The sequence below is a fragment of the Candidatus Paceibacterota bacterium genome (assembly GCA_041661265.1).
GTDB lineage: Bacteria > Patescibacteriota > Minisyncoccia > JAHIHE01 > JAGLIN01 > JBAZUT01.
Genome location: JBAZUT010000006.1, coordinates 1 through 48,544, shown reverse-complemented (window position 1 = coordinate 48,544; position 48,544 = coordinate 1). Strand labels below are relative to the sequence as shown.

Annotated in this window: 43 protein-coding genes; 25 read left to right on the top strand and 18 right to left on the bottom strand. The window is 41.4% G+C overall.

What is annotated here, in order from left to right; all coding sequences use genetic code 11:
• Positions 1-362: 362 nt before the first annotated feature.
• A complete protein-coding gene (locus tag WC788_05425; protein MFA6097040.1) occupies positions 363-2,099 on the bottom strand; it encodes an ABC transporter ATP-binding protein in 1,737 nt (578 codons plus the stop codon).
• Between the two features lie 182 nt (positions 2,100-2,281).
• On the opposite strand from WC788_05425, the gene WC788_05420 reads away from it, so the two are divergent.
• From WC788_05420 to hypD, 5 genes are all read left to right on the top strand, one after another.
• On the top strand, positions 2,282-2,443 hold the full coding sequence (locus WC788_05420) for a hypothetical protein (protein MFA6097039.1): 162 nt from the start codon (positions 2,282-2,284) through the stop codon (positions 2,441-2,443).
• 114 nt (positions 2,444-2,557) lie between these two features.
• Entirely contained in the window at positions 2,558-3,172 is a 615-nt protein-coding gene (locus tag WC788_05415; GenBank protein MFA6097038.1) for a superoxide dismutase, read from the top strand.
• Between the two features lie 136 nt (positions 3,173-3,308).
• Positions 3,309-3,968, top strand: coding sequence for a formyltransferase family protein (locus WC788_05410; protein ID MFA6097037.1), 660 nt, complete (start codon positions 3,309-3,311; stop codon positions 3,966-3,968).
• Between the two features lie 198 nt (positions 3,969-4,166).
• Positions 4,167-4,394, top strand: a complete 228-nt coding sequence (locus tag WC788_05405) for a HypC/HybG/HupF family hydrogenase formation chaperone (protein ID MFA6097036.1) — start codon at positions 4,167-4,169, stop codon at positions 4,392-4,394.
• Positions 4,395-4,552: 158 nt separating this feature from the next.
• Positions 4,553-5,779 (top strand): hydrogenase formation protein HypD, encoded by a 1,227-nt coding sequence (gene hypD / locus WC788_05400; GenBank protein MFA6097035.1) that lies wholly within the window; start codon positions 4,553-4,555, stop codon positions 5,777-5,779.
• A gap of 71 nt (positions 5,780-5,850) precedes the next feature.
• Here the strand turns inward: hypD and WC788_05395 are convergent, their stop codons facing one another.
• The 3 genes from WC788_05395 to WC788_05385 all read right to left on the bottom strand — a co-directional run bounded on the left by WC788_05395 (position 5,851) and on the right by WC788_05385 (position 7,603).
• Positions 5,851-6,231 (bottom strand): hypothetical protein, encoded by a 381-nt coding sequence (locus WC788_05395; GenBank protein ID MFA6097034.1) that lies wholly within the window; start codon positions 6,229-6,231, stop codon positions 5,851-5,853.
• Positions 6,232-6,515: 284 nt separating this feature from the next.
• Positions 6,516-7,106, bottom strand: coding sequence for a macro domain-containing protein (locus tag WC788_05390; GenBank protein ID MFA6097033.1), 591 nt, complete (start codon positions 7,104-7,106; stop codon positions 6,516-6,518).
• Positions 7,107-7,342: 236 nt separating this feature from the next.
• Positions 7,343-7,603, bottom strand: a complete 261-nt coding sequence (locus WC788_05385; protein ID MFA6097032.1) for a hypothetical protein — start codon at positions 7,601-7,603, stop codon at positions 7,343-7,345.
• A gap of 62 nt (positions 7,604-7,665) precedes the next feature.
• Here WC788_05385 and hypE point away from each other — a divergent pair, with 62 nt between their 5' ends.
• The 6 genes from hypE to WC788_05355 all read left to right on the top strand — a co-directional run bounded on the left by hypE (position 7,666) and on the right by WC788_05355 (position 13,549).
• Positions 7,666-8,658, top strand: a complete 993-nt coding sequence (gene hypE / locus WC788_05380; GenBank protein MFA6097031.1) for a hydrogenase expression/formation protein HypE — start codon at positions 7,666-7,668, stop codon at positions 8,656-8,658.
• A 255-nt stretch (positions 8,659-8,913) separates the two neighbouring features.
• Positions 8,914-9,366, top strand: coding sequence for a hypothetical protein (locus WC788_05375; protein ID MFA6097030.1), 453 nt, complete (start codon positions 8,914-8,916; stop codon positions 9,364-9,366).
• 489 nt (positions 9,367-9,855) lie between these two features.
• A complete protein-coding gene (locus tag WC788_05370) occupies positions 9,856-11,430 on the top strand; it encodes a hypothetical protein (protein MFA6097029.1) in 1,575 nt (524 codons plus the stop codon).
• A gap of 1 nt (position 11,431) precedes the next feature.
• The gene (locus WC788_05365) at positions 11,432-12,211 is read left to right on the top strand and encodes a hypothetical protein (GenBank protein ID MFA6097028.1); all 780 of its coding nucleotides are present in this window, start codon (positions 11,432-11,434) and stop codon (positions 12,209-12,211) included.
• Between the two features lie 2 nt (positions 12,212-12,213).
• Entirely contained in the window at positions 12,214-12,909 is a 696-nt protein-coding gene (locus tag WC788_05360) for a ThiF family adenylyltransferase (GenBank protein MFA6097027.1), read from the top strand.
• Between the two features lie 208 nt (positions 12,910-13,117).
• On the top strand, positions 13,118-13,549 hold the full coding sequence (locus tag WC788_05355) for a MoaD/ThiS family protein (GenBank protein ID MFA6097026.1): 432 nt from the start codon (positions 13,118-13,120) through the stop codon (positions 13,547-13,549).
• A 515-nt stretch (positions 13,550-14,064) separates the two neighbouring features.
• On the opposite strand, the gene WC788_05350 is transcribed toward WC788_05355, so the two are convergent.
• Complete coding sequence (locus tag WC788_05350; GenBank protein MFA6097025.1) at positions 14,065-15,267, bottom strand: hypothetical protein; 1,203 nt, start codon at positions 15,265-15,267, stop codon at positions 14,065-14,067.
• Positions 15,268-15,394: 127 nt separating this feature from the next.
• On the opposite strand from WC788_05350, the gene WC788_05345 reads away from it, so the two are divergent.
• Both WC788_05345 and WC788_05340 read left to right on the top strand, forming a co-directional pair.
• Complete coding sequence (locus WC788_05345) at positions 15,395-16,027, top strand: SIS domain-containing protein (protein ID MFA6097024.1); 633 nt, start codon at positions 15,395-15,397, stop codon at positions 16,025-16,027.
• A 146-nt stretch (positions 16,028-16,173) separates the two neighbouring features.
• Positions 16,174-19,989 carry a hypothetical protein gene (locus WC788_05340; GenBank protein ID MFA6097023.1) on the top strand — a complete coding sequence of 1,272 codons (3,816 nt, stop codon included), beginning with the start codon at positions 16,174-16,176 and terminating at the stop codon, positions 19,987-19,989.
• Here WC788_05340 and WC788_05335 read toward each other — a convergent pair.
• The gene (locus WC788_05335) at positions 19,973-20,809 is read right to left on the bottom strand and encodes a helix-turn-helix domain-containing protein (protein MFA6097022.1); all 837 of its coding nucleotides are present in this window, start codon (positions 20,807-20,809) and stop codon (positions 19,973-19,975) included. The genes WC788_05340 and WC788_05335 overlap by 17 nt on opposite strands.
• Before the next feature lie 1,223 nt (positions 20,810-22,032).
• Between WC788_05335 and WC788_05330 the strand changes: the two genes are divergently transcribed.
• From WC788_05330 to WC788_05280, 11 genes are all read left to right on the top strand, one after another.
• Positions 22,033-22,449: a hypothetical protein gene (locus WC788_05330; protein MFA6097021.1), complete on the top strand. Its 417-nt coding sequence runs from the start codon at positions 22,033-22,035 to the stop codon at positions 22,447-22,449.
• A gap of 367 nt (positions 22,450-22,816) precedes the next feature.
• Positions 22,817-23,107, top strand: coding sequence for a hypothetical protein (locus WC788_05325; GenBank protein MFA6097020.1), 291 nt, complete (start codon positions 22,817-22,819; stop codon positions 23,105-23,107).
• A gap of 214 nt (positions 23,108-23,321) precedes the next feature.
• Positions 23,322-23,864: a hypothetical protein gene (locus WC788_05320; GenBank protein ID MFA6097019.1), complete on the top strand. Its 543-nt coding sequence runs from the start codon at positions 23,322-23,324 to the stop codon at positions 23,862-23,864.
• Positions 23,865-23,868: 4 nt separating this feature from the next.
• The gene (locus tag WC788_05315) at positions 23,869-24,657 is read left to right on the top strand and encodes a radical SAM protein (protein ID MFA6097018.1); all 789 of its coding nucleotides are present in this window, start codon (positions 23,869-23,871) and stop codon (positions 24,655-24,657) included.
• Between the two features lie 264 nt (positions 24,658-24,921).
• On the top strand, positions 24,922-25,425 hold the full coding sequence (locus WC788_05310) for a hypothetical protein (protein ID MFA6097017.1): 504 nt from the start codon (positions 24,922-24,924) through the stop codon (positions 25,423-25,425).
• Between the two features lie 314 nt (positions 25,426-25,739).
• Positions 25,740-26,663: a hypothetical protein gene (locus WC788_05305; GenBank protein ID MFA6097016.1), complete on the top strand. Its 924-nt coding sequence runs from the start codon at positions 25,740-25,742 to the stop codon at positions 26,661-26,663.
• 443 nt (positions 26,664-27,106) lie between these two features.
• Positions 27,107-27,823 (top strand): hypothetical protein, encoded by a 717-nt coding sequence (locus WC788_05300; protein ID MFA6097015.1) that lies wholly within the window; start codon positions 27,107-27,109, stop codon positions 27,821-27,823.
• A gap of 568 nt (positions 27,824-28,391) precedes the next feature.
• Positions 28,392-29,381, top strand: a complete 990-nt coding sequence (locus WC788_05295) for a hypothetical protein (protein MFA6097014.1) — start codon at positions 28,392-28,394, stop codon at positions 29,379-29,381.
• Positions 29,378-31,507, top strand: a complete 2,130-nt coding sequence (locus WC788_05290) for a hypothetical protein (protein MFA6097013.1) — start codon at positions 29,378-29,380, stop codon at positions 31,505-31,507. Before WC788_05295 ends, WC788_05290 begins: the two co-directional genes overlap by 4 nt.
• A 576-nt stretch (positions 31,508-32,083) precedes the next feature.
• Entirely contained in the window at positions 32,084-32,389 is a 306-nt protein-coding gene (locus WC788_05285; GenBank protein MFA6097012.1) for a hypothetical protein, read from the top strand.
• Positions 32,390-32,608: 219 nt separating this feature from the next.
• A complete protein-coding gene (locus WC788_05280) occupies positions 32,609-33,163 on the top strand; it encodes a hypothetical protein (GenBank protein ID MFA6097011.1) in 555 nt (184 codons plus the stop codon).
• Positions 33,164-33,298: 135 nt separating this feature from the next.
• Here the strand turns inward: WC788_05280 and WC788_05275 are convergent, their stop codons facing one another.
• From WC788_05275 to WC788_05230, 10 genes are all read right to left on the bottom strand, one after another.
• Positions 33,299-34,261 (bottom strand): S1C family serine protease, encoded by a 963-nt coding sequence (locus WC788_05275; GenBank protein MFA6097010.1) that lies wholly within the window; start codon positions 34,259-34,261, stop codon positions 33,299-33,301.
• A gap of 11 nt (positions 34,262-34,272) precedes the next feature.
• Complete coding sequence (locus WC788_05270; protein MFA6097009.1) at positions 34,273-35,097, bottom strand: hypothetical protein; 825 nt, start codon at positions 35,095-35,097, stop codon at positions 34,273-34,275.
• A gap of 9 nt (positions 35,098-35,106) precedes the next feature.
• Positions 35,107-35,910, bottom strand: a complete 804-nt coding sequence (locus WC788_05265) for an isopentenyl phosphate kinase (GenBank protein ID MFA6097008.1) — start codon at positions 35,908-35,910, stop codon at positions 35,107-35,109.
• Between the two features lie 30 nt (positions 35,911-35,940).
• A complete protein-coding gene (clpB, locus tag WC788_05260) occupies positions 35,941-38,562 on the bottom strand; it encodes an ATP-dependent chaperone ClpB (protein MFA6097007.1) in 2,622 nt (873 codons plus the stop codon).
• A gap of 163 nt (positions 38,563-38,725) precedes the next feature.
• A complete protein-coding gene (locus WC788_05255; protein MFA6097006.1) occupies positions 38,726-39,097 on the bottom strand; it encodes a hypothetical protein in 372 nt (123 codons plus the stop codon).
• A 215-nt stretch (positions 39,098-39,312) separates the two neighbouring features.
• Entirely contained in the window at positions 39,313-41,790 is a 2,478-nt protein-coding gene (locus tag WC788_05250) for a YfhO family protein (protein MFA6097005.1), read from the bottom strand.
• Between the two features lie 184 nt (positions 41,791-41,974).
• The gene (locus WC788_05245) at positions 41,975-43,126 is read right to left on the bottom strand and encodes a hypothetical protein (GenBank protein ID MFA6097004.1); all 1,152 of its coding nucleotides are present in this window, start codon (positions 43,124-43,126) and stop codon (positions 41,975-41,977) included.
• Between the two features lie 44 nt (positions 43,127-43,170).
• Positions 43,171-43,551 (bottom strand): YraN family protein, encoded by a 381-nt coding sequence (locus tag WC788_05240; GenBank protein MFA6097003.1) that lies wholly within the window; start codon positions 43,549-43,551, stop codon positions 43,171-43,173.
• A gap of 21 nt (positions 43,552-43,572) precedes the next feature.
• Positions 43,573-43,815 carry a hypothetical protein gene (locus WC788_05235; GenBank protein ID MFA6097002.1) on the bottom strand — a complete coding sequence of 81 codons (243 nt, stop codon included), beginning with the start codon at positions 43,813-43,815 and terminating at the stop codon, positions 43,573-43,575.
• Between the two features lie 98 nt (positions 43,816-43,913).
• The gene (locus WC788_05230; protein MFA6097001.1) at positions 43,914-44,252 is read right to left on the bottom strand and encodes a hypothetical protein; all 339 of its coding nucleotides are present in this window, start codon (positions 44,250-44,252) and stop codon (positions 43,914-43,916) included.
• A 301-nt stretch (positions 44,253-44,553) separates the two neighbouring features.
• Here WC788_05230 and WC788_05225 point away from each other — a divergent pair, with 301 nt between their 5' ends.
• Positions 44,554-45,315, top strand: a complete 762-nt coding sequence (locus WC788_05225) for a hypothetical protein (protein ID MFA6097000.1) — start codon at positions 44,554-44,556, stop codon at positions 45,313-45,315.
• Between the two features lie 224 nt (positions 45,316-45,539).
• Here the strand turns inward: WC788_05225 and WC788_05220 are convergent, their stop codons facing one another.
• Positions 45,540-46,154: a hypothetical protein gene (locus WC788_05220; GenBank protein ID MFA6096999.1), complete on the bottom strand. Its 615-nt coding sequence runs from the start codon at positions 46,152-46,154 to the stop codon at positions 45,540-45,542.
• A gap of 299 nt (positions 46,155-46,453) precedes the next feature.
• Positions 46,454-48,271 carry a translation elongation factor 4 gene (lepA, locus tag WC788_05215; GenBank protein ID MFA6096998.1) on the bottom strand — a complete coding sequence of 606 codons (1,818 nt, stop codon included), beginning with the start codon at positions 48,269-48,271 and terminating at the stop codon, positions 46,454-46,456.
• Positions 48,272-48,544: the final 273 nt, after the last annotated feature.

The following is a 48,544-nucleotide window of genomic DNA, read 5'->3' as shown; positions in this document are numbered from 1 at the left end:
TGTTCCACGTGAAACATATCGGTGAGAAAATTAGCAATGAACGATATGCGATATATGTAGAGTTGTATGGCGGGACATTGAATGACAATGAACAGCAATTAATGATAATAACAATAAATATGAATATAAATGTAAAGTAAATATACAAATAGGGACAAAAGGATTATAACGTAGGATTAGAATCGAACAACGAATATGTAGTTGACAATGAAGACAAACGTGTTGTAATATTATTGTTAAGCGTATATCACAACACACCATGGCACGTCTGTCAATATCGGATAGCCGAATCGATGTCATTGCAATTCATCACGCATTATAACGATGCAAATGTCAATAAAAAAAGGAAACTGTTTATTTCCTTATATTGGGTGTATTACTTGGTTCAAATATAGTTTCTTGTAAAGTCCATCTTTCGAATACAATTTAGCATGATCTCCCGATTCAACGATTTCTCCATAATTGAAAACCGCTAATTCACAATTTTGCACAGTTTTAAGTCTGTGAGTGATAATTATTATAGTGATGTTGCGATTTTTCAGAAGTTCAAGAGTGTTTTGAAATTCTTTTTCGGATATGCTATCGAGCGACGCCGTTGCTTCGTCCAACACAAGTATCTTTGCTCCGGATCTGATCTTGAGCAGTGCTCGTGCGATCGATATTCTAAGTTTTTCTCCTCCTGAAAGCCGTGTTCCATTTTCTCCGACTATTTCGTTGAAGCCATTTTTCAGTTTAATTATGAAATCGTAGGCATTTGCCATTTTTGAAACACTAACAACGTCGTCGTATGAGGCATTTGGATCGCCTAATAGTATATTTTCGATAACGCTTCTGTTTAATATGCTGGCCTCCTGGTCAACAACCGCAATAAATTTCCGAAGTGAGGGAAGTTTTATGGTTGTCGTATCAATACCGTCAAGAAATATTTTACCGGTTATCGGCTTAAGGTTGTTTCTTAATAGAAGATTGAGGAATGTCGTTTTTCCGGATCCGCTTGGCCCGATTATTCCAATTGAATTATTACCGCATATGTTGAGTGAAATGCCTTTCAATGTCTCAATGACATTATTTTCATAACTGTAGTGAACATTTACGAATTTGATATTGCCATTTGTATCAGTTAGCTCGATGCCGTCATTATATGGCTCGATCGGTTCATCAATGAGATCAAATACTCGTTTTATGCTGACCAAATTACGTTTAGTCTGCATATAATTATGCGATAATCGCACGAACGGATTCTGGATCATGGCCGTGTATGATAGCACAAGCACAAGCTCGCCTGGAGTTATACCTCCGTTCCTGAGAAGAAACAAGGCTGACAAGAGAATTAAAATGAATCCGGCCTGGATCGTAAGCTGTTGAACGCTTATTATATTGGCCCATTTCGTATTCATTGATTCAGTTTCATTGAGCGTATCGCGTAGGAGCAGGTTGCTTTTATCCTTGTTCCGTGTCTCGTCGGTATATAGCTTGACCAGTTTGATGTTTATCAATACATCATGTATGAATCCCGATGCCTTTTCGCTTTTTATACTGATCTGTTTTTCTTTTTCGATGATCCGTTTTGTGCGCAGGAGTGGCAAACAGCTGTATGCAATTCCGACTGCAAAAACTACTGCCGCGAGCCTGATATCGATCAAGCCCAGGACAAATATCATTCCAATGATCGAAAATAATTCCGGGATAGATGTAAAAACTATCTCGCTTACGATCATGAATATCGCATCTCCCGATCTGTCCACTTTTTTTGCAATCTCGCCTTTATCATATATCTTGAAATAATCGAGCGGAAGATCAAGAAGATGGTTATATGCATCTGAGAGCAGATCCATGCGGCATCTCGCTCCTATATTATATTTGCTGATGAGTGTATATCTGTTGAGAAATACAGCCGAGAGAGTTAATATAAGGAGCGCGGCAATCGGTTTTATCAGTGCAGTCAACAGAATATCTTTATTCAATATATCATCTGTGATCCTGCTGTAGATGAGGGGTATTATAACTGCAAGCACCGCTACAATAAGCGAATATATTATGGTTTTTGTCGATTCCTTTTTATGTTTTAAAAGATATCTTTTTATTATTTTGTATATCATATGAATCTTCTCCTTTTGTTCCTTTGATTTTCAATGATCAGGTTGTCTGTATATAGACATTTCAGAATATCAGATGAATAGGCTAAAGTCAACATATGTATCGAGTCCATGGAGTTGACGTGAATATATTAGTGGCATATTATAATCAGTAAAATTCCTATGGGAAATTTGGAGGCAAGAAAATGAAAAACGCATTAATAGAAATAGGAAAGGACGTTCTGGCGGGTGTTATCACGGTGATCGTGATCGGACTTGTGAAAAAAATCACGAAAAAAATGACGCATGCCGAAGAATATGAAATAGAATACAGAACAACTGTGAAAATACGAAAAAACATTGCATAGGAAATTAGGCATGACGATCGATTGTCATGCTGTTATTAATTTTCTTTTCATATTGGCGAATATATCATACAATTAATATAGGATAATTTTAGATATATAAAGGGGGTGATAAGCATGGAAATAGAAAAATTTTATAAATTGCCCGCATTGACATATAGTTATGACGCATTGGAGCCGTATATGTCCAAAGAACAGCTTACGATCCATCATGATAAGCATCACGCGGCTTATGCAAATGGCGTAAATGCGGTTTTGGAGAAGATCGAAAGATCGAGAAGGGAGAGCTCCGAGATCGATATGAAAGCGACGCTGAAGGAAATGTCGTTTCATTTAGGCGGACACAAGCTTCATTCTTTGTTTTGGGGAAATTTGGCTCCGGCAAAAGGAAAAAACAATGAACCCAAAAAAGAATTGCTCGCTGTTATCAATAATGAGTTCGGAAGCTTCAATAGATTCAAAGAAGAATTTTCAAAGACCGCGCTCAGCGTTGAAGGATCGGGCTGGGCGGCGCTTTCTTTCTGCAGATGTACGAAGCGTCCGCTTATTATGCAGATCGAGAAGCATAGTTATAATGTGTATCCGAACTTCAGGATCATAATGGTGCTGGATGTATGGGAGCATGCATATTATCTGGATTATAAGAATGATAGAGCGAAATATATCGATGCTTTTTGGAATATTGTAAATTGGGATAAGATAGCTGAAAGGTTTGAAAAGATGATAAAATAGGCGGTCAATTAAAGAGAAAACTCGCATTAAGGCGAGTTTTTGGTTTAGGGGCTTGCCAGAAGGCGAAAAATATTATAGGATGGGCATTAACATGACGCGTTAGTAGCGTCGTGGAAATATAAAAAGAGGCGATAAAATGAAAAGAACATTAGTGTTTGCGTCAGGAGGCGCAGATGTAGGAGGATCGGGATTCAGGAAGCTCGTGGAAAGCTCTTTGTCAGGAATATTGAAGGCTGAGATCATTTCAGTGGTCTCAAATTATCCCAATGGCGGAGTAAAGAAAATAGCTGATGAATTCGGCATTAATTTCATATATTTTCCCGGTCCGTTCAATGCGGTTGAATATCGGAAGATCGTTGAAAGATATGAACCCGATCTGATCGCGCTTTCCGGCTGGATAAAATTTGTCAGGGGGCTTGATCCTAAGATAACCATAAACATACATCCCGGGCCGCTTCCAAAATACGGCGGGCAGGGCATGCATGGCCATAACGTGCATGAAGCGATCATAAAAGATTATTCAGAAGGGAAAATATTGTTCAGTGCGGTGTCAATGCACTTTGTTATCGAAGATGGATATGACGAAGGGCCTGCCTTTTTCAGCTATCCGGTCTATATCGGACAGGATTATGACGCAAACAAGATCGGCGCAGAGGTCAATAAGATCGAGCATGGATGGCAGGCGTACATCACGAACTTGGTTCTTGAAGGCAAGATCTATTGGGATGGAAAAGACCCCAAAAGCCTTGTTGTTCCGGAATATGTCCCGAGGATATTTATAAAAGGGTCAGAGTAGAGAGAAACAACTCTCTTTTTTTATTTCTAAAAAATATAATTTCTGATATAATGGTTAAGCGTTGAAGGTATTTAGTATTTAGCATTAAGCAAGATGCCAAATAACCGTGTACTATATACTCGATACTTATTTTTTTACGCATCAAGAATAAGTTGAATTGAATCTATAATCAAAGCGTTTTAACGTAAAATAACGAATATGTGTCTAGCAATCCCCGGAAAGATAATAAAAATAGACAAAAAAACCAACGTTGCGTCGGTTGATTTTGGCGGGATCAAAAGAGATGTCAATATTTCTTTGGTTGAAATAAAAAAAGGGGATTATGTGATCGTTCATGCGGGATATGCAATACAGAAGATCGATAATAAAGAAGCGAAGGAGACTTTAAAGTTGTTCGAAACTGCCAGAAGAGGCAATGATGAATAGTTTTACTAAATGTAAAATGTAAATATCAAAGATTAAAATGACAATGTAAGATTAAAAAGAATTAATAAACATGTTATCATTTTGAAGCGTTATTTTCCATTTTTGAGCCATAGGCTCATCAGCCTTGGGCTCGAGATTTTTGAATTTTAAATTAAATCATGACTCGTAAGATTATAATCGAAATCAATAAATTATCTCAGCAAATCGGCAGGCAAGTCGTCCTGATGGAATTATGCGGCACTCACACCGAGGCCGTCGCGAGGAATGGGATAAAGAAGATCCTTCCGAAAAACATCAGGCTTCTTTCCGGGCCCGGGTGTCCGGTCTGTGTGACGGATCAGAGCGACATCAATGCGGTCATAAAGCTGGCGCTCGCAGGAATACCGATCGCGTGCTATGGAGATGTTCTTCGCGTTCCCGGAACAATGCAAATGAAAAATGAAAAACTAAAATATAAAAATGACAATTCAAGAAAAATTAAAGATAATTGTCATTACGAGGAGAATCGTAAGGCTGCGAAGCAATCTCAAGTTCCGCAACCTAATCTCAGTTTGGACAAGGCGCGTGAACTCGGTGCTGACATCACCGAAGTGTATTCGACGGAAGATGCGCTCAAGCTACAGAAAAAAAAGCCGGACCTTGTTTTTTTCGGGCTCGGGTTCGAGACAACGACACCAATGACCGCGGATGCTATCAAAAGGGGATTAACAGTATATTCATCTCACAAGCTATTTGTTCCTGCAATGCAGGCGCTTGTCGACACGCCAAGCCTGAAGATCGACGGATTCATAGATCCCGGGCATGTTTCGACCATAATCGGGACAGAGCCTTATAAAAAACTGAAGTTTAAGGAGCTTAGCTCCTTGAAAAAAGGAGCTAAGCTCCTTGGGACAGAAGCTATTCCGCAGGTGATTACCGGGTTTACGGGAGAGGATGTGCTTCTCGGGATCTATATGCTGCTTAAACAAATATCCGAAGGCCGGGCTGAAGTCGAGAATGAATACACAAGATCGGTCCGTCCGGAAGGGAATCCGAAAGCGATCGCGCTGATAAACGAGGTTTTTGAAGTTGAAGACGCCTTTTGGCGAGGTCTGGGAAGGATCCCCGGTTCAGGTTTGAAGATAAGAGAGAAATATTCCGAATTCGACGCGAAAGTAAAATATAAAAGCATTCTACAAGCTACCTGCCTACCGGACAGGCAGGCAAGCTATAAACTACAAGCTGATTTGTCCGGCTGTCTTTGCGGAGCGATCCTGCGCGGCCTGAAAGAGCCTACGGACTGCAGATTGTTCTCTAAAACCTGCACTCCTGAGAATCCGATCGGAGCGTGCATGGTCTCTTCCGAAGGCGCGTGCGGCATTGAGGCGAAATATAGGGAAATATAAGTCGGAAAGATCAAATTTACAGATGACGACGCGATATAAAATAAATTAAAAATGAAGGACGTTTCCTTCATTTATGGTATTCGTTCCCAGTCCAGAACGAATTCCGGGGCATTCCATCCATCTTCACCCCATCCAGTGTAATGTTTGGAGATTATTTTGTAGTAACTCACGGTGTCGGCTCGGCAGTTTTTCTTTCCTTGGGCCATGCAAATGTCCCACGAAGAGATCTCTGCCAGAACTATGACCTTGTCTGTATCGGCAAAGCGAGAGAGGCTGTCGTTTTTGTCCCAGCCGTTTCTTTCCATCCAGATCGGCTGACCCGTTCCCCAGTATTGGCCAAGTATATATCCTTCATTATGGATTTGGCTGCGTACTCCATCCGTGGGGTTATATGTGCCTTGTTCATACCCCCTATCGTGCCCTAATGAATATGCACTCATTATATCCTTCATATCTTCTTCTTCATGTCTATCGTGACTGGATACTGCTCCAGATACGGCTAAAGCGATTATTATAATCGCTAAAAAACCTTTCATAATTTACCTCCAAATATTCCATAGTTTCAGTCTGATCGTGCCTTAATTCAAATAAACAAGACGCCATCTTTTCTGAAACCATGGAGATACACGGAGCGATTGTTGTCTCTCATTATAACACAATAACCACTGGTTGTCAATATGTGAACTATAATAAACTGAAGTCCGGGTTATTATGAAGAAAAAAAAGCGAGAAACTATTATTGTTTGTCGCTCATATTCTTTATTACGGAAGTAATTTTGTCTTCCAATATCGTCTTGAATTGTTCATTTCTGAATATTACAAGTTTGATACTCTTTATTCCTGAGTTTCTGTTGCTCCGAAGAAATTTCAGTATGCCCAGGATATATTCATTTGCGATCTCATCCGGAGTTCTTTCGATTATTCCGAGAAATACTCCCGTTCTGATGGCTGGGATCAGGATTGTCTCAAAGCCCGCTTCGTCTGCGGTTTCAAGGCCTCTGTTTATTACTTCTCTGGCCCTTGACCTGAGGTCGTCGACCACAAACACAACATGATCGAATTTGCCTCTGTGTGTTTTGCGGTTGCCGAGAACAGCTGCCGAAAACAGATTTTCAAGATGCGTTTTCCTGATCTGGTCATGATACATTTCTCCGGCAATGGCATATATGGCCCTGTCGATCCCTCCGTGCCAGTTCTTTTGGGAGTTGATCGGTGTTATAATGCAATCAGCATCGATCTGAGTTATGTCTCCCGAAACAATTTGAATGGTCGGCAATTTCCTTACGTTCACTAATGCTTTATTTATTTCGTCGTTCTCATCTCTCAATGTCCTGCCTCCTTATTTACAGCAATATTGTAATCACGTCTTTTCCGATACGGTTGCCGTTTTGTTTTATTATCGGCGCAACCGCTAAGGCGTGATTATTCATAGGGCCGTAAATATCTCACGAACAAATTTAACCGGATATGATAGTATATAGTATGCAATGTGTCAATTTGGGAGAAAAAAATTGGGAGCGTGTTTTGCTCCCGGCAGAAAATGTCGCTCATAGTTCGAGTGATCTATCTGTCAAAATGATGGAAATAATATTTATTTCTTTTTCCCCTTACAACCGGTATATCCGTTACTGTGCTCAGAATCCAGCCATCTTCTCCGAAGAAATCAGTTATTTCACATTCTTTTTCAAATTCAAGTTTTTCCATTTCATTCTGATATTTTTCGCGGTAGAATTGAGACTTGCATTCAATCGCATCAATTTTCCAGTTTATCCCAGTAACCAGGCCCATATCGGCCCATACAATCAGATTTATCACGTGAGTCATTTCTTTCACCTTCAGACCACAGTTTAAACTGTGACAAAATAATTTATCATAAATATAACATCATGTCAAGATTGTTTATGAACGATTCCGTTTCTCTCGAGTTGGGTTCCGGCGGGAAAGCGTCGTGGGAGTTTTTCAAGGATCTGCGCAGGATCATGAATTTCACCGGAAAGTGGACAAATACCGGCGATGATGCGGCAGTCTATGATTTGGGTGATAAAAAATTGGTCATGACGACTGATGCTTTCATAATCGACCCGTTATTTTTCCGCGGCGGAGATATCGGAAAGATCTCTATGTGCGGAACGATAAACGATATCTCCGTTATGGGGGCAAAACCGATCGGGATATCGCTTAGCTGTGTTATTGAGGAAGGTTTTGCGACGGCTGATCTTGAAAAGATAATCAGATCCATAGACAAAGTCTCAAAAGAAGCCGGCGTGCCGGTGGTGACAGGGGATACGAAAGTGACGGAGAAAGGAAAAATAGACAAAATAGAGATCACGACGGCGGGAGTCGGGCTCGCTGACAGGATCATCGAAAACAAAGGTGCGAAGCCCGGAGACAAGATCATTGCTTCGGGAAATCTTGGCGAGCATGGCGCAGTGATCTTGAGTCATAGGTTCAACTACAAGACGAAACTGAAGAGCGATTGCAAGCCGCTTAACAAGGAGGTTCAAAGTGTTGCCGAGTTCTTGAATGCCTGCAAGGATCCGACCCGAGGCGGACTGGCCGAAAATCTGAATGAGATAGCCGAGAAATCCAAAGTGAAAATAATCCTGGATGAAAAACATCTGCCCTATAAGAAAGACGTCATTTCCATAAGCGAACTTTTGGGTGTGAACCTTTTTGCATTTCCATCCGAGGGGAGATTCATAGCGAGTGTTTCGGAAAAATATGCCAATAAGGTCATAAAGAAACTTCGTCAGTTCGATCCTGAGGCTGAGATCATCGGCGAAGCGGAAAGGGGGAAGGGGGTATTTCTGAAAACCTTGATTGGCGGACTCCGCCCGATCGAAATGCCCCGGGGGAAATTGATCCCGAGGATATGCTAGGAATAATTTTAAATGCTTTAATTATTAAACTCAATTCATAAACGTTCCGACATTGCGATTTCATAACCGCTATTCCATCAGGAACTGATTATTATTCATAAATTTATTCTTTAGGACTTGATTGAAAATTGTAAATTGACGATTGATATTTATTTCTGCGCCTGGAAGTAAGAAGATAGAATCTAATAAAAAAAGATTTATAGAGAAATTGACAAAAGTTGCGATATGGCTTATATTATGCGCGGAGGAAGACGAATGGCTCATAAAATAATTACAAAATTATCCGGCTTAATGATGTTGCTATTAGGATTGCTGTATCTGTCAGTCGCAGTTGTCGCAGCTTTGTCGATCGATGTCAGTGCGATCACTGGAAGAGATCTCGGATTATTGAAAGTGATCATAGATGCGACAGAGAAGGATGTGCTCTTGAACATAATGGTCTTGTTCATCGGCTATTACTTCAGTTCTTGGGGAGTGACAATACTAGGAGGAAAGCCGAAGAAGGTATTGCTGGATTACAGGATCAACTATAAGGTGGTTGCAATTGAAACTGACGAAGCGAAAGGTACTGTTAAAATAGATCTGAAAGATACGAGGACGGGCGATGAGATAACCGTGCAAAAAGAGACGAAACATCTGAAATATTTCAAGGATTATGTCAATCTGAACGGAGACATAATGCCCGGCGGAATTGCCGGAGTGGTATAATAAAACTTGCAAAATTGCAAGTTTTTTATTATGGCGCCGCAATCCGTCCATTATACAGTCAGGCGGTGAAGTAGGGTTCATAAAAACATTTTTATCATATATAGGCGGATGACCGTTATATCGGCAAGTATTTTCACATACTAAGCTGAAGTATCGCTATTGACAAATGATAAATAATATGCTAGGATACACGGTCATTTATGGAGAGTGTTTTGGATCCGATATGCAATGTCATTATAAAAAATATTAATAGGCATATTTTGAGCTGAATCTTTCCGGAAATTTCCGGCGATAGCTCGAAAGCGATCAGATCTTAGACACTCCTTGTAATAATGTATGAAAAGGAGTCGATTTTAGTAAATGTTCATTGAAAAGTTATTGGACAAGACTATGTTGTATTTCAAATATCCTGTTATTTGCGGCTGTTTGTCGAGTTTCTGATGATTCGGAAATTCGAAATGACAGTCACAAATATTGGAGGATGATACAATGGTAAACTATTATTTTATCGCAAATCTTACGGAAGAACAGCGAAGAAAACTGGATAATGCGCGGATAGTATACACAAGTCATACTATAGGCGACGTATCGGGTTTTGTGATCGATGTATCCGATAAAGACAGGATGATCACTGCTCTGAACGCAACGATCAGTAGCGAAGAGGAAAATGCGGAGACCGGCATAACGAAGTTGAATCTCAGATTCCGCAGCGAAGTCAGACCTCTCATGTTGGAAGATTTTCCGACACCCATGCGAGATATTGATTTCAGAGGTATGCATCGGGAAATGATGCTTGAAATGACGCCTTATTATAGAGATAGGGGCGAAAGGCTAACATTGGAGGAGATTTCTCCAGAGATGTTCAACACAGGGATGTTTGGCAGGCGGGCAGAAGAGACAGTTACGGAACCGAAAGAAGAAATATTCAAAGTGGAAGCCACAATGTCCTGGAATGGTGATGGCCGTTCCAAATTTGTCAAGGCGACCGAGGAGGTTTTACTGCCCTGTCTGAAAAAGAATATAGCGATCCATGTTCCACATGGCGGTGCCAGGAGAGCTGAAAGCGACGGAAGGTTCCATATTTTCATCTGGTCTGTCTTGGAAACGGGAGCAAAAACAGTAACCCATTCGGCTCCATATAAGATATGGGGCATTGATGTGGATTTCCGCACTGAAACATTCTCACCCTCGGGCAAAGGGATCGTCATTTATGACGATGAATTCAATGAGATCGCGGAATTGATCGATTTCAACAATCTGTTCATATTCTACGATATCTGCCATCGCGGTACTGACCGGGAAATTTCAATATTCAAAAAGATCCTCGAGAGGGTAGTTGTTGAATTACGAATGACTCCGTCGGAAAGGGATCGCGAATCGATAACTCTTTCACAAAAGAAAAAAGAGGCTCAGAGGAGAAAATACATTCAGGAATGCTCGAAGCGGCATGAGAAAAATGTGGAAGCCACTACGGAAAGCATCAGAAAAGGAAAAAAAGATATAAGCGGATATCAGAAGAAGCTCATATTAGAGATCCGCAGAGTACAGGGACTTGAGAGGAAACTGGATCAGCTTATAAACAGCTATGATACGAAATCAGAGGAAGAGAAGCTTGGAAAAGAGTTCGATAAGATACTATCCATGGAGAAGATCCGCGACGTGACGATCTCGGGAGGCGTGATCAGTATATTTACGGATGTGCTGTATTGCACAGATCCCAGAAGCGGCGTTGAACACGAGATCGGAGCATTCCGAATAGACATCAACACTGATGGTGAAGATGAAGGAGTGCATTGGTTCAATCAGACTCACAGAATAAGGGGCTTCGAAGATGGCATGAACGCTCCGCACGTCTTTGCCAAGGGACATGCGTGCCTTGGGAACATGACGGAAGTCATACCTGCATACATTGCGAATTATGAGTTCGCAGTAGTAGCTATAGTAGCCATACAGTTCATTGAGAATGTGAACACGGATGATGGCGCAGGAAAATATATAAACAAATGGCCGGTATCGCAAAGATACAGAGAGAGCCATCCAAGCGAGGAAGAGGAAGGTGAATAAAATGATAGTAAGCGAAAGAGATGATGTCCGAAGCAATATGCAGCTTTTGTGCGATAACAACTGTGCTCAATGCAAGATCGAATGCGCATTCAAGAACATGCATCCAGTTTTGCATCCCAGCCAGTTTCTGAGGGCGGATGCTTTCCTGCCGCACAGGAACTTGCCTAAAGTGGAGTTTCTCGGGCGTAGAATGCCAAAGATCATTGTTTCGAAAAAGGCCTATAGCCAGATATACCATATCGTCGATGTGGCGAAAAAGGAAGTCAGCTGGCTCGGAGCATGCAGCAAGATCGGAGACGATTTTCTGATCGAAGAGGTATTTCTTTTCGAGCAAATATGCTATTCCGATAAGACCGAAATGATGGGCGAAGGCATCGCCAAGAAGTGGCAGGAATTCCTGTTGCGGAAAGACGGACTGGATCTGTGCAACAGAATCATTTTCTGGGGACACAGCCATGTCTGGGGAGGAACCAACCCGTCAGAACGCGACGAGATCCAGATGGAGAATATTTTCTCAAGATCCGGACATCCTTCATTTGTAAGAGGAATAATGAACAAGAACGGCAGGATGGAGTTCACCATATATCTCTACGACGAAGGACTGAAGATCGCTGACGCGCAGTGGTTTATTCAGGACCTAATCGACGAGAGTATGAGAAGCGAGATAGAGAGAGAATACAACCTGCTGGTAAGAGAGGCCGATTATGAGGTCATAGTCCGCAATATCAAGGAAGATGAAAAGAAAAAAAGGAGTAAGTCCAAGAAGAAAAGGAGGCATTAGAAATGATAGATGCATTAAGGCACATGTTGTTGTTTTCTCCCGAAAGATTCGGGCAGATGGTCAAAAGAATAGATGTGATCGGCGCAGGAGCGACCGGAAGCAGGATCGTAAGGCAGCTTGGAAAACTCGGAGTTACCGGAGTGTGCGAGGTCCATGTTTGGGATGATGATGTGGTAAAGGGCCATAATGTCGGCAATCAGGATTTCGGAAATCATCAGAAAGGGATGCTCAAGGTCGAGGCTCTTGTCCAGACGGTACTGCTGGAAACGGGAACAAGGATAGTGATCCACAATGAGAGAGTGAACGGAACTCAGAACTTGGGCCAGATAGTGTTCGTTTTAACGGATACAATGTCGTCCAGGGAAGAGATCTGGCAGAAGGGATTGAAACTGAAACTCAGAACGAGCTTGGTCATCGAAACAAGGATGGGAAAAGATTGCGGAAGAATCTATACAATAAATCCCGGGGCCATGAAACATATTGCCGAGTATGAGAAAACTCTCAATCACAATGTTGCGGAAACCAGCGCTTGCGGTTCCCCGATCAGCGTCGGACCAACTGCAGAAATCCTTTCAGGCTATGCATTGTGGCAGATGATGAAATGGTTTATGGTGCAGGAAGGGAAAGAGGAGATATATGTCGATAACGAAGTGATATTTTCTCTCTGTCCGCTAAATATGATGTCCAGAACTTTCTAAATTTAAGGATACAGGGGGAGATCGAAAAAACTTCTTCCCCGCCAATTTTAAAATATTCAGCGATTATTCCGCTCCAAGACCTGAAGCGGGATGTTCGCTGCATGTTTGATTGTTGAACGATCAGATTGTAGTCGATGCGGGTATGATAATTAAAACCCGGCATTGGAAAGTGTGTCAAAACAAAAATAAAACAAAAGGAGAGAAAAGTATGTGTAAAACAGTCAGGAAAATATCAGTAGGGAAGGTACCGGGGAAAAAAGAAGATGAATATGTCACAAATGAGGAGAAGGTCACAGCAGGGGATGTTCTTAAGCTCGCAGGGTTATACGAGGAAGACGGATACGAGATCAGAGTGAATGAAAAAGTCGTCCCTGCCGAAACCGAGCTTAATGATGGAGATAAGGTCCTGCTCGTAAAAGTCGACCAGATAATAAAAGTGAGGATCGGAAAGTCTCCGGGAGTTATCCAAGATGTACAGATCTCAGGAAGGAAGAGCATCCAGGAGGCCTTTGAAGCTATCGGAGTGAACGCTGATGAAGATGGATGGGAAGTCCGAGTGAACAGCGTTCCGGGAAAGCTTGACACCTTCTTGAATGACGGAGATATTGTTCTCCTGATTCCCAACGTAGAAGGGAACTAAGAAGTTCAGTTCTTAAAAAAATAAAATAGAATTTCGGGAAGGACGGTCGAAACAGACTGTCTCTTCCCGCCATTATTTTTTCAAAAATGTTCAGCGAAGGTGTTATTGCCGAAATATGCAGCAGCACATTCGTTGCACATGAAAAATGCGCAACTACAAAATAAAATAAAAAGGATTGATTTCCTTTTTAAACAGGTTTGCAGTTTGACTGAATTCTGCAAAGGAAGGAATGCTTCGAATGGGTGGACTTTCGGAGCGCAAAATTCGGACGGGAAGGACAATAATCTTTCGGGTAGTATAGGCCCGGGAGGATACTAACTTCTTAACGACAATAGCTACTAGGGAGAGATCTCGAATGTGCGGCGGTGCACACTAAAATTCTATGCCATTGGGGCGGAAAGTCACTGGCGACGGCGCTTGATCCTGAACCGGCAAGTCGGTCCGACTTGGTGAAATATAAATGAAATAAAATAAGTAAACAAACCACAGAGGCAGTCGAAGATTGCCTCTATACCTTACCCTGCTAACATGGGGTAAGGTTTTTTGGTTTTATCATATAGAAGATACGACAATTGTCCGAATGCTATTCCTTCATCTCCGCGTGGAATGTTTTTTGAAAGATAAACATCTTTGTTCGCAAAATATTTCGATATGATCTGACTGTTGGCAATTCCGCCGGCAAGATAAGCATTTCGTATATAGTATTCAGTATTGAGGTCGGTTCGGACAATTTCATATAAACCTTTGGCCACGTATAATTGTGCGGTTGCTGCGAGGCGCTTTTTGTCCTTTTGGATGTTTTCCAGCAGATATTCGAACAAATGCGTCGTGTCCAGAACTGTTCTTGAGCCGGAATGTGCAAGCTTCGGTTCAATGTCGCCATATGGCACAGTCGAGTTTTTTTCCAGCAATTTTGTCGCCTCGTGTTTAAAATTTCGCTTATTGCCGGCGAATCCCAAGAGAACGGAAACCGCATCAAGGATCCTTCCGGTGCTTGTTGTTTTCTGGCAATTGAAATCTTGCTCCAACTGGTTGTATAGTAGTTCAAATTCATTGCGGTTATAATATTTTTTAACATAATGATAAATATCATCATTTGTTTTTATCACTATTGCGTTTTTATTTTTCATTTTTAGTTTTTCATTTTCAATTTTTAGTTTGGTCAATATCGTAATCACCATTCTTGCCGGCTCTCTGACCGCCAGATCTCCTCCGATCATAGTCTGTTCTTCCAGGCTTCCGATCCGTTCGACTGATCTGATTTGACATTTGAGCTTTGACATTTGACATTTAAACACCTCTCCTCCCCAAATATTGCCATCCAGCCCGTAACCGGTGCCATCCATGGCGATTCCATAGATAGCGGGTGGAAAGTTGAAGATGGAGGGTCGCAACAATGCATCGTCGCCGATGGCGGAAAAAATATGTGCGAGGTGATGCTGTACTTTGAGATGAGGTATCTTGAGTTTTTTTGACAGTTCCTCTCCAAGTATTGTTGAATTATAGAGAGGGTGGAGATCTGTCACGACGAGATCGGGTTTATCGGACTTTATATATGCCAGAACGGCTTTCTCGTATGATTTGAAATTACTGAAGTCCAAAATATCTCCGAAGATCGGAGATATGAAGATGCTGCCGTTATTATAAAAGCAAAATCTGCCTGCGGATTCGGCGCCGAGGGAAAGGATCTTTATCTTGCGTTTTATCGGGAATATCATGCGTGGAAAAGAGGATAATTTATCTAATCTATTATACAACCAATAAAAATATGCCACAATCCGATGCTTGCATTATTTCAAGATCGGTGCTAGCTTTTATACAGCAGTAAATAATATGGAGGCTAAAATGTCAGAAGATGAACGTGTAAGTTTCGATGACGGTGTCATCATCCAGATGGAGCTTCTTCATGAAGCCGAAGGGATATGCATATCCTACTTCAAGGAGAATATCAAAAAGAAACAATCGATCAGGGATTTTTTTGAACGGATCAGCAAGAAAAGCGACAATAATATATTTTGCATAGGAGTCGGCAGATCCGGCCTTGCGGTGAGGACATTTGCGATGAGACTGACCCAGATGGAGTACAGGAGAGTGTATGTTTCGGGGGAAACGACGACGCCTGCAGTGAAAAAGGATGATATTGTGGTAGTCATTTCAAGCTCGGGTGAGACCGAAACCGTCCGCAATCTGGTGATGAAATACAAGGCCTATGGCGCTATAGTCGTTGCGTTGTCCGCCCACAAGGAGTCGACTATCGGCAATGTAGCGGATCTATTCGTACATATTCCGGACAAGAGTCAAATTTTGATAGATAAACCGGAATTTGCGGCCAAAGTAAAAAATCTGAAAAATTGGGCCCCGCTTGGAACTATATCCGAAAACTTTGCAATAAAATTTCTGGATGCTTTCGTCACTGAACTGATGACTGTCACCGGAAAAACGGAAAAGGACCTTAAATTCGTCCACCAAATAGAGTGAAAGAGGATAAACAAGCCTCTTTTTTATTAGCTTCATAAAATTGGAAAAATGCGTTAAAATAGGATTAGGGAGGATTTATGCATGTATCGCATAAAACCTTAATTTTAAAGTAAATATTTTCAAATAATAGTAATTAAAGCAAATATATGGGAATGGAGAGCATACCAAAAACAGAAGATGCAAAACAATCGGATGATATAAATCTGCATAAATTACCGATTGGCGGAAAAGAAAGTAATAAATACGACAAATACAGGGAAATGGGTTGGACCGATGAAGAAATAAGAGAAGAAATGATCTATAACGCGGCGGATCGATATGATAAAGATAAATTTTCCGAAGAAGCCCTGAAAGACTGGACAGAAAAGTATTCGGTCAATTCAACATCTTTTTTTTATAAAGAAAATTATGAAATACTGAAAGAAATGCCCCAAGAAAAAAGATTAATAAATTTAGCAAGAGCAAGTTGCTCTCTGAGGGCTACTCCCGATATGGCAAGCGAGTATTTTGCCAGGTTTCCCGAAGACCTTGAAGTTATAAAAATAATTTTCGAAAAAGGGCAAGGATATCCTGGCGATAATTTAGATAATAAACTTTTTAGTATCAGTGCGCTCAATCTTGATAAAGAAAATCCGGAATTAAAAAAAAGATATAGTTATTTAAATGATTATACCGATATTGCCCAAAAAAGGAATTCCGCCCCTGAACTGTTGATGAATAATTTTAAAGAAAATGGATATGTAGATGAGTTGAAAAAATATGGAAAAGGAGCCGAGGGGTTTTTGGAATTGCTGGGCAGGGCAGACGATGTTTCTGAGAATATGAGATATCCCATAAATCCTGAATATATGCTGACTGAAGATTTCAAGGGGATGGATGTCGATAGCAAGGCGGAGTTTCTAAGGGAATGCGTACGCACCATTCAATATTGTCTGGTTTTTGAAGAGGTATTCAATAGTCGTTTTACGAAAAAGGGAGAAGAGGAAGAAAAAAGGGCGGTTATTGAACAAATAAAAAGGGGGAATGATATTTTTAATGAAAGACATTCAATGATTTTCAAAACATATCATCCAGTTTCTATTTACAAAGTTGATCAAGGCGAATTTGATCATGAGTTGAATTATACGGCAGAATGGGGCGGAGGCGTTGAAGAGCATCCTTATGAAAAAATTCTACTGGTTGTTCTGAATGAACTTAAGGAAATTGAATCGCAAAAATCTGAAACAGCGGATACATTAGTTGAATTTTGGAATAAGAACAGAAATCCTGTTTTTGGAAATGCTGTGTCAGATGCCCTGTCGAAACAGAATCCGGAGAGAGCGTCTTCTCGGCTTTTAAAACTGATAAAAGACGAGAAGGAAGATAAGCGGCCTCTAGCTGCAATTTTGTATCGTCTTGAATTCGGAAAGATCGGTATTTCGGAAGAAGGAGTGAACTATCTTGAGAAAATGTATGATTTGGGAGAATATAATAATCCTGATTATCACGTAAGTCGTTTAACCTCAGACGGAGAGGTGGGCTTATTCGACGAAGATTTAAAACTTATCAAATATTTCCACTTAGGGGATCTATCGACCGAAGAAAACAAAGTTCAAGCAGATGTGATCGATTTTGTGTACGAAACTTTATATTATGGAAAGTCCGATGAAAGTGCCGCAGAGAGAATTAAAAGAGAGAAATATCTGCAGGATTTTAAGGAAAACTATTATAGAATTGCAAATGAAAATGTTTTTAACCAGACGGGTGTAAGACTAAACAATCTGTCATTTAAAGAGCAGGGCTGGTTTGTTATATATTACAATCAAGCATCTGTCAAAGAAAGGGACGATTTGAAGGGTTTTGTTCAGAAATACGGAGAAAAGGGAATCAAAACGTTTTTGTCTCTTGAGTCTGGCGGAGAGGAAATGGGGGGAAAGATCCTGGAAATGGGAGAGAAATTAGAGGATCAGCCGGAAATCGCAGACGCGCTATTCTCGGAATACGCTAAAGTTATTGACAGAATCAATGAAAATGCCGAGGAGCTATGCAAGATTTACGAAGAAATATTTTTTGAAAAGAAATTGGATAAAAGTGAAGTAAGCCAAGCGATTGTTGGAAGAGCAAACAACTTGCTTCTTGATGGAAGCGATATGCTTGAAAAAGCAAATCCAAGCGATCAAAAAGTGATTATAGAAAAAATAATTAAAGAATTTAGGGATCAAACACTCGCAGGCGAAAGAGAAATAGGGGAATTCAGGGATATGGCTGGAAAACTAAACAGCAAGTATCGTGAGATATATTTAGATCAAGAAAGTCTGGAAGAGGGGGATCGTAATTTTGAAGAATGGCTAAAAAGCGAAGATAGCAAGGATATTCCGGAAGAGGAAAGAAAAAAAATATTATCCATTCACAGCGAAGGGAAGAAATTCGACAGCGATAGGATCAAGGACATGATAGTAGAAGCAAAAAATAATTATAAGGAACATGCTCAACCGGACTATTCTGAGTATAACCTAGAAATAATTCCGGAAAAAAATAGAAGCGGGATGACTTTTTTCAATGAAGAAGTAGCTCGTTTCTATAAGGAAAAAATAGATAAGCTGCAAAAGCTTCTGCCTTTTCAGATTGCTTTTGAGAAAAAATTGGAAAGTTTGATATTGGGAAAAGAAACTGCAAGTTTAAATAAGGATATGTTTGAGGATATTGACGAGAAGGCGAGAAAATTAGTACCTGAAAAATTTCCTTCAGAAAAACAGACTTATTTTCCGGTTGGAATTTCAAGTAATTTACCTGAATGGGAGAATATTTTTGAAGGAAAAGAGAAAATGGCAAAGCCCATGGATATATATGGATATATGTTCTGGCTGAACAATCAGAATAGGAATATCAAATTGGTTGTTTGCGATCAGATGCAGGCAAGTAACTACGAAGCGCTTTATGGAAAAAGCCATAATGATGCGCTGGAAATAGCAAAGAAAATAGGGGAAAAGGAGAGAAGATTCTATCAGAAAATAATCGATACATTCGGACTAATAAACATTGAAATTATGGATTATGAATCATTCGTCGGTCGCAACAAGGATGAATTTGAAAAATACAGAACACTTTGCGAAAGATTATCAAAAAATCCGATATTGAAAAAGGCTTTTTCTGACATGATACAGGAATCCGTCTCCCGGAAAACATCAGACGAAGAAAAGAAAAATCTTTTGAAATATGCGATTGAGGAGGTCAGTTGGATTCTCTCTTTTGACGGCGTGAAAGTGAGCCACATCAAGGAAACAAGATATGATTCACTTGCGAGCATTATTTCAAACACAAAAAATATTTGCGGAAAGAATGAAATCGACATTTTTGATCCTGCCAGTGAACAAAAAATGATGACTATTATAGGCGGCGTTACAAAAGAGCTCAAAAATATTTATAATACTAATAAATTAAAATTAGAAAAAGAAAAAGGGAAAGATTCTTGCGATGTTCAATATTGCGATAGGATGCACAGGGCGTTATCCAATATTAAATATGAAAAAGAAAAAAATGAAGAGTTTGAAATCGACAGACGAGACATTAATACAAATTTCATTTGTCCAACTGTGGGTTCGTTTAGTTTCGGGTGGCGAGGCGGAAAAAAAGATGAAAAAGAATCTACGCTGAAATTCAAAGAAGCATATAGCACATATTTCTGCAAAGGCGGAGTGAATTTGTTTCTTGATAGCGATCAAGTTGTAACGTCCCCCAAGGGGCATATCGGAGGAAAGATCCTGACTCTGGAAAATGAAAAACAGCGATTATATGCAGAAAAGGTCATCAAGCCGATATTGATCGAGTATTTCAAAGCGATTGAAAGTGCGCCGGAAGAATATTTCGCCAAAATTAAAAAGACAAAAGGAGAACTTTTGTCCGAATGTAAGGATTCTGTGACTCTTAGTGACATCTTGAAATTCATCCAAAGCAATATCATGGAACCTACTTTTTCAAAGTAGTCCAGATTAAATTAAATGTTGAAATCAATGAATTGAATATCTCTTTGTTTTCTATGATAAGTCCGATATGCCTTTTCTCTGAAAAAGTAACAAATGAAACTTTATTTTCGTAGATGTTAATTTCAGTTTCAAAGGGATAGCTCTTGTGATCAATGAATAAAATATCCGTTAATTCGTCAGAGAGCGGATTTTTTATATATTCATTCATATAGTCTACGGCGAGGGGATTGTTGGGGATTATGACCTTTTCGTGAATTTTATATTCTCTTCTTTTCGGGGCGTAATAATTCATATTCCAATCTTTCAGATATTTCATATATGCCGCAACGTCCGAAAAGGTTAAAATTTGCCGTTTGAAGTTGTTGATCAGTGTGTCGTTCATCACCTTTTTCACACCGTCGAGTCCTTCAAAGAATCTCACTCCCGGTTTCCCGGAGACGAGATTAAAATCGGAGACTAACGCTGGCAAAACAGCTTCGAGGGTATTTTCGGCTTTTTTGAAGCGTTTATGCTCATTTTCAATGAATTCTCTAAGCTTTTCGGGATGATTCGGCAAAAAATGAGATATCTTTCTCCTTCCTTGTTTTTGGCTTGGAACGGAGGTTTTCTCAACAACTAAGCCTTTTTCGACTAAGTTATCTAATATCTTATATGCGATGCCCCTTTTTAGCGGGGTTCTTTTTATTATATCGCCGGCAGGAGACTCACCGTTTTTAAGAAGATATTCATAGATGGTAGATTCTCCCGCACTAAGATTGATGCTTGTAAGGATATCTTTATACATGACCAAAGGTGACAATTTATATTCTAATTCTATCATTCTTGCTTCTCATTGTCAATACAATGTCACATAATAGTGACAATAAATTGCATATAATATACGTCAAATAGTGTTTATTATCACAGTATAATAGTCATGTGTAGTGAATAATAGCATATATATATTGACAGAAATCATAATATATGCTATACTACTTAGTCACGATAAGAAAACAGATTGGTGACAACTGAACATTTACAAATACAAATTAATGAAAGGAGAGAGTCATTAATGAGTTATATGAAAAAAATATTGGATATTATATAGTGGAAATATCATTCATATATTCTTATAATGTAAAACTAATCGCAATTTTTATAAAAAAGCGGTTGGAAGAATCTCTCTGTATCAACTTATAACTTAAAACTTATAACTGATAACGAATTTGAGAATCTATTCCGGCCGCTTTTTAATAAATACGTTGATCCGTTAATTCAAAATTGAAGCGTATAGATTGATGCAAATGAGGAGAGTTTTCAAGGGATATGTCCAGATAGGACATTATTACGGAGAAAAGATTGAGGTTATGGCTAAAATAACATTAACGCCATTAAACCAACAACATCAAAAGCTCATTTCCATCAACCTCTATGTTTGGAAGATAAAGTTTGAATATTGATAAAACATACATAAAGCAAGTGACCTAAGTTAAGTTTCTCTCTGGGGAGAGAGTTGTCTGGCAAAATCAGGCATGAAATTTGGCCAGGTCCGGCCCAAACTTAGACTAAGATCAATCTGATTTTCGGATAAGTTTACAAAAAGTGCGCGGGCGTTCAATTGTCATCCTGAGCATAGTCGAAGGACGACATAAAAATTGAAAATCCCGCACTCTTTGGGAAAAAGATTTGTGTTCAAATGAAGAGAAATTGAAACGCAGATTAACGAAGAGGAGAGAGGGCAAGGTGGTCGTTGACAATTGAATAGCAAAAATAATATTTATGGCGATTTACGCTCGTAGCAAATTATATGGGAGCGTCCGAGCCATAAGGGTTGTTTTGAAGATTGAATATATAAATACAAATTCTATATATCGGTTTCGAAGATGAGAAAGTGTTTTCGAAACCGCAATGGGGTTTGCAATACAGACCACAAAACACAAAAAAATCTCATATTTTATTCTCACTCCTTTTGTCGGGTTTTGGCGCAGAGAGGCTAAATATATTTTGGCTTTTGCGCGCCGAAACTCGGCCACTGAATTAATTTAAAATATTTTTCAGTGAGTAATGATAAACGGAAGAACAGAAAAGGAAATAATTGGAGGACTAGTTATGAATGGAAATGAAGTAATTGTGACGGAAGAGCGAATGCATGGCGATGTAGTAGAACACCGTCATGACGGGTATACATATTGGCATCCTGTAGCGCGAATTCACGCTGATGCCGGAGAGGGAAAACTGGAAGATTTGGATGAACCAAATGTGCCAGTTGAGGAGATTAATGAAATCTCATTCGAAGAAGCGAGACTTGCATTGATGAGACAGGCAAATATTGCAAGTTCAGGATCAAATCCGAACGATGCATGGGCGCTTGTGAACATTAAGACCGGCGAAATGTTTTTTGCTGGTCGTGGATTGTTCATAGGGAATAAAGCGTCACAGGAATGGCGCCGAATAGGATGGAATAATGATTTTGAGGAGTAATCCTCAACCCTAACCGCAGGGGTAAGCGCTAAAGACAAAAAGGTTGTTTGACATGCACGCCAAGCAGGAGAACATGTTTCAAAATACATGCCTTGATTTCAACGAAAATCAAAATCTCCCCAATTTTCCAAGTTCGCAAAAATATTACGGATTTAGAAAAGCCCCTGAATTAAAAATTCGGAGACCTCAAGTCTTCAAATCGTCCGCCTTAGGTGGACGAAGAGAAGCAAGCGCATTGAAATTTAGCGAAACATTCTTAAAGCATTGAGTCGATTATAAATTTATAACCGGTTCGGTGCTTTAAGAATGAAGATCGTCGATCAAAAATTGACTTTTGGATTTCTTGGCAAATACAGGAGAAATACTTATGGAAAAAATCAATTTAGGATTGGAAAATAAAGCCCTTTATGAGGGCTGCCAGATCATCGAAGTAGGTGGAAGACTTACGCTCACTACCCCCGTGGCACAAGCGACAAATATAGTTGGTAGAAATGTGGCAAAAATTGTCGCCACGATCGAAGACAAGAGAGAGGTGACACTAACCGGGGCAATGGCCGTGTGGTCATACCTAATAGTTTTTCACCAAATAGTACACAAAGTTGATAAGGTGTACTACGATGACGGTCGAACCGGTCCAGTGCTGATCGCTCAGCACTAAGCCAGCTAAATATGCACAAATTTGGAAGAAAGAAATAAATGATTTCGATGAAGAAAACATTTTTCAGAGAGATTTAATCTATCTTCCACCTTTTCTTGAGAACATCTTTTAATAAAAGGTGAACTCAAAGAACGGAAAAATGTCCATTGAAAAAGCTTCTATGGTGAAATATCTTTATATTAATATGTAAGAATATTTCGCCATAGGAGGAAATATGATCGTTGAAACAGTAAATTATGTTATTGATAATATCTGGGACATTATCGGAACAGCCGCTCTTTTGTGGGCAGCCAGTTCTTTGCATTTTGCAAAGAGAAAATGGCAGAAGAAAATTTCTGCTATGAAGAGTCTTGAGAACGGCCTGTCAAAGAGGCCCGTTGCCATTTGTATAGGTGTGGGAAAGAGTCCTTGCGCTTCTGTGAAAGCATTTTTGCAGGAAAAGAAATGGGACATCCCAATTCTGTCATGGGCAACCGAAGGGTTTTTGAAGCCTGAGGATTATCCGGGCGCAATGGCAAAGATCAACAGTTTGCGAAAACAAGCGCTTGACTTGGGAGTCAGCGAAGCACTGCTTTTCTATGCGGGACCGGTTGACCTCGCAATGTTTATTGGAGCCAGTTTTGATAACTGGGTGCCGGTAAAGGTTTATGCTTTTGCGAATGGAACATATGAGCTGCATCTGGTTCTGGAACGTGAAGCGGCTAGATCTAGCTCGTTGAGGGATGATTTGGCAAAAGAAATAGCAGGAGGAGGTTAATGAAATGATAAAGGTGTTGACGCACGGAGGAGTAGTAGGCGGAGAAGTTCGCCCCCTCTATTTCTATAAAGCGATGGAGAGGGAAATTTGCGACGCCCGAATCATTTCATTTGGGGCATGTAATTTTCATTGCCCTTATTGCAAAAGAGATGGAGCTTTTGTCACCAAAGAAGGCGACATAATAAGCTCCATTGAGGCATCGGAGACGGACCTTTTGAAAGTCTGCGATGATGCCATCGCAAAGGATCAGGTTGTCAGGATTTCCGGAGGAGACCCGGTTATGTTTCCCGCTGTGAGCATGCGAATTGCCGAATATGTCTTTGAGACATACGGCAAAAAGATATCCGTTGCTCATAATGGATCGAGTCCGGCCTTGATCAGAAAGTTGTTGCAATATCTTGAATCGGCAGCGATCGATCTCAAAGCGCCCATATCAGAAATGGGGGCAAGAACCGGATTGGATCAAAAACTTGGAGAGAAAATGTATCAGAGATCTCTTCAGGTCCAGGACGCCTTGAGCGACACCGGCGTTTTGGTGGACGTCAGGACTCCGATTTTCGCGACAACCACACTTGATGATATGCTTCAGCTTGCTGAAGACATAATGAAAGGCGGAAATAACGAAAATGAGTTCTGGACATGGAGAATGTATTCTCCGGTTCGGGGATGCAACTGGCTTCAGCCCAAAAAGGAAGCAGTTGTCTGGATGATCCGGGAAGTAAAGAAACTTTACCCGAAGCTCAAGATCGGACTTCGGGCGAAGTGGGAGCCGAATGGCTTCCTTTACTTCTAAAGTAAAATAGTTAATAAGGAGTGTGAAGTTCGCACGACCAAACACTCCTTCCAATTTTTCCAAGTTTATCATCAAAATGTCATTCTGTCCGCCGGCTGGCGGATCAGAATCTACTGTATATTTCGCAAATAATTATTTCAAGCGATGAATATGGAAGATTCTGAAACCCACCCAAGGCGGGCAAGTAAGTTCAGGGTGACAGAAAAAAGGTAAATCTAGAAAAGTCCCTGATAAAAATATCGGAGGCCTAAAGACCTTGATTTATTGGAAATAATGATTAGAGGCAAGTACATTAACAAAGGAAGGGTTATTGAATCACTCTTGAACGGAAAACTGTCTATTGATTTTCAGCAGATAGTTTCCCGTTTATGGGTGATTAATATGAATAAAAAGAAAATAAAGGACCTGTCACTATTTGTGGTTGGAATGGCCCTAGTAGCAATAGGACTATGGTACAGCTTAGCGATAATTGTTGTTGCGGGAGCAGTAGTTGCATTCATACAGATCAAGGATGCCCCCACTCCAATAATCTCTATTGTGAAAACAATAGAGATGGAGGATTTCCTGAAAAAAAATCAGGAAGTCATAAACCGGAGCGCCGCTCTGGTCATAGAAGCGGCCAAAGAAGAGTTTTTGGAAGAAAATCCAGGCAAATTGGTCGGAGACTTCTATCAAAAACTCCAAAGAGGAATTGAAAAAGATCCTCTTGCCGTCCTGAAAATGGCGACAGGCTATGGAGTTGGAAGGGGGTGGCTTAAATTAAAATAGCCAAACCCACAGTAATCTTTCCTTATTTTTTCCAAGTTCGCAATCCTTCGACCCGCTTCGCCATAGGCTGACAGCGAGGCGAGCAGGCTCAGGATGACAATTGCGGATTTGGAAAAGCTCTTAATCCCGAGGATTCGGGATTGAAGCCTGAAGTTGCACATTGAAATACATAAATTTATTTTTGCTCCTTTTGCCGGGTTTTGGCGTAGAAGGGCTAATTAGATAGATTGGCCTTTGTATGCCGAAACTCGACTGAGTATTATTTTTCAGAAGAGTTTTTGAGAAATGATTGTAAACATAAAGGAGAATCGAAAATGACACATGAAAAGTTGATTGAAGAAATAAAAAAAGAAATTGAAATAAGGATTAAAAACGGGGAAAGGTTTGAGACTTTTAAGGACCCGGAGGCATGGGAAAATGCGTTAAAATACTTCTCGATGTTCTTGGGAAGTTGTGCTCGCATCTCGGACCACCCTAAATTAAAATGGGATGAAAGCAGGGGGTCAAGCTGTGAGAAATGGCGAGGTAGTGATTATTGCTACCCTGATCCGGTAGTATACTCGTACAAACTTGACATTCATCGAACGTTTCCCGAACTGAGAAAACCGTACAAGGCGGTTATTCTTGGAGAGGAAATGAAAATGAAAGGAATCAGGTGCCGAACAAAAGAGGAGTTTGTCGCCATTTCTACGGCAATACTCCAGGTGTATGAGGGGACATATGTGGCGATATGTCCGCCAAGATTCATTAAGATCATCATCCCTCCTCCTTCACCCCCCAAAGTTTTGCGGGTCATAAAAGGTCCGCATCGAAGAAAAGGCGGGATGAATAATTGTGATATCTGGGGAATTGGGCCGGGTGGTTCGATAATTAAGGCGAACAGGGATACCGCTGAGGGTAAAAACTGGAGGGCGGATGGAGTTAGGGAATTCGATATCACAGATATCGACACTGATTCTGAAATTCTGGTCATGCAATGGGAATGTAAAAGGTTGAAATACATAGAAGACAGCAAATTTCACATTTTGCAGATGCCAAAGAGTGGTCCTACGCAAGACCAGCTAAAAAGGGTCGCCGAAATCGAAAAAGAGATTGGAGTGGCCAAGGGGTCATTCTTTCTCTGCGGAGGAACAAAAAAGGAGGAGAAAAAAAATAACACAAAAGAAGAGGGATCAAGTAAAGAAGAAGACTCACTGAAGCTTTTGCAAAATGGGCAAAAAATCAGTTTGAGCTTTTGAGCGGAAAATCCGTTCAACATAAACAGAGAGGAGAAAAAATATCAAATATTCTCCTCTCACCAATTTTTCCAAGTTTATCACAGGAGTTTATAAAGTTCGTAAAGTTGAAAGTTTATAAAGTCTTATGTTGGTAAATTTAGAAAAGCTTCTGAATGTAATTCGGTGGTTAAAAATTATCTTTCAAAATCAGGCAGGCAGAAAGTTTGCCACGGTTCCAAATCAATGATTTGGGAATGTGGCAAATCTCTCTCCAAACTGCTTGCCTGATTTGGGAGGATAATTACCCGCGGTAGCGTGGAAAGATATAATGAAGTGATGCACATTAAAATATTTGAGGCGGTTGAAATGTTTGTTAATGAAAATTAGCAAATGTCTCGGCCGCCTGAAAGAAAATATATTCCCTATGCTTGGCGGTTTTAAAGGCAAGGAGGAGAATGGTAAATATGGCAGATGTAGAAAAATTCTGGACCACTGGTCCGGTTGAAGTCGATGGAAAAAAGGAAATTGTCGTGGGAACGGCTCATAGGAATCGAGAAGGAAAGACAGTTGATTTCCGTCCGGTTTCGCGGATAGAAGCAAAGGAGAAGATGATTATTTCTGCTCCAAGGGGACAGGAAGGAATGATTGAACCGTTGAGTCTGGAGTATGTCCGTGTGGAAAAAATACTTCTTCACGAAGATAGATATAAACCAGGGGAGAAATATTACAAAGAGATCGGCTACTCGATTTTTGAAGGGGTAGAAATTTCTGCTTCGATCAAGGAGTATTTCGAATGGAGCAATTCGGATTCAAAAGCGGCTTATGAGGCTGCGGAGAAGGAAAAGACGATTAAGCATCACGAGAAGCTTGATCAAGAGCGATCTTATCTCAGGAGCATTCGAATGGAGGATATTGCGAAAGCGATTACTTCTTCGGAAGTAGCTCAACTTCGGAATGGCAAGAATGCAGAAGATATTCTGAAAAGTATTTTGCATAGGATGTTCTGCGCGAAACACGAGAATCCTGAGTCACCGTGGCTGGATCCCAAATTTGAGATTGCCGATAGGGAGAGAAGGGATTGCGGTTATCTAGATCGCTTCAAAGCGTTTATGATAAGTCGCGACGAAAGGAAGAAGGAGGAGCGCAAGCAAAAGTGGCTTGCGAAGGAAAGACGAACTTAATTCCGTCAAAAATAGTCGCTTTGTAAAATAATGCGGTAAAGAGTGGTAAGAAAGAGAAAAACATACTTTCTTTCTTACTTTCTATTTTCCTAGTTCGTCTTTAAAGGTAATTAAAGGCGAATTTAGAAAAGCTTCTGAGTCGAAATGATTTGGAAGCCTTAGAAAATCCCGCCGCAGGGTCAAGCGGCAAGGAGGACGCGAGAAAATGGAAATTATTTTTTCAGGGGGTTGCAGAATTTGTAATCTTACAGTGGAAAATAAAAAATGTTCGGACTGCAATATGATTATTGTCCGAACAGGCAAAAAGAGAAGTGCGAAAGTATGAATTACTTAGCACTTCTGAATTTTTTTAAATTTATCTTTTTAAAAGGTAAGTTTAAAAAAATATTTAGCACTGAGTAATCTGTTTATCCTCAAATAAGCGGTTATAATTCCGTCCAAGCCGGATAAACAGTTTATTCCTTGTTAAAAATAAATTTTTGGCAAAGGATGTTCATTACAATTTAATAGGTAGTATAGTTGTAGTGTTTTTGTGATTGAAAAATAAACATTGGAGGAAATGATTAAGATGGCAGAAAATGATGTTTGTGAAATAAAAAAAGGCATTGATGGTGAATTTCCAGAAGGCAAGGTTTCTATCGGTAGATGGAATACAGCCGGAGGAAAACACCCTGAATGGCTTTGTGTCCAAAAAGGCGCAGGCCCTGCAGTAATAAAAGAGGCGCTGGAAAAGTATCCTTATTATAAGGATGAGTTGGCGTTTCTCGAAGCGCGCGGGGCGGATTTGGTTATCCATACGCCTCAATCAAGGAGAGGAATATGGATCGGAACAAACGGCTGGAGAATTAAAAGGCTTCAGCTGACGCTGGGAAAAGGGAGGGTTATTTTTGAAGATTTATTTTCCATCGAAGACGGGAGATGGACGATAATTAATACTTCGATGGGAATATTGACCACCTTTAATTTTGGCGCCGGAAGCAGTTTGTGTCATGAGCTTTATGAGCTTATGGAGCCTTATAAGATAGGGCACACAGACAGAGGCTGCGGCGACCAGCGAGTAGGAACATCGTCCTACAAAGCGGAGGTCAAAAAAGTGATTGAAAAATTTGTGGCTGAAAATAAGCCGCGAATTATAAGAGCTCTCTCTAAACAAAAAATAGAGGATTGGTTTTTTAATCCTATCCTTAACTGGGAGGGAATGCGCAGAGGAGATTGGAATTATTCTTTGGCATACTATTCGAAGGATGAGTGTATGATGCTGGGGAATATAAAGAATCTTTTGTGTTCCATTACTGAGCTGAAAAAGCGGCTCATGGATGAATGCGAACAAAAGCAGTTATATTTTGTTTATAGGAATCCGGAGTTTCTGGATATGTTGATCGAGTTTATTCTCGAAGTAATCAGCAAGGTTCCGGAAAACCTTCAAGAATTAAACAGTCAAATTGAAGGTTTGGCTGTTGATGTTGAAAAAACTATTCAGGATTGTAGGCGGTGTTATAATCTTGATGAAAAGAAATATATTGAAACACCGAAAATAATTAGGAGTGATAGGAAATGAGTGCTAATCAGAAAAATAAAATCATAAACTGGAATTCCAAAGGAGGTTTCGGTTTCGTGACGGTGGATGGAAAAAGAGTTTTCGTTCACACTACTGTAATTCGGCCGAGACAGGATCGCGGCACGGATCTGAACGGTGTGGAAATCATCGTTCAAAAAACAGAGAAAACCTATAAGGGATTCTCTGTGGTTTCCGCGCTGACTGTGGTGGAATTTGAAAAGCAAGAAAAGGAACAGAAAAGGGCGGATGAGGAGCTTGTGGCAGACAGGAAGAAACTTGCAGAGCTTTTGTCAGGACTCCAAGAAAAAATCCAAGATAAGTTGCCATTGTATGGTTCAACTTATTTGGATGGCGCCATCATAAGAGAATTAAAAGGCGAAGCAAATGTTTTGTCTTTTAACGAAAAGGATGGTGCGGTTATTGATTTCACACAAACTTTGTTGGTTTGTGTGGGAAAAGCAACCGAAACGATGACTCTTGCTTGGAGAAGTGAGGGCTGGAAGAATATTTCGCTAAACTCCAATTCTTGGGTGTATCAGCCCAAGGAAGAAACAAAAACCATGGAAGTGGAAATGGGAATTCGCTTCAAGGGATTCGTCAAGGCGGAATTTCCTGCCATCGCCAGCGCGCCATACATTGAAAAGAATGCCGTGATTCAGGATTTCACGTCCGTAACTCCGGTTGGAGTTGCGACAAAGAAAATATCTTTGTATTCCAATCCGCCGGATGGAATGGAACATCCCGAGGCGTTGTGGGGAGATAATATTGCTTCTCTGATCGCCGAGGTTGACATGAAAGTGTTGACCGAAGCGGGAATCCTTAGCGATAAGATTCCTGAGGTAAAGCTCAAGGTGGAGGATTTCAGGGTGGATCACAATACTACCTATGAATATGAATCTAACGACAGTCGAGGAACACGAATCGGCGGTTCAAGGTGGACCACCTATCATGGAGGCGTCAGGATAGACATTGCTCATTCTTATTTAGTTAAGGAGGGGTATGTAGGAATCGGTTTCCAAATCGAAATGGATTACGGACTGGACAGACTCGAAATAGAAAAATACATCCGCGAAAAAATACAGCACGCGGAAAAGCGCGGACTGAAGGGATATGATATCCAAGAGTATGAGGAAAAGCTTTTTTCTCAGATAATATTGCAGATTCCTTCATTTTCAAGAGAAGAGGATTTGTGGATTGTTGATGAGAAAAAGCTGGCTTTCTACCAGCTCGGAGATATCCCTCATGGTCAGGCAGTGATTTCGGTCGATCTGGAAAGCAGCACTCGGGACAGAACTGTCAGCAAGGCGGTAATCGTTGCTAAAAAAGCGACAGCCGATAAGCTGAAATTGCCGGGAACGCCTCTTGCGGAAGCAGTCGTTTGGTGGAAGAATTCGCCATGCGAAGTGATTCCGCTTGTACAGCAGGCAGAGCAGCTGCTTGCTAGGTTGCGGGAAACTGTTGCTTCTAAAACCTTTTCTTGTTTCCCTGTGGAAATAAGAGAAAAGATAGAAAGTCAACTTCGTTCGAATACGAATTTCCAACCTTTTGACGAAGCAAATCCGGAGTATGTGCGCGATTGGTGTTATTACACCAAATGCGCAATAGATGCTCTGGAAAACGCAGAACCGCAAGCCCTTGTTCTTGCCGAGAAAGAAAAGGGTGGAGAAATTGTAACTGGCTTTACCGCCTGGCATCGCATAAACGGAGCGACTAACCAGGGTGATGGTTGGGTAATTCGATTAGACGGCTCGCTTCGCGAACGTGACAGTGATGATGTGCCTCGACAGAAGTCCGATGGTACTTATCGCTGGGAAGTTGTTCATCTTGAGGAGCTTGCAATTTCATGGTCCAAGGCCAATACAGCTGCGGGACATGAATTCGTAGTTCACAAGCTCCCTGTAGATGGTTGCACTCCGGAGCAACTCGCGACGGTTGAATGCCTTGAGCAGGCGATAGAAAAGCGGCTCAAGGGGACAACTGGCATGTCTGGGAAAGTCAGCCCAAGCATCGGCAAGGGCTGGAATCTCGGAGGAAAAAATAAGGAGGTAAGAATAGAAGAAAAGAAAGAAGAAAAAGATGGTTTGGCAAGTGAATTTGCCGAATTCAACAAAACTTTCGGACGTTAAATAAAACGAGCCGAAAAAAATAAAAAATATTTATTAAGAGTGCCGAGCGGCAAACACTTGGCACTCCGAATTTTTTCCAAGTTTATCTTTTTAAGGGTTTTGACACACCCCTCGCCCCTCTTGAGAGGGGAAGGAAAAGAAAGGTAAATTTAGAAGAGGAAATAAAGATCTTCGTTTCCTGAATGATAGAATCAAAAGAATGTGCACGACAAACAATAATTCTCTTTCAAAACCAGGCGGGCAGAATATTTGTTGTAGCCATAAGTCAATGATTTAAGGACATAACAAATCTCTCTCCAGGCTGCTCGCTTGATTTTTGAAGAATAGCTAACAAGAATGTCAAAAGTGCAATATGTCTGTACGCATTACCCTCATCTATTGACAAAAAGCATAAAACGTGCTAATATGTAGAGTAATCAATAAATAATAATAATCTGGAGAGGGGAAATGTTCGAAGAAAGAACATGCCACGCCCCTCTCCACTCCTAAACAAATTACTACGACTGATATATAGTGAATTGTTTGTAGTATACGTGAATAATTCACTGTCTATCATAATATTAATCTAAAGGAGGAATGACGGTGAGTTTAATAAAGATAACCGAAGAAATTAAAGTTAAAATCAAAGAAGAAGTTAAAACAGTTGTCGTATTTTTCGTATTTTTCGAAGTATTGAGCCTGATCGCAGCTGTAATTGTATGCGGTATCAACTGGTTGCACGGCTTTGGAAAAGATACATATTCGATCTTCAAAATTGCACCAATTATAGCAGTCGCGTTTACAGTCATTTTCTATGCTGCGACAAAATTATTCTCAGGAAGTGATGGATATGGTTGCGGACGGAAAAGACCGCGAATTCCGATCAAGGGCGGATGGTACTGAAGATAACAAACTTATCACTTTTTCTTTTCTTTCTTAAGTTTATGAAGAAGTTTATTGATTTAAGAAAGTTCAGGATATAAAAAAGGAGTTAGTAATTAACGTTCATTGAAATATTCAAAAAGAGAAAAGAAGGTATTTATCAGAGTAGCGAACGGGTGATCGGGTCAGCGGTCGTTCTGTTCGTTGCTCTGATGAAAGGGCGCGATATGGAGTGATTATATGAAATATATATTAGTATGTGCTGCGGTCGCTTTGATTCTCGTATCTGCGATCTCAATTATGAAACAAGAAAAGAGAGAAGTCGAGATTCCCGTGGTATTCATTTCAGATAGTATGCTACCAAGAGCGGATAGGGTGTATTTCTCCGAATCGTATTTTGACTTTATTCAAGAAGAATTCCATGATGACCGATTCCCGATGAAATTATCGGTAAAACCGGTATATAGAAAATATGTTCCGATGGAATATAACTTTTCCGAATATACGGAGAGCAATGATCGTGTCAATGGAAAGGAGATTCTGAGAAGTACCGTGAGCGGTATCAATAGTACCAAACCATTATTTGTTTTCATAGTAACGAATGGAATTAGTTCGGGATCCGTTTTTACTGCGGAAATCCAGAGAGAAAGCGGACTGACTGATGTCTTTGTGGTCGTCGGGTATAACTATACTCAGATGGCGGACACGAACTACGATTCCGTCATAGGTTCGATGAGAGAGATAACGGCGACGGCCGTAAACCAATATGTCAAATTAAACAATTTGACACAATGATCTTTTCTCTTTATTTTTTCAAGTTTGCAATATGGATTGTGGATTTGAAAAAGCCCTGAAACACATCGAGCATGTTTTAGGGCTTCAAAAAAATAAACGCCGCAGCACGGCGCTTATTTTTGTTTCGGCAGATCATTACATGACGCTTTTCACAAAATTATTCAGCTCATTGGTCGGAATGAAAAGGTCTCCGCCTTCGCTGATACCGACTATTTCTCCTTTTACATTGATAACGGTGGCGCCGTTATATGAGTCGCTCAATGTTTTCATGATCATGATTCGTTTTTGAATTTTGGGACTCTCGTTTTTATCAAGGGGCGATATATAGTCGTTTATGAACTTTGAAACTATGTCGATCGCAATGCCGTCGTCTATGAGAATAAGTCTTTCGCCCAATTCCAGATCATCCGAATCAGCCAGCGGAATAACCGGCAGGTTATTCTCTTCGATCTTGATTATTGCAAGTCCGGAAACCGCGTCCATGTTCACCAGTTTGGCTTCAAGCGTTTTTCCGTCATTCAGTCTGACGCTGTAGAGTGTTTCGGTTTTTTCCGTCTTCGTGTCGTTCGCCGTATCTTTATTGGTATCGGCGGAAACAACTGCGGCCTTGTCGGCAAATATCTTCGATGATGTGACGATATAGCCGTTGCTCGTTAAAATAATACCGTTGCTTGCATATTTATATTCCGAACTCTTGGGATCAGTATTTTTGAGGATGCGTACGATGGAGGGGGATACTTTTTTGATCGATTCAACGATGGCCTTATCTTCCGTGATATTTACATTCTCAGTTATTCTGACGACCGTCGTGCCTTCGTTGATCTTTTTTATAAAGTCGTATTTGTTCAGCTGTGGATATGCGGCAATGAGATAGGGAAATGCAATCCTGTCTGCCGCGATCCCGCCTATGCCTCCGACTATCAGAACGAATATCGCATATAGTATAAATTTATATACGCAATGGCATTTTTTGTATTTGCATTTATCGCTTAGATCTTCAACTATTATATCATCCTTAGGCTTGCTGAAGAATTTTTCGGCGGCCTCCTCGCTTTGTTTTTGCTTGTCTCTGATGGATTTGATGGTTATGTTTTTCATTTTTGTTAAGATTAAATTGTGGCTAAAATATCCCATTTACTGGTTATGATCATAATGATTCCGGAAACGATAAAGAATGAAAGGTTGTACATTATCGTGCTTCTGGTCAGTTCGTTACGAAGATAGCTTCTGAGTACATTCCATGCCGTGTAGTAGGAAATGAGGACGATCGCGCCAACGGTCAGCTGATTTGACGGCCAGAAACTGAGAGCCCAGACCAGCTCTGAGATCAGAAGCGCGAACAGGAATGAATAAAAGCCGAATGTCTTGTTTTTTGCGCTGTCGAGGTGGAGTTCAAGTTCCTTGCTTTTTATGAAGTTTATCTTTGTGAGATAGAAAGTCGAGGCCAGGGTTTCCAGGAATATGACCGCCAGCACTATCCATGTCGGAAAACCCAGATCGGTGTAGATCCCGTAGATGCCGCTGGAGAAAAGGAATATAGAAAACATTATTATGGACTGATTGAGATTGAACCCGGAATCCAGGATGCTTATCTTCATTTCCTTCGATTCTCCCGGGTCGCTTTTCCGGGCAAAAAATTTATCCATTCCGATCAGCGAAAACATAAAAAGCATCGAGGAGAATGCCATATAGATATATTGCAGATTCTTTTCTCCGAACGTAATAAAGAACAGAACTATGCTGCTGGAAGATATCAGTGAAAGGAGTACGGGCAGGAATTTGTATCTCGTTATCCAAAAAGCGCTTAAGGTTGAAATGAGAAAAAGAACAAACAGGGAATTGAAAGACAATGCGAAGCTCCGGAAGAAGATATCAAGTACGATAAAGAACATGAGAGCGGGAACCGCGAATTTCAGATATTTTGAAATATACATCAATTATAGTTATGGTTTTATAATGGTGCCGAGGTGCGTATTTCCGAGGAGCGCTTTTTCCAATACGCCCGGTTTAGATATGTTTACGATCTGGGAGTAGCTTACTGACTTTGGAAGCTTCAGGAGTTCCAATATTTTTCCTTTCATTCCTCCGGTAACATCTATTGCCGTCGATCCGGAAAGGTCTATGTTTTCGAGATTGCCGCTGTTTACTGATCTTATTAATTTGGCATTTTTGTGGAGATTCGGATCACAATCAAAAACGCCATCAACATCGGTGCCTAATATGATTCTATTCGGTTTAAAATATTTGGCAAGATGAAGGATTATGCTGTCGCCGGACAGGATGCCGAATCCCTTCTGTGCGTCGAAGACAATATCTCCATGGAGCATCGGAACAAAACCCAATTCCAGAACTTTGGATACTATTTTCAGATTTTGCAGTTTCAATTTACCGGAATCGGAATAGAAGAGCGATGACGGCCGGAGCGATATTGTACTTACGCCGCAATTCCTGAGCTCCTCTGATATTTCAAGATCAAGTTTCGCAAGATCGCATCCGATGTCGGAAATAGCCCCGATCTGTTCTTTGTTTCTGAATCCACCGGCTAGGGAGTATTTTTCGGAGAGTACGTGTCCGAACGATCCGACGCCGTGTACGACGATCAGTTTGAATCCGTCTTTTTTCATTGCAGATGCAATTTCTCCCGAAAGTCTTTTCAGGTTTTTTCGCTCGATCTTTTTTTTGTTTTGTTTTTTTCTTGTGAGAACCGATCCGCCCAATTTTATAATGACCAGATTGCCAGTTTTCATTTATTATTGTGATAATATCTCAAGACGATTCTATTTAAAAATGATCTTTTCCTTCTCGCAGTCGATCCTGACGCTGTCGCCCTCCTTGATCTTGCCTGCGATTATCTCAAGGGCGAGCGCGTCGAGAATCTCGTTTTGAATGACCCTTTTCAACGGTCTTGCGCCATAAGACGGGTCATAGCCTCTTTTTGAGATCAATGATCTTGCTCTCTCGCTGACGGTTATCTTTATGCCGTTCTTCAATAGACGCTCAGCCACTTTCGCTATCTGCAGATCGACGACTTCGCTTATCTCTTTCTGTGTCAGAGAATGGAAAATTATTACCTCATCGATGCGGTTCAGGAACTCCGGCTTGAAGTGATGTTTGAGCTCCGCCCTTATTTTCCCTTCAAACTCTTCGTCCTGATTTTTCTTTTTTTCATTGCGATTGACGAATCCAAGGGAGGAATATTCCTGGATCATTTCGTTCCCGATATTGGATGTCATGATTATTATGGTGTTTTTGAAGTTTACGACCCTTCCTTTCGAATCGGTCAGTCTTCCGTTGTCCAGGATCTGAAGGAAGATATTGAATACTTCGGGATTCGCCTTTTCGATCTCGTCGAAAAGTATTACCGCGTACGGCCTTCTTCGCACCTGTTCCGTGAGCTGTCCGCCTTCTTCGAATCCGACGTAGCCGGGAGGCGATCCGATCATCCTCGATACCGCATGCCGTTCCATATATTCGCTCATGTCGATCCTGATCATCGCGTTTTCGTCGTTGAACATAAATTCCGCAAGCGCTTTGGCAAGTTCTGTTTTGCCCACTCCGGTCGGACCCATGAAGATAAAAGATCCTATGGGCTTATTTTCTTCAGAGATGCCCGCTCTCGATCTTCGGACCGCGTTGGAAACTATTTTAATGGCGTTTTTCTGTCCGATCACTCTTTTTTCTATTTCATCTTCCATGTGGGAAAGTTTCACTGATTCCTCCTCGATCATTTTTACGACAGGTATTCCCGTCCACCTCGAAACTACTTTGGCGATGTCTTCTTCCTGGACTTCTTCCTTCAGGATGGGGCGCTTGCCTTGTATCTTCAGCAGTTTTTCCTGGTCGGATTTTATTTTTTTCTCAAGTTCCGGGATCTTTCCATACCGTATCTCCGCAACAGTCTGGAGCTGGGCATTTCTGTCCGCGATCTCGGCTTCCTGCCTCAGGCCGTCGATCGTTTTTTTGGATGAACGGATGTTGGAGATTATGTCCTTTTCATTCTTCCATTGTATTTCAAGGTCTTTGCTTTTTTCTTTCAGGTCGGCGATGGTCTTGGTCAGCTCCTTTTCTCTTTTTTTGGAATCGCTGTCCTTTTCCTTTTCGAGAGCTTTCTTTTCGATCTCGAATCTTCTGAGTTCGCGCTTCATCTTGTCCAGCTCGCCCGGCATGCTGTCAATTTCCATCCTGAGGGCCGAAGCGGCCTCATCGATGAGATCAACCGCTTTGTCGGGAAGGAATCTGTCCGAGACATATCTTGAGGAAAGGGTTGCGGCGCTGACCAAAGCTGAGTCCGTTATCCTGACCCCGTGATGGACCTCATATTTTTCTTTGATGCCTCTCAAAATGGAAATTGTGTCCTCGACGCTCGGTTCTTTGACATAAACAGGCTGGAATCTTCTTTCGAGGGCGGCGTCCTTCTCGATGTATTTTTGATATTCTTTAAGCGTTGTTGCACCTATGGTATGGAGTTTTCCTCTGGCGAGCGCGGGCTTCAGCATATTCGAAGCGTCCATTGAACCTTCACTGGCTCCGACTCCTACAACCGTATGGAGTTCGTCAATAAAAAGGATTATCTTTCCCTGCGATTGCTCCACTTCTTTCAAGACCGCTTTGAGTCTTTCTTCGAATTCTCCTCTGAACTTTGTTCCGGCGACAAGCGAACCCAGGTCGAGTGCGATAACCTGCTTGTTCTTCAGCGATTCCGGGACATCTCCCGCAACGATCCTTTGGGCAAGTCCCTCGACGATAGCCGTTTTTCCGGTGCCGGCTTCTCCGATCAAAACCGGATTATTCTTTGTTCTTCTGGAAAGGACCTGCATGACGCGCCTGATCTCTTCTTCGCGGCCGATCACGGGGTCCAATTTTTCTTCTTTTGCAAGTTTGGTGAGATTTTGCGCATATTTTTCAAGGACCTGGAATTTGCTTTCCGGTTCCGAGTCCGTCACTCTCTGCGCGCCTCTTACGTCAACAAGGACTTTCAGAATGTTTTCATAGGTTACATTGAATTTTATCAGCACATCCTTAAGCGGTCCGTTGAGTTCGGTTATCGAAAGGAGTATGTGTTCTGTGCTTATGAAATCATCCTTGAGCTTCGCGGCTTCTCTTGCCGAGCCCTCAAGAACATGGCCGAGGTATACTGTGAGATAAACCTGTCCGGGCACCTGGTGCGGCAGCTGTATGTTCGGCATCTTGCTTATTATGGCGGCGATCTCCGCTTCGAGAAAATTTATCTGGACATTCAGCTTATTCAGGACAGGAAGAACAACTCCGCCTTCCTGCTTGATCAGTGCAAGAAGAAGATGAGAAGCATCGACCTGCTGCTGAGATTGCTTTGCGGCAATGCCTTGTGCGGAAGCTATGGCCTCCTGCGACTTCGTGGTGAATTTACTGGGATCTATCATATAAAAAAAGTTAATTGTTATATTGTCGTATTGCTAAATCAATATTATCGTTTTCAATCTGCTCTTTCAGTGCAATGTCGCTTGCATCTTTGATATTAAACGGACAATATGATGGAACAATATAACAATATAGCAATACAACAATGCAGCAATATGTATAATTTTATCTTTTTGACAGGCAAAAGTCAAAAAAGAAAGGAACATTTCGTGTTCCGTTTTTCGTTATTCTTTTTCTCGCCAATGTCTTTCCGTGGTGTTTTTCGATCTTCTTGCCATGAGCTTCACAAAGATATCGATATGTCGATTCCAGGATGTTCCTGCCGCAGATGAGGCACCATCTTGCCGGGCCGTTGCCTCGGATATCACTCATCTTATCATGGATGTTCTTCCAGCACTTGTCGCAGAAAAAATGGTGAATGGAACTGAACATGTCCTTTTCGCAGGAAAGGCAGTTTTCCGGAAGTTTGTTGTCCTCGAGATCTCTTGCGATCCTCAGCAATCTCCTTTTCTTCTTTCTTTTAACCGATGTGGTCATATCGATCCCTCCATGTCATATGGTAATGTTCCAATTGTCGCATCGACCGTAAATTGTAAACAATATTATTAAATTGTCAACTGTTCAAGCAATAAAAACAGAATAAAAAAACAGTCTCTTCTTCTGAAAAGACTGTTTGTGGATATGCAGCCGGGTCATGCGAGATACGCTGTTCCGCTTTGCGGCGGATCCGCTGCCGGATCCTTTCCGGTTTGTTAATCACCGGTCCCGATCTTCTTGCGCTTCAGCAGGTGGGTCAGGATCAGAAGCAAAGATATTGCTGATCCGAAAATGGCGATATACATCGATTTATAGAATGAATCCGGCCTGTATTTGAAAGTTATCATGTGTTTTCCTTCCGGAACAAAAATTCCGCGAAAGAGGGAATCGGTCGGATATATTTTTGTTTCATGTCCGTCAATATATGCCTTCCACCCCGGATAATATACGTCCGTTAGGACCAGATATCCGTCTCTTTGAACATCGGTTGTAAGCCGGATCTCATTGGGTTTATACGAAATGATCCCAGCCTCTTTGCTCTCCAGAGCAGGGTCATTCTCGAATGTCGGCGTTTCTTCGTTCCGTTCCGTTTCGATAAGCGCGGTGCTATCAAGTCTATAATCTTCATTCCACAGGAAGTTGTTGATGACTTCTTTAAATCCCGGAAATTTACTGATATTAAAAACTACAAAAGCTCTGGGTATGACCTCCGTATTCTCATAAATATTCACGTATGAGTCGCTGTAGGCCAGCTCAATGCCGTCGGTAGATTCGAGGACCTTGTTCGTTTCCAGATCGTTCTTGCCTTGAATGAAATACTTCACGCCCAAGATGTCAAAAAATCTATGGTGGAAATATTTATAGGCGTATCTGTCTTTCAGATAAACTTCGAAAACATTCTTAAAAACTTCATATCTGTAGATCTGAACTATTTCGTATCCGCGAATGTCCTGCAGGTTCCAAAGCACGCTTGCATTGGGACGCAGCAAGGAATCGAAATGATCGTTCTCGCCATAATTCGTAAAGCGATAATTGCCGATGTTATTTTGCATAAATTGAACAGCCGGATTTTCGGGATAGATCAGATCTTTCGGGATGACGGGATGATAGCCGTAGCCGTAATAAAACAGCTCTGCGACAGCCAATGCAATTAAAATGGCTTTGCCCAGCCTATGCCGCCAGGGATGTTCTTTATGCGAGATGAGTAGAAAGGCGGAATTTAGAAAAATAAAAAGTGAAACAATCAGTGTCGCTTCAGGGATCAGGTCTTTGCTTGTCAGGCTAAAGTTGGAAAAATATCTCTTTCCCACCACAACAAACAGGAATATTGCCGCAGATGTCAGCGCGTATAGAATATTGAACGATATTATCCGCCGTTTCAGTTCTTTTTTGTCCGCTTTAAGGAAATGATCCGTTCCATATGCGGCCAATACGGCTAAGGCGAAAACAAACACAAAACGCAAACGGCCGATAATCGTCAGCTCGAACATGGGCAGATAGGAAACGATCCTGAAGACCGGAAAATTCAAGAAAACACCCATGCAGAAAACAGCGATGGCAGTCCAAAAAAATATATTCTTTCTGTTCGCGCCGAGCCTATGCAGCGAGCTTAATATGGCCAATAGAGCAAAGATCAAAGGAATGATCCCCGGATGAAAGGCGTTCTCGTTGTAATTTTTCGCGCCCCAATATTGTCCGTTCGCGGGATTGCCGAAATAATCAGGATAGATCACCAGTGCAATGTTTCCCAGGGAATCTTTCACGTCACTGAGATTGCGCCATCCATTCCATTCTTTTGTTATGATCCGGCCTATGTCGTTTCCCGCCAGGCCGTCCCTGCCCGTAATGAAAGAGGTGCTTTGTTTTAAAAGTTCAAGCGTCGGAATGACCTGGACCGAAGCAATGCAAAATCCCAGAATTATCCCCAGAGTCAGCGAGACGGATTTTTTCATGATCATCTTTTTTCCGGTCTTCCATGGTCTGTATTCGCTAAGCCTGAAAATGGCATAGACTGCGGAAACCGAAAGAAGAAACAGCGATATTTCCGGATTTCCGGCAAAGAACTGAAATCCGATAGCGAGAGAGAACAGTCCTATGTACATTTTGTTTCTGTCGTGCTGTAATATCTTATCAATAAACAGGAGCAGAAAGGGAAGCCAAATGGCCACGCTGGTCAGGGGGTATCCCATCCAAGCGACTATCGGACCGGAAAACATAAAAGAAAAACCGCCTACCATCGACCCGCATTTCCCGACCCCGAGGTTCCTTAAAAATGCATAAGTGAATATGCCGGCCATCAGAAGCGATGCAAAACCGGAAAAAGCATAAAAGTCATTTGCGGAAATATTCGTTAAATAGGAGAACAGTTTTGTTATCTCAAAAATGGATGATTGGTCGTTGGCTAAAAATGGCATGCCTCCCAGTGTATATGGATTCCATAGGGGGATATAGCCATTTTTAAGACTTTGAAATATATAAGCATGCCAGGGATACATCTGATAGACCAGATCGGAGATCAGGTCATTGCCTCTGAAGTTCTCCGCTTGCTTGGATAGCGGTCCATAGAGATAATCCGATTTATAGAGAACGCTTGCCGGAACCATGCTTAAGCCGTAAAAGATCGACTTATAGAAAAATAATGTCAGAACGGAAATAAAAACCGAGCATATTCCCATGAATTCTTTGATGCGCATATTCAATTGTTTACGATATATAATAAAATTCTGAAATTATCATAACATACAACCGCAGATAAAGTACAGGAGGTGTTTATTTGCCGGGCATGTTCTTTGCACGAGATATGTCCTGATCTTTATGGCCGGCGATCCGGCCAAAAAAAACAGCCTTTTCTTTCGAAAGGCTGTTTTTGAAAAAGAACTAATTTCCGCAAGATGAGCTGTTCTGATTTGCCGCAGCTCCATCTCCGAATCCCGGAGCGGGCTGCGTGCTAGACAGCTGCTGGCTGCACTCCGACGGCTGATTTGTGAAGGCCGAGCAAATGGTTGAAAGAAGGCTTTTTGAATCTCTGCCGGCGCTGGCCACTGCGCCATTGATCACCAGAGTCGGAGAACCCTGGACACCATATTGTTCGTTCTCGGTTTTATAGATATCGAACGGAGGGTAGTTGCCTCCCGACCAAGTGCTCTTGTCGTTCAGCTTCTCGGTGATCTTGAAGGTCTTGTCGGTCGCTTTGACGCAGGTGTTCAGCTGATTTGTATTGATCCCCGCGCTTTTGATGCAGTCGCTTGAGTTTCCGGCCTTGAGGAAACACTTCAGATAATTTTCATATTTGGCCGTCTGTTCTTTTTGGATGCAATACTGATTCAGTTCCTCGGTTACTTCTTTCTCTCCGTGCATTGCGTAGTTGACGAATTTGATCGTGAAATCGATCTTATTCTTGAGCAGGTCTGCGACGGGGAGCATGCCTTTTTCGATCTGAGTTCCATAAGGACAGTGGCTCATGACGAAAAGCTCCACTTTCGGTTTGTCGGTCTTTGCGATCTCTTTGGGCTGGGCCGGGGCGGATGCCGTATTGCCGGCTGCAGCTACTTGCTTTTGAGCTTCAGTAACATCTATTACCTGCGGGAAAAACTTTTTTCCGTCCATGGTCAGGAATCCGGTAAGATCCTGCGGTCCATTTTGACCCGTTATGGAAATGCTCAGCTTATAAAGACCATCTTCTTTTGTGACATCTTTGAGGGCTATTGCTGTTCCTGACGGGACCAAGCTTTTGATTATGTTCTCTATGTCGGTATTGCTGAGGGCTCCTGCCTGTTTATTCTCACCGGGGACAATGCTCTTTATGATATTTCCCAGTCCGGAATCGCTTCCGTTCTTGTTTGAATCATATAGATATATCTGGGCAGCTGAAATAATAAGCACCGAAACGATTATCAGTTTTACAAAAAGCTTGATCGAGAAACTTCTTTTTTTGTCCGTGTTCAAACCGGGGATCGCAGCATCTGTTTTTGACGCTTCGCCCGGATTTTGGACGACTTCGTTCTTTTTCTCCTGGGTATTATTTTCCATTTTTTTTTGTGAGTTGTTAAAAGATATAGATAATGCTTTGTAGCCTAAAAGTTTTCGACCGCATTTTCCAGAAAACATATCTTAGCTTTTTTTCTTTGCCAGTTTATCGTTATGGCGATCACATCTATCTGCCAGGAAGTGTCTTCCGGAAACAGATTCTCCTGTAAGTAATACAACGCAGTCCTGATAATCTTTCTTTTCTTTTGCGCGTTGACGGCATCCTGGGGAAGCCCGAACATTTCCAAGCTGGAATCCGACCGCGTTTTCACTTCAACGAAATGCAGAATATCATTTCTTCTTGCAATGATGTCTATTTCCCCGATCCTTTTCTGGTAGTTCTTTTCAACTATGGCATATCCCTCCTTTTTCAAGAAGTCGCATGCGATGCTTTCTCCCAAATTGCCCTTGTCTTTATTGTCATGCATGCTTAATAAGGGAAAATATGATTAAAGCTGAGAAAGCACCTTCGCCGTGATCGAGCTGAGAGCGTGAGTCTGATTGTCGTAATAATAAAGAGCGACGACGATTCCGGTATAAAAGAAGATGATCGCAAAAAGCCACATGAAATCAGATATCATATTGTAATTGCTTTCAACGGCTTCCGGCGCATGTTTATGCACATGTTCCGTTTTCTGAGTCTCGGAAATATGGGCCGCTCGGCGATTCTTGAACTTGTTTTTTTTGCTCATCTTTATTGATTAAATGCTTAAATTGCATACATACAGTTTATAACTATATATATAAAAATGCAAGCGTATTGTCAAGGGATAAAAAATAAAAAAAAGGATCATCCTTTTTTCAGATTTGTGCAAACTTCTTTCATAAATATCTTTTGCGCGTCAGGCTCTATGTCTGACCTCATCATTTTTACGATATCCATTACTGTTCTTGTTCTTCCGGTTCTATGCACTATACCGTCATTCTTGTGCCAGCTGACAAGTCCAAGATCATCTAATTTTGTCATTGCAGTTTCCGCCTCTTTCATATCCAAACCCAGAACTTGTGCGACATTTTTCGTTTCGGCCGGAAGCATTCTCAAGACTTTGATATATTTGAATGCGGTTTCCAGCACATTGATATTGATCGCGTCGGTTATCTCATCCGGAACTGTTACTTTGTTTCTCATTTTGCCCTCCTGCTTGCGATAGCTTATAACTATCACATATCCGATCCCGTGTCAATAACGCGAAAAGGTTTCGGCATAACCCGCTGATATTGACAAAATAGGTAAAATAATGTAATATGTATGGTGATGAATTTGGTGTAGGATAGCCGGAATAAAGAGTTGACCCGTTTATTCTGACTATCCCATATCAAAAGATCTATGGGTAAAAGGGCGGAAATTCATATATCCGCTGTGTATGTAATGCACTTTTACATAGAGAAATTAAGATCATATACTGGGAAATATAAAAGGGTGATAAATCATGGCAATGCAAGATATTATGGAAATAGAAAGCGATGTTTACGCGCTGTTCGGGACTGCCAGATCGCTTCTGAGAGTGAACGATGAAGGGTCTGAGATCATTGAAGCTCTTTCCCTTTGGGATAGAGGGGAGATAGAAGCTGCAAAACTCATTTTTGATGCAGTCAGAAAGGATGAATATAGCAGTTTTGATGAGAGGATCCTGGCTCGCGCAGGATTGGTGGTATATTCGCTTGAAAGAAACCGAGTATTTTCAGTAAAGGATGCCCTCAGCACAATTTCGAAGTTATTGAATGAAAAATGTTTTGTCGAGTTCATTCAATTTGAAACACTGGAAATAAGAGAAGAAGCAAGTATCGAAGATCTCGATTCCGGAATAGAGATATTCAAAAAAATGTTCCCGATCCTGGAAAAGCTTGAAAATTCAGGCAACAGAGAAGTTCGAAGAACTGCATCGGCAACCCGAATAATCTCGGGATATCTTCTCTCGAAGTTCTATTATAACAGAAATAGGTGGCAAGAAGGGGTCGAAGAACTTTCAAGAATTGAAATGCACGAAATAGCAAATAAGCATTTTGACATGCTATCTCGCATTTTTCTGTTAAAGGGAGAAATGTATAAATGTCTCGAGGGCAAAGAGTCAAGGGGCGCAGCCGAATACTCCAAAAAATGGGGGGCAGTGCTATCCCTTATGGGAATTCACTGGAATGATAAAAACGAGAAAAAAAGAGAAGAATTAATAAGATCCATATTTGGGAGCTGACAAAATTAGTTGGCCCCATTTTTTATTATGGTGCCATAAAACCCCGTGGCTTGCCACGGGGATGAATGGCTTATGAAAGAAAGTCTCGGCGGAGCCGAAACAGCTCATAAAAAACCTACCCCGATACTCCGCTGCTTGCAGCGGAGTTGGGTTCATAATCCGAGATCGGTATTATCGGAAGCGCGACGTTTATGTTTTTTTCTAAAAAAAAGAAGATAAATTTGTTATATTGTTAATAACATATTATCATCTTGAGTTATTCCGATCGGTTTGATGTCGATAATGTCAGGATCTGCGCTGTTAGCCGTTTCCCGTTGCTTTTCCACCAGAGCCATGGCCAGCAGTGCGCTCCAATCGTCATTTTCTGTGACATTTTGGAAGCTTCTTTGAAATATTGCTTTCTTCAGATCTCTGCAACCCTCCACATCGGGGCATAAAAGAAGTGAATGCAATAGTTCTGTGCACTGGCCAATGTTCAGATTCATCTCAAGAAACTTTTCGAACAATCTGTTTTTTGTTCCGGAAAATCTCTTTTTGAGCTTTTCACTTTCCTCTTTGGTGTGGCATCGTGATCCGCAATTGCACAGATTGTCTAACTGGTAGATCGAAAGAAGCGCCATAAATTCCATGTTTTCGAATTTTATCGCTTTTTCTTCCATTTTCTTCCAAAGGATATTCTCTACCGGATCTCCCCGTTTTGTCCACAAATACATTGAATTCATTTCATCGAACGTTGCTTCGTCAATGCCCTTAATGCATCTGATCCCGCTCACTTTGGAATGAATGATCATCATGTGGATCTTTGTCGCTAATTCTTTTTTAAGGTCATTAAATCTCAATTAATTCACCTCGCGTAGAGTTGAACTGCCAACCATATTCTGGCAGTCAGATCTAATATTGATCCCGCGATCCATAGGCAATCTGACGAGCGAAAAATAGGTCATTTCACAAAGAACCTTTTGATCTGGCTGAAAAACAACATGCTATTGTATCATACAAAAGTAAAAATGTCAATATTAGATCTGCGGAAATTTATTGTCCGGGTCTATTGAGCGAGAATATCCATCGTATGAGTTCCTTTAGAATTTCGATGAAAATAAAAAAAATAATGGATGACGTTCCATTATTTCTTATGTATTTAGCGTTTGCGCAGTACAGACAAGAATGCTTCCTGGGGGATCTCAACCTTGCCGAAAGCTTTCATCCTTTTTTTGCCTTTCTTCTGTTTTTCGAGCAGCTTTCTTTTTCTGGTGACGTCGCCTCCATACAGCTTGGCGATCACGTCTTTTCTGTATGGCGTTATGGTTTCTCTTGCGATGATCTTTCCGGAGATCGCCGCCTGGAGCGCAACGGCAAAACTTTGTCTCGGGATCACATCTTTCAATTTTGCAACGATCCTTTTTCCTTCGTTGAAACTTTCTTCTCGCGGGACGATCCTTGAGAATGCCTCAACTCTTTCTTCCGCGACAATGATATCAAGCTTGATGAGGTCGCCTTCTTTGAATCCGATCAGCTCATAATTCATAGAAGCGAATCCGCTCGAAGCGCTTTTCAGATTATCATAAAAATCCACGATAATGTTTATGAGCGGGACTTCATATTCAAGAATAACCCTGTCTTCGGAAAGATAATTCGTGCTTTTGTAAACGGCGCGGGAATTTTCCGCAAGCTTCATGATGGGACCGATCTTGTCTTTGGGAAGGATTATCTCAAGCTTCGCCCATGGCTCCTGGATCTCTTCGATGACTCCGGGGTCGGGCATATCAGCCGGTGAATATATAACGAACTCCTCGCCGGTCTTTTTTATGATCTTATATGAAACGGAAGGAGTCGTGATGACGAGGTTCATGTCGTATTCGCGATAGAGTCTTTCGCTGACGATCTCCAGGTGGAGCATTCCAAGGAATCCGCATCTGAAACCGCGGCCGAGAGCCGTGGAAGTCTCCGGTTCAAATGAAAGAGATGCATCGTTCAGTTTCAGCTTTTCCAGAGCATCGCGGAGTTCGGGATATTGTTCTCCGTCAACGGGATAAATGCTGGCGAAAACGGTGGGCTTTACTTCTTTGTATCCGGGAAGCGCTTCAATCTTGCTTACATAGCCCTCTTCATCCATTTCACTTTCATATTTGGTGATAGTATCTCCGACGCGGCATTTTGAAACTTCCTTGAGTCCTGTCGCAATATATCCGATGTCTCCGGCCTCAAGATGGCCGGTTTTCAAGAGGGTGGGTTTCATGATCCCGATCTCAAGAACTTCGGATCTTTGCTTTGCTTTCAGAAAATATATTTTATCTCCATATTTTATCGATCCGTCGACGATCCTGACCTCGGCAACAACTCCTTTATATGAATCGAAATATGAATCAAAGATCAGCGCTCTCGGAGCTTTCTCCTTGTCGCCCTTCGGCGGAGGGACGGATCTTATCACTTCCTCAAGAACTTTCGGAACATTCTCGCCGGTCTTTGCGGAAATCCTGAGGATCTTGTCGATCGGAGTTCCGACGAGGTCGCTTATCTCTCGCGCAACTTCCTCAACTTTCGCGTTTGGCATGTCGATCTTGTTGACTGCCGGAATGATGACGAGGTTTTGCTCGAGCGCGAGATACAGGTTTGCAAGTGTCTGCGCCTGGATCCCCTGCGTCGCATCGACAAGAAGAATGGCGCCTTCGACTGCCGCAAGTGATCTTGAAACTTCATAGGTGAAATCGACGTGGCCCGGAGTATCGATGAGATTCAGAGTATATTTGTGTCCGTCCAGCTCGTATTCCATCTTTGCGGGCTGGAGCTTTATGGTTATGCCCCTTTCCCGCTCAAGGTCCATCTGGTCAAGAAGCTGATCCTTCATCTTTCTTTGCTCAACTGTGTGCGTGAGTTCGAGCAAGCGGTCCGCGAGAGTGGATTTTCCGTGGTCGATGTGTGCTATTATGCAAAAATTTCTTGTATTCTGTTGGGACATAAAATTTTGAGAGTAGAAAATAGAAAGTGGAGAGTAGAAATTATGAATTCTGAAGGATTGCCATCCTCATTATCCGCTTACCAATTTCTACATTCCACATTTTAAGCAAACGATTAAAAAAACTGTATAAACCACAGTATCTATAATATAGACTATTATATTTTGCTTGATTTGGCAAATATCGAGAGTTCGAAGACGGAGATAAATTATTATAATTTCCGGCATATATGGAGCGGTAGAAATCGAGGAATCCGGCAAATGTATGATCTGGGC

Coding starts and splice junctions, on each gene's coding strand:
- WC788_05425 (MFA6097040.1), bottom strand. CDS start 2,099: ATGATATACAAAATAATAAAAAGATATCTTTTAAAACATAAAAAGGAA.
- WC788_05420 (MFA6097039.1), top strand. CDS start 2,282: ATGAAAAACGCATTAATAGAAATAGGAAAGGACGTTCTGGCGGGTGTT.
- WC788_05415 (MFA6097038.1), top strand. CDS start 2,558: ATGGAAATAGAAAAATTTTATAAATTGCCCGCATTGACATATAGTTAT.
- WC788_05410 (MFA6097037.1), top strand. CDS start 3,309: ATGAAAAGAACATTAGTGTTTGCGTCAGGAGGCGCAGATGTAGGAGGA.
- WC788_05405 (MFA6097036.1), top strand. CDS start 4,167: ATGTGTCTAGCAATCCCCGGAAAGATAATAAAAATAGACAAAAAAACC.
- hypD (MFA6097035.1), top strand. CDS start 4,553: ATGACTCGTAAGATTATAATCGAAATCAATAAATTATCTCAGCAAATC.
- WC788_05395 (MFA6097034.1), bottom strand. CDS start 6,231: ATGAAGGATATAATGAGTGCATATTCATTAGGGCACGATAGGGGGTAT.
- WC788_05385 (MFA6097032.1), bottom strand. CDS start 7,603: ATGACTCACGTGATAAATCTGATTGTATGGGCCGATATGGGCCTGGTT.
- hypE (MFA6097031.1), top strand. CDS start 7,666: ATGTCAAGATTGTTTATGAACGATTCCGTTTCTCTCGAGTTGGGTTCC.
- WC788_05375 (MFA6097030.1), top strand. CDS start 8,914: ATGGCTCATAAAATAATTACAAAATTATCCGGCTTAATGATGTTGCTA.
- WC788_05370 (MFA6097029.1), top strand. CDS start 9,856: ATGGTAAACTATTATTTTATCGCAAATCTTACGGAAGAACAGCGAAGA.
- WC788_05365 (MFA6097028.1), top strand. CDS start 11,432: ATGATAGTAAGCGAAAGAGATGATGTCCGAAGCAATATGCAGCTTTTG.
- WC788_05360 (MFA6097027.1), top strand. CDS start 12,214: ATGATAGATGCATTAAGGCACATGTTGTTGTTTTCTCCCGAAAGATTC.
- WC788_05355 (MFA6097026.1), top strand. CDS start 13,118: ATGTGTAAAACAGTCAGGAAAATATCAGTAGGGAAGGTACCGGGGAAA.
- WC788_05350 (MFA6097025.1), bottom strand. CDS start 15,267: ATGATATTCCCGATAAAACGCAAGATAAAGATCCTTTCCCTCGGCGCC.
- WC788_05345 (MFA6097024.1), top strand. CDS start 15,395: ATGTCAGAAGATGAACGTGTAAGTTTCGATGACGGTGTCATCATCCAG.
- WC788_05340 (MFA6097023.1), top strand. CDS start 16,174: ATGGGAATGGAGAGCATACCAAAAACAGAAGATGCAAAACAATCGGAT.
- WC788_05335 (MFA6097022.1), bottom strand. CDS start 20,809: ATGATAGAATTAGAATATAAATTGTCACCTTTGGTCATGTATAAAGAT.
- WC788_05330 (MFA6097021.1), top strand. CDS start 22,033: ATGATAAACGGAAGAACAGAAAAGGAAATAATTGGAGGACTAGTTATG.
- WC788_05325 (MFA6097020.1), top strand. CDS start 22,817: ATGGAAAAAATCAATTTAGGATTGGAAAATAAAGCCCTTTATGAGGGC.
- WC788_05320 (MFA6097019.1), top strand. CDS start 23,322: ATGATCGTTGAAACAGTAAATTATGTTATTGATAATATCTGGGACATT.
- WC788_05315 (MFA6097018.1), top strand. CDS start 23,869: ATGATAAAGGTGTTGACGCACGGAGGAGTAGTAGGCGGAGAAGTTCGC.
- WC788_05305 (MFA6097016.1), top strand. CDS start 25,740: ATGACACATGAAAAGTTGATTGAAGAAATAAAAAAAGAAATTGAAATA.
- WC788_05300 (MFA6097015.1), top strand. CDS start 27,107: ATGGCAGATGTAGAAAAATTCTGGACCACTGGTCCGGTTGAAGTCGAT.
- WC788_05295 (MFA6097014.1), top strand. CDS start 28,392: ATGGCAGAAAATGATGTTTGTGAAATAAAAAAAGGCATTGATGGTGAA.
- WC788_05290 (MFA6097013.1), top strand. CDS start 29,378: ATGAGTGCTAATCAGAAAAATAAAATCATAAACTGGAATTCCAAAGGA.
- WC788_05285 (MFA6097012.1), top strand. CDS start 32,084: ATGACGGTGAGTTTAATAAAGATAACCGAAGAAATTAAAGTTAAAATC.
- WC788_05280 (MFA6097011.1), top strand. CDS start 32,609: ATGAAATATATATTAGTATGTGCTGCGGTCGCTTTGATTCTCGTATCT.
- WC788_05275 (MFA6097010.1), bottom strand. CDS start 34,261: ATGAAAAACATAACCATCAAATCCATCAGAGACAAGCAAAAACAAAGC.
- WC788_05270 (MFA6097009.1), bottom strand. CDS start 35,097: ATGTATATTTCAAAATATCTGAAATTCGCGGTTCCCGCTCTCATGTTC.
- WC788_05265 (MFA6097008.1), bottom strand. CDS start 35,910: ATGAAAACTGGCAATCTGGTCATTATAAAATTGGGCGGATCGGTTCTC.
- clpB (MFA6097007.1), bottom strand. CDS start 38,562: ATGATAGATCCCAGTAAATTCACCACGAAGTCGCAGGAGGCCATAGCT.
- WC788_05255 (MFA6097006.1), bottom strand. CDS start 39,097: ATGACCACATCGGTTAAAAGAAAGAAGAAAAGGAGATTGCTGAGGATC.
- WC788_05250 (MFA6097005.1), bottom strand. CDS start 41,790: ATGCGCATCAAAGAATTCATGGGAATATGCTCGGTTTTTATTTCCGTT.
- WC788_05245 (MFA6097004.1), bottom strand. CDS start 43,126: ATGGAAAATAATACCCAGGAGAAAAAGAACGAAGTCGTCCAAAATCCG.
- WC788_05240 (MFA6097003.1), bottom strand. CDS start 43,551: ATGCATGACAATAAAGACAAGGGCAATTTGGGAGAAAGCATCGCATGC.
- WC788_05235 (MFA6097002.1), bottom strand. CDS start 43,815: ATGAGCAAAAAAAACAAGTTCAAGAATCGCCGAGCGGCCCATATTTCC.
- WC788_05230 (MFA6097001.1), bottom strand. CDS start 44,252: ATGAGAAACAAAGTAACAGTTCCGGATGAGATAACCGACGCGATCAAT.
- WC788_05225 (MFA6097000.1), top strand. CDS start 44,554: ATGGCAATGCAAGATATTATGGAAATAGAAAGCGATGTTTACGCGCTG.
- lepA (MFA6096998.1), bottom strand. CDS start 48,271: ATGTCCCAACAGAATACAAGAAATTTTTGCATAATAGCACACATCGAC.